A 55,924-nucleotide genomic window follows, 5' to 3' on the forward strand; every position below is an offset into this window, starting at 1 on the left:
AGGTCATTCGTGATGTGATGCAAGCCGAAGCGGCTGCCAAGGCCGAAGCGGCCGCCGGCGCCGGCAAGGCCTTCCTGGCCGAGAACGCCCAGCGCGAAGGCATCACCACCCTGCCTTCGGGTCTGCAATACGAAGTCATCAACACTGGCGACGGCGCCAAGCCTGGCCGCGAAGACACCGTGCGCACCCACTACCACGGCACCCTGATCGACGGGTCGGTGTTCGACAGCTCCTACGAGCGCGGCCAGCCTGCCGAATTCCCGGTCGGCGGCGTCATCGCCGGTTGGACCGAAGCGCTGCAACTGATGAACGCCGGCAGCAAATGGCGTCTGTACGTGCCGAGCGAATTGGCCTACGGCGCTCAAGGCGTGGGCAGCATCGCCCCGCACAGCGTGCTGATCTTCGACATCGAACTGCTCGACGTCCTGTAACACGCTGCATACGCGAGGCGCCTACGGGCGCTTCGCCGTTTCCCGTCCGTCCTCCCTTCGTTCAATGCCCCCACTGCGCACCCGCCGGGCGCAAGGCTCTGGCATAGCAGAACAGAAACAGGTTTCGCACCAACTCCTTGAGCACCACCGGCTCGCTGGAATTCAGACCGCTCAGGTCCAGATCGCCTTGTTCGCGCAATTCGTCGATGGCCTCCTGTTCGAGCACGGCGCAGACTTCGCCGGTTTCGCGGTGCAGGATGCGCAGGTAGGGGTGTGGGCGGTCGAGCCAGGCGTCGATGAGGTAGGTCATGGCAGAGGTCTCCTTGGAAAGCATTTCCAATGAGAATAATTCTTATTATCAAAATAGCAAGCGCCTATTGGCGGATTTTTTCCATCCCGTATAGGCATCCCGTTGCGGGATATGCCAGGGCCACCGCCAGGCAGCCCTGTTCGGTCAGCGTCAGACCTTGCGCACGAACTCGGACTTCAGCTTCATGGCGCCGATGCCGTCGATCTTGCAATCGATGTCGTGGTCGCCGTCGCACAGACGGATGTTCTTCACCTTGGTGCCGACCTTGACCACCAGGGACGAGCCCTTGACCTTGAGGTCCTTGATGACGGTGACGGTGTCGCCGTCCTGCAGGACGTTACCGACCGAATCCTTCTTCACCACCTCGTCGCTGGCCGCCTCGGCATCGCCGCTGGCCGACCACTCGTGGGCGCACTCCGGGCAGACCAGCTGGGTGCCATCTTCGTAGGTGTATTCGGAATTGCATTGGGGGCAGGGCGGCAAAGAGCTCACGACGGTTCCTTAGACGAGCGTTGAAAGGCGCACATTGTATAAGGTTTTGTCGGGCGGGGCAGGGGAGTTTTGCGCGTCGGTGTGCGGCGGCTGCCGTACACCGACGTGGGAAGGGCGTCAGTGCGTACGTGCGACGGCGAATTCGCTGAGTTCGACCAGGGCGTCGCGGTAGACGCTCGCCGGCAGCACGTTCAGACACTCGATGGCGCGGGCGACGTAGTCGCGGGCCATCTGCGCGGTGTAGTCCAGGGCGCCGCAGGCTTCGACGGCCACGCGGATCTGCTCGAGGTCTTCGATGCCGCCTTTCTGGATCGCCTGGCGCACCAGGGCGGCCTGCTCGGCGGTGCCTTCGCGCATGGTGTAGATCAGCGGCAGGGTCGGCTTGCCTTCGGCCAGGTCGTCGCCGACGTTCTTGCCCAGGGTTTCCGAGTCGCCCTTGTAGTCGAGCAAGTCGTCGACCAGTTGGAAGGCCACGCCCAGGTGGTCGCCGAAGGTGCGCAGGGCCTCGCGCTGGGTTTCGTCGGCGTCGGCCAGGGCGGCAGCGCTGTGGGTGGAGGCTTCGAAGAGCATGGCGGTCTTGCCGCGGATGACCTCCATGTACACCTCTTCGCTAGTGCTGGCGTCGCGTACCCGCGACAGTTGCAGCACTTCGCCCTCGGCGATCACGCGGGTGGCGCGCGACAGGATCTGCATGACCGACATCGAACCGAGCTCGACCATCATTTCGAAGGAGCGCGAATAGAGGAAGTCGCCCACCAGCACGCTGGGCGCGTTGCCCCACAGGGCATTGGCGGTGGAGCGGCCACGGCGCATGCCGGACATGTCGACCACGTCGTCGTGCAGCAGGGTGGCGGTGTGCAGGAACTCGATGGTCGCGGCCAGCAGGCGCAGGTCGTCGCTTTCGCGGCCCAGGGCCTTGCCACAGAGCAGGACCAGCAACGGACGCAGGCGCTTGCCGCCCGCGGAGGTGATGTAGTCGCCGATCTTCGATACCAGCGGTACGCGCGAGGTCAGCTGTTTCTTGATGATCTCGTCGACGGCGTGAAAGTCTTCCGCCACCGCGCGGTAGAAGGTCTGGGGTTGCATCGGCTGCTCCATTGGGGGTGCGCGGCATGCTAGGTCGCGGGTTCCGGCGTGTCAAGGCGCGTCCGGTCTGACTGCGGGGCGAGGCTTGCAAGGGCATCTTGGGTTGCGTACAATCGCGCACCCTACTTTCCTGGGCAGCACCTGCCTTACGCAATTGCATCGGGCCTTCCCAGCTCATGCAGCCATGCCAGCCAATACTCTTCCTATAAAGCGCTGGGTGAGCAGGATTATCGGAGAAATACCCATGTCTTACGCAGTAATCGTTACCGGCGGCAAGCAGTACAAAGTCGCTGAAGGTGAATTCCTCAAGGTCGAGAAGCTGGAAGTCGCCACCGGCGAATCCATCACGTTCGACCGCGTTCTGCTGGTTGCCAACGGTGACGCCGTCACCATCGGCGCTCCAGTCGTCGCCGGCGCTACCGTCGTTGCCGAAGTCGTTTCGCAAGGCCGTCACGATAAAGTCCGCATCATCAAGTTCCGTCGTCGTAAGCACCACATGAAGCGTATGGGCCACCGCCAGTGGTTCACCGAGATCAAAATCACCGGTATCCAGGCTTAATCGCCTCGGTCCCCTGAATTTATTTGGAGAATTGAACCATGGCTCACAAGAAGGCTGGTGGTAGTACTCGTAACGGTCGCGACTCAGAATCGAAACGCCTTGGCGTGAAGATGTACGGCGGCCAGGTGATCAAGCCGGGCAACATCATCGTTCGCCAGCGCGGCACCGAATTCCACCCAGGCTACGGCGTGGGCATCGGCAAGGATCACACCCTCTTCGCGAAAATCGAAGGCGTGATCAAGTTCGAGAAGAAAGGCGAGTTCAACCGCCGTTACGTGAGCATCGTCGCCGCTTAATCGCGACGTCGCTCTCGAAGCCCCGTCATGCGACGGGGCTTTTTCATTTGTGTCATTTGTGGTGAGCCTCTTGCAAAGCTGTTTGTTTGGGCTGCCGGCGTGGTGTGTAGCGATGTTCGAAAAGGTCAGGCCTTTGCCCGCCTGCATCGGACAGCGCTTGAGGTCGTACGGGGCCGCCGCGCTCATCTTTGCAAGAGCCTCAGGTTATTCAGTTATTCAGCTCGCCCGCAGGCGAGAGGCGGTTTCTAATGAAGTTTGTTGACGAAGTATCCATCAAGGTCAAAGCCGGCGACGGCGGTAACGGTTGCATGAGCTTCCGTCGCGAGAAGTTCATCGAGAACGGCGGCCCCAACGGTGGCGACGGCGGTGACGGTGGTTCGGTGTACATGGTGGCCGACGAAAACCTCAACACCCTGGTCGACTACCGCTACACCCGTCACCACGAAGCCCAGCGCGGCGCCAACGGTGGCAGCACCGACTGCACCGGCAAGAAAGGCGAAGACCTGTTCCTGCGCGTGCCGGTCGGCACCACGGTGATCGACGCCACCACCCAGGAAGTGATCGGTGACCTGATCAAGCCCGGTCAGAAGCTGATGGTCGCCCAAGGCGGCTGGCACGGCCTGGGCAACACCCGCTTCAAGTCCAGCACCAACCGCGCCCCGCGTCAGACCACGCCAGGCAAACCGGGCGACCAGCGCGACCTGAAGATGGAAATGAAAGTGCTGGCCGACGTCGGCCTGCTGGGCTTGCCCAATGCCGGCAAGAGCACCTTCATCCGCTCGGTCTCGGCCGCCAAGCCGAAAGTCGCTGACTACCCCTTCACCACCCTGGTGCCGAACCTGGGCGTGGTCAGCGTCGACCGCTGGAAGAGCTTCGTCATCGCCGACATTCCCGGCCTGATCGAAGGCGCTTCCGAGGGCGCGGGCCTGGGTATCCGCTTCCTCAAGCACCTGGCGCGTACCCGCGTGCTGCTGCACCTGGTGGACCTGGCGCCGCTCGACGAGAGCAGCCCGGCCGACGCTGCCGAAGTAATCGTCAACGAGCTGACCCGCTTCAGCCCGTCGCTGGCCGAGCGTGAGCGTTGGCTGGTGCTGAACAAGTCGGACATGATCATGGACGACGAGCGCGACGAGCGCGTCCAGGAAGTGGTCGAGCGTCTGCAATGGGAAGGCCCGGTCTACGTGATCTCGGCCATCTCCAAGCAAGGCACCGAGAAGCTCAGCCACGACCTGATGCGCTACCTCGAAGACCGCGCCGACCGCCTGGCCAACGACCCGGTGTTCGCCGCCGAACTGGCCGAACTCGATCAGCGCATCGAAGACGAAGCCCGCGCCCAGCTGCAAGCCCTGGACGATGCCCGTACCCTGCGCCGTACCGGCGTGAAGAGCGTGCACGACATCGGCGACGACGATGATTGGGACGACTTCGAAGACGACGAAGACGGCCCGGAAATCATTTACGTGCGCGACTGATCGTCCGCAGCAAGTTGCAGTACACTGAACGCCGCTCATTCGAGCGGCGTTTTGATTTCCAGGCCCTGTATGAAAAGGGTTTGCACACGGACGAAAGAGGGCACAGTGCCTGACCCGGGCGGTGCCGCGTTTCGTCGGCCGCTTGCAGACCGATTCCATACAGCGCCTGCGACAACGGTATCTACGGATTCGACATAGGTTGGAAAGACGATGCGAAGCAAGGTGACAGGTGCGCGGCGCTGGGTGGTGAAAATCGGTAGCGCGCTGCTGACGGCCGATGGCAAAGGGCTGGACCGCGGCGCCATGGCCGTGTGGGTCGAGCAGATGGTGGCCTTGCGCGAGGCCGGTGTGGAGCTGGTACTGGTGTCTTCCGGCGCCGTGGCCGCCGGCATGAGCCAATTGGGCTGGACCACTAGGCCGAGCGCGATGAACGAGCTGCAGGCGGCGGCGGCCCTGGGTCAGATGCGCCTGGTACAGGCGTGGGAATCGAGCTTCGGCGAGCACGGCAAGCACACCGCGCAGATTCTCCTGACCCATGACGACCTTTCCGACCGCAAACGCTACCTCAACGCCCGCAGCACCCTGCGCACCCTGGTGGAGCTGGGCGTGGTGCCGGTGATCAACGAGAACGACACGGTGGTCACCGACGAAATCCGCTTCGGCGACAACGACACCCTGGCCGCACTGGTGGCCAACCTGGTCGAAGCCGACCTGCTGGTGATCCTCACCGACCGCGACGGCATGTTCGATGCCGATCCGCGCCACAACCCCGACGCCGCGCTGATCCATGAAGCACGCGCCGACGATGCCAGCCTCGACGCCGTGGCCGGCAGCACCGGTGGCGCGCTGGGGCGCGGCGGCATGCAGACCAAACTGCGCGCAGCGCGTCTGGCGGCGCGCTCCGGCGCCCATACGGTGATCATCGGCGGGCGCATCGAGCGCGTGCTCGACCGGCTCAAGGCCGGCGAGCGTCTGGGCACCTTGCTCTCGCCCGAACGCGGCATGCTCGCCGCGCGCAAGCAGTGGCTGGCCGGGCACTTGCAGACTCGCGGCACGCTGGTGCTCGATGCCGGTGCCGTGCAAGCGCTCAAGGATGCGCATAAAAGCCTGCTGCCGGTTGGTGTGAAGACTGTGCAGGGCAACTTCCGGCGGGGCGAAATGGTGGTCTGCGTCGATGCGCAGGGCGTCGAAATCGCCCGGGGCCTGGCCAACTACAGCGCTTTGGAAGCGCAGAAAATCATCGGCCAGGCGTCGGACGCGATCCAGGGCATCCTGGGTTACAGCGCCGAGCCTGAGCTGGTGCATCGCGACAATCTGGTTCTGGTCTGAGGAAACAACCGTGCTGAGAAAGATGCTTGCCGCTGCCGCGCTGGCCCTGCCATCGCTGGCCCTGTCGCCGATCGCCAGCGCCGAAGAGATCGGCCAGGTGTCGACGGTGTTCAAGTTCGTCGGGCCCAACGACCGCATCGTGGTCGAGGCCTTCGACGACCCCAAGGTCGAGGGCGTGACCTGCTACCTGTCGCGGGCCAAGACCGGCGGGCTCAAGGGCGGCCTCGGCCTGGCCGAAGACCGCGCCGAAGCCTCGATCGCCTGCCGCCAGGTAGGGCCGATCAACTTCAAGGGCGATCTCAAGGACGGCGAAAGCGTGTTCAAGGAACGTACCTCGCTGGTGTTCAAGACCATGCAGGTAGTGCGCTTCTTCGACAAAAAGCGCAACACCCTGGTGTACCTGGTCTACAGCGATCGCGTGATAGAGGGCAGCCCGCAGAACGCGGTGACCGCGATTCCGATCCTGCCTTGGGCGCAATGACCTGAGCCCGTTGGATGTCGGCTATGCCGATCGCGGGCTGGTAGCGGTTGGTGAGAGCGGCTTCGGCCGCTCGAAGCCGGGTGCTGCGCAGGTGTCCGAAGGTGAGGTTGCAGCTATTAGGGCCGCTGCGCGGCCCATCGCGGCTGAAGCCGCTCCTACAGAGGGTGGTGTGGGAGCGCCGAACCGCCGCTCCTACAGTGGGCAATGAATGGCGATCATTGTCCAGGGGGTAGTGACTGGCGGCTGCTTATGGCCATGCGGTGAGCGCCAGCCGCCCCCACTACAACGGGCTGATGTACTTCCAGTCCGACTCGTCAATGTAGATCCCGTTCGGCCCGCTCCCACCTTCCAGATCGATCGCCACCTGCGCCGATACCTGCGGCTTGACGCTCGCCAGGATCGGCACGAAACCCAACTGCTGGCTGGTTTCCAACAGCGCCGCCTGGTTGCGCTCGTCGATGTCGGCGGCTTCGTCCAGGTAGTAGGGCAGGCGGATGCGGCTGGCCAGATCGCGGTCCATCAGGTGCAGCAACAGGTACATGTTGGTCAGCGCCTTGATGGTCATGGTGGTGCCGTTGGACGCCGCGCCGTCGATGTCGGCATGTATCACCGGCTGGCCGTTGATCTTGGTGATCTCGAACGCCAGTTCGAACAGTTCCTTGAGGCCCAGTTGGTTATGGTTGGCCGCGACCAGGCGCGCCAGGTACTCCTTGGCCTGCTCGTTCTTCTGGTCCTGCTCGACGCTATGGCTGAGGTCGAACACCGACAGCGTCTCGCCTTCCTCGTATTGCCCGGCGCTGTGGATGATCTGGTCGATGTGGCGCAGGGCTTCCTTGTTCGGCGCCAGCACCACGCGGAAGCTCTCCAGGTTGGAGACCTGACGCTTGTTGATCTCGCGGTTGAACAGCGCCAACTGGTGTTCGAGGCTGTCGTAGTCGCTGCGGATGTTGCGCAAGGTCCGGGCGATGTCGGTGACCGCCGCGCGGCGCGCCTTGGCCAGGGTCAAGGCTTCTTCGCTGCGGTGCGAGTAGGCGTTGATCAGCAGGTGCAGGCGCCGTTCGAGATCCTCTTCGTTGTCGAACTTGGCCACGCCTTTGAGGCGCACCTGGGCGTAGAGCATCTCGATCTGGTTGTCGACCCGTTGCAGTGCCTGCCAACTGTCCTGATAGTCGCTCAGCAGGGGCAGCAGGTTGTCCATGGAATCGTCGATCACCTCCATGAACGGCGTGCCCTGCGGCAGGTCGCTGGGCAGCAGTTGGCGCCGGCGCAGGGCATCGTCCAGGGTGCGCTGTTTGGCCTCCATGTCGGCCAGTTGCCGGCCGACCAGTTGCAGCTTGGCCGACAGTTGCTGCACGCGCTCGGTGAACGCATCGCTGGAGCGCTTGAGCTCGTCCTGGGCCGCCTCCAGTTGCGCCAGCTGCTCGAGCTTTTCCCCTTCCTCGACGCTCAGCGTCTGGCTGCGGCGGAACGCTTCCAGCGCATTCTGCGCATCCAGTACCTGCTGGTACAGCGCCTCGCTCTGCGCCTTGCTGGCGCTACGGTCGTGGGCCACCGACCGCTGGGTCTTGAGCTGTTTGAGCTCCTTTTCCAAGCGCTCCTTCTGGTCGCGCAAGGCGGCGCGGTCGGCCAGTGCCTGCAACGCGGGCGGGTCGATGTGCGACAGGTCGATGGACAGGCCCGGCGCTTCGAAGCGCTCGCCCTTGAACTGATCGAGTACCGCTTCCAGGGTCTTGACCCACTGCGCGCCGTCATCCAGGGCGATGCCGCGCTCGCCCAATGGCAGGCTGAACAGTGCGCCGTTGAACAGGCGCATCAGGCGGTCGACGTCCGGCTGCGAGAACTCTTCGCGCAGACGTGCATAGCTGTTGTTGTCGGCATGATCGAGCTGCTGACACACGCTTTTCAGGCGCTGCTCCAGATCGCGCAGGCGTTCGTCGAGGTCTTCGCTGGAGAACTGCCGCGAGTGGGCCAGGGCGCCGGCCAGCTCGTCATGGGCGTCCTTGGCCGCCAGCAGTTGCTGTTCGAGCTGCTTCACGTCGTCGACCAAGGCGAAGCGCTGCTTGAGCACCGACAGCTCGCCCAGCCAGCGCTGGCAACCGGCAATTTCGCGCTCCAGGCGCATCAGCTCCTGGGTGCCGCTGCGCTGGGTGTTCTGCAGGTTGTCCTGCTCGCTGCGGTAGTGCTCGGCCTGGATCACCAGTTCTTCGCGGCGCGCCAGGGCGTAGTCCTGCCAGGTGCCGAGCAGGTTGTCGAGCAGCGGGGAAATCTTCTGCAACTTGCCGCGCAGCACGTCGCGCTGGGCCACGCCGCCGGCCAGGGCTTCGATCAGCGGGCCGGCGGTGACCAGGGCGTTGTAGTCCTGCTCCATGCGGCGCACGTCGCGGAACGCTTCCTCGCAGGCGGCGATGTAGTCGACGCTGCCCGAACGCAGGCTGTGTTCGAAGGCATCGAGGAACAGCTGCTTGAGCTTGGCCGCGGTGATCTCGCGCATGTGCAGCAGGTTGATGAACAGGGCGCGGAAGGTCTTGAGGCTATGCTCGCTGGTCGAGCGCAGCGGGATGAGGGTCAGGTCCAGCGGCACCGAGGTGTGCCCGCCGACCAGCAGGCGGCGCAGCTCGTCCGGCTTGAGTTCGTAGGCTTTGAGGCCATGGCGTTCGAGGTTGGCGAACAGCTCCTTCTGGCGCAGGCAGGTGTCTTCGTGCTGGTAGTGGGCCAGGTCCAGCGCGCCCTGGTAGGCGAAGAACTGGTGGCCGAAGCCGCCGCCCGGGCCGCGACCGACCACGCCGACCACGTGTTTGCCGTGGGGCAGGTCGAGCTCGCAGAGGATGTAGCTGGTGTCGCTGGCGAAGTAGAAGCGCCGCGACTGCTCCAGGCTGTACTTGCCGAAGCTCATGTCGGACATGCGCGCCAGGATCGGGAACTGCAAGGCGTTGATCGACGCCGACTTGCCCAGGTTGTTGGCCCCGTACACCGACAGCGGGTGTTCCAGCGGGAACAGGCCGAGGCTGTAGCCGGCCGTGTTGAGCAGCGCGAAGCGCCGGATACCGTAACGTTCCTGGCTCATGCGTCATGCTCCTGCTGTTCTTCGCGGATGGCGCGGGCCAGGGCTGCGTCTTCGTCTTCGTCCGCAGGTGCTGCGCTGTCGTCGCTTTCATCGGCCAGGGCCGGGGTCGGCAGGGGCAGGGCGCTGTGCAGGGTGGCGGCCAGGTCGCGGTCCTGCTGCACCGACAGGCACACGTCGAGGAAGCGGTGCATCGGCGGCAGGAAACGGTACACGCCGCCTTCCTCATGGGCGAAGCCCAGCTGCGTCATGCGCCGCAGGATCTTCTCCTCCAGGTCTTCGACGCTCTGCACCTCGGCCTGCTGGAACAGCTCGCGGTACTTGTCCAGCAGCGACGGCAGTTCGTCGCGGCCCAGGCTGCCGCCGTCGAGCACTGCCAGCGGGTCGCGGCCCTGGTCGGCGAGGTGCTCGACCAGGATGAAGGTGAACAGCGACAGACGTTGGGCCGTCTTGTTGACGTGCGCGGCGGCCTGCTCGGGAACGAAGTAGTAGAAGCCGCGGGTGTCGCACACCAGCTCGAAGCCCAGGGCCTTGAACAGGGTGCGGTACTGGTCCTGGAAGTTCGACAGTTGCGCGTACAGCTCCGGGTCGCGGCGGCTGACGTGGAAGCCTTTGAACAGCTCGCGGAAGATCGGTGCCAGCTGGGACAGTTCGGAAAGATCAAGATGCATGGACGGGGCTCGCATTGGAGTCAGGCGTGGCGTCGCGGCTGGAGCTCAGGGCGCAGGAGTGCAGGCTGACCCGGTGTTCGCGGGTGGCGTAGTCGCGCCGCTCGAGCCGCTGGCGGCTGAAGCGTTTGTCCCGCGACAGGCGCGAGAACCAGTACAGCAATTCGTCGGTGGCGCCTTCGGGCTCCTGCTCCAGCAACCAGACCATGAGGTCGGGCATCGGCAGGGCCGCTTCGCAGCGCTGGAGCATTTCCTTGACCGTGCGTGGCGCCTGGGCCGGGTCGCGCTCGGTGCGGTGGGCCTTGGGAAAGCGCGTCGGCTTGGGTTCGAAGCGGGCCAGGGCGTACACATAGGCTTCGACCTGGCTGGCGCTGCCCAGAAACGTGCTTTGCGGCCGGGTGAACAGCGGCAAGGCGGCATGGGGCAGGGCGTCGAGGCCCTTGCGCCGGATCACCGCCAGGGCCAGGGCGGCGCCGCGGGTCACGGCGTTGTGCCGACGTGCTTCTTCGCGCAGCGGCAGCAGCAGTTCGCGGGCATGGCGCAAGGTCAGCTGGGCGCTGGTCTGCATTTCCAGGATGCGCGCATGGGTGCGCAGCAGCATGTCGTCGTCGACCAGATGGCCCAGCCGCGCCTGTTCGCCCAGCAGCGTGAGCAGCACGCTTTCCACCTGGCGCACGCCGCGCTCGAAGGCGCCGTCGGCGTTGACCAGCTGGATCATCGGCTCGACGTATTCGTCCCAGGTGGCCAGCACTTCGGCATAGCGCTGGCGCAGGGGGATCTGCCGGCTGCTGGTCTTGGCCCGCTCGGCTACCGCGACCAGGGCCTGCTCGTCGTTGTCGAGCTTCTTCAGCACATCGCGCACGCGCATGTCGAGCAGGCGCAGCTGGCGCGCCAGGTCGTCGCTGTCGCGGTTGTCGAACGCGTCCTGGATGTGCCCGGCCAGGCGTTCGAGGTGGCGCAGGTAGGCCTCGATCTCCAGGCACAGGCCGAGGCGGTGTTCGCGGCGCAGGTAGGCGAGGAAGTCGTGGATCTGCGCGTTGAGCTCGAAGCGGTTGGGGCTCTTGGCCACCGGCACCAGGATGTCCAGGCGAATCCATTGATCGAGCAGCTGGGTGATGTCCTGCGGCGTGCTCTCGGGCTGATGCCGCGCGAGGTGCTGGCGCAGCTCGACCAGGCTCAAGGTGCCCTGGTCGAAGCGCTCGCACAGCGGTTCGAGCAAGGCCCAGTGTTCGGCGAGGGCGCGCAGGACGCGCTTGGGTTCGATCATGGTGGGTCGACTCGTTGCCCGGTGAAAGGCGGCGATTGTACTGCATACGGGGGGCCGGGTTTCACCCCTTGGGCATAGGGCGCCTGTGCTTGCGCGGGGCTGCCGAGTGCGCGCCGACAAGGCTGGCGCAGAGGCGGACAGGCAATGGGGCTGGCAAAGAAGAGCCAGATAAGGCTTTCCTGGGCTTTCGACAATCGGGCGTCGCTTTGCCGGCGCAGCGAAGCGAGCAGGCGCAGGCCACATTTTCCGTCCGGGCGTTGCGGTAAAACCCGTACAACAACGGTAGAATGCCGACCTGTTTTCCCCGGACGACCTTGCCGTGCTGACCGAGCCCCGCCGCCGCGCCTACCTTTCCGCCATGCAAGTGGTGCACTGGCTGCCGCGCGCCGAGCTGCCGTTCGCCGCGCCTTCGCGGCCCGAACTGCTGCTGCCGGTGGCGCTGCCCGACGAGCCGCTGCTCGACTCTGCGCCCGTGGCATCCGCCGCTCCAGCCGCCACGCCCGCAGTGCGGCCAACGCCGCGCCCCGCCGAGCGGCCGAAGATCGAGGTGCCGCGCCCGGCCAGTACGGCCAAGCCTGTCGTCAAGGCAGCCGAGGCCGAGCGCAAGGCACCGGCGGCCAAGCCCGCACGCGTCGCCCCGCCGCGCTTCGCCCTGCAATTGCTGCGCGCCGGCCACTGCGCGCTGCTGGTCGAACTGGCCACCGGGCAGCCGTTCCAAAGCCGCGACCCGTCGTACCTGCTGCTCAAGGACATGTTGCGCGCCGCCGGCCTGCCGGACGCTCCGCAGATCGTCGGCGAGCCGGTGCGCTGGCCGATGCTGATGCGCGGCAACCTCGACCAGGGCCCGGACGCGGCGCGCGAATTCGTCCAGGCGTTCGTCCAGGCCCGGCTGGAGGACGCCCCCTGCGCCTGCCTGTGGCTGGTCGGCCTGCCGGCCATGCGCTTTGCCGGCGCCGCCGAAGAATCGGCCTACTACCAAACGCTCGAGGTCGAAGGCCTGGGCACCGCCTGGGCGCTGCCGGGCCTCGAACTCCTGATGGACGAGCCGCAGCGCAAGGCCGATGTCTGGAAAGCCATGCGCCAGCTGATGGCGCGCTGGAAACCCGTTGCATGAGTGACTCGATCACCTTCCGCCCCATGACCGAGGCGGACCTCGATGCCGTGCTCAAGATCGAATACGCCGCCTTCAGCCACCCCTGGACCCGCGGCATCTACCAGGATGCGCTCAAGTCCTACGAAGTCTGGTTGATGTTCGACGGCCAGCAGCAGGTGGGGCATGGCGTGATCAACGTCATCATCGACGAAGCGCACCTGCTCAACATCACCGTGAAGCCGGAAAACCAGGGCCGCGGGCTGGGCCTGCGCCTGCTCGAACACCTCATGGCCCGCGCCTGGCAGCTCAACGGCCGCGAGTGCTTCCTGGAGGTGCGTGCGAGCAACCAGTCGGCGTACCGGCTGTACGAGCGCTTCGGTTTCAACGAGATCGGGCGGCGCCGCGATTACTACCCCTTGGCCGGGGGGCGGGAGGATGCGTTGGTGATGGCCTGTACGTTGTTCGAAGACTGACCGAGCCGGAGGCGCTCTTACGTTCTGTGCGGTAAGACACAGCGTGGGGAGGAGGGTAAAACTTACCCGCGTTTCGTTGGACTAATGCCGGTGACATATCCCCTTACAGTCTGGAGATCCACCGACATGCACGTCTCGTTCCGTCCCCATTGGCTCCTGGCCGCCGTCCTTCCTCTCGTGCTCGCCGCCTGCGGCGACAGCGAGCCCGACCAGCGCGCGGCCTTCAAGCAGTTCCTGCAGACCCGTATCCTCGACAAGCCAGGGGTCCATGTACCCAAGCCCAGCGAAGACGAATCCAAGGCGTTCGGCGACTATGCCTCGCACTACGCGGTGATCACCGACTTCAACGGCAAGATGGACGAGAGCGTCAAGCCGCTGGGCAACCTGGTGAAAACCATTTCGGTGCGTTCGTTGAACGATGTGATCGACCACCGTGCCGACCTCAAGGCCGCCCAGACCGGGCTGAACGACATGGGCGAGCACCTCAAGCAGTACCAGGCCCATGCCGACGCCGAGCATGCCAAGCTCAAGCAGCCCGAAGACCTGAAAGCCGTCTACGACAAGGCTTACGACCGCACGGTCAGCGCACCCACCACTGCCTTCATGGAAGTGCTGCCGCAGATCGACACGGCCATGAATGCGATCGCGGACGTAGGCGATTACGTCGAAGCCCATAAGGCGCAGATCCAGATCAACGGCTCGCAGATCACTGTCCAGGACCCCAAAGTCCTGGAAGCGCTGAACGCCCGGCTGCAAGCGGTGAACGCCCAAGGCAAGGCCGTGCAGCAAGCGCAGACGCGCATGCAGTCGGTGATGTTCGGGCGCTGAGTGCGTCGCGCCGGGCGCGAGTCGGGCATCGCGGCCACGCGGCCTGTGCAGGCGACGCTTTAGGGGCGCGGTTGCATAAAAGGGTGTGGGGCCGGCATGCGATGCACGAGCAGTAGCCAAGACACTGAAGCCCGCGCCATGCGGGCTTCGCTGTTTCTGCTAGGTGCGAAGGGCATGGGTTCATACTTCGAGAGGGCTGGTGCCGGGCAGCGTGTCACTCGGCACTAGGCCTTGCCCGGCCGGCCGGACATACTGGCGCAATACCTTCCGACCTCTAAAATTCCTCGCCGTGCGGCCGATAGCCTGACACCCCCTTTCGCGTCGATTAGCGGTACGCCCATGCCCGAAGATCTTTTCTCCATGACCCCTTCCACGCACCGTCGCTCGGGCGTAGCGATCATCCGCGCCTCGCTGTTGAAGTTCGTAGGCCTGTTGACCGGGGTGTTCCTGCTTGCCGGTTACCTGATCCTGTACTTGGCCAGTGACCTGGATCGTCGGGAGGAGGGCGAAAGCGCGTTCCATGTCCGCAAGGCCGTGCGAACCATCGAAAAGTCCATAGGCGCCACGGTCAAGGATTATGCGTTCTGGGGCGATGCCTACAAGCACCTGCACACGACCATCGACACCGAATGGGCCTACGTGCGCCAGAATGTCGGGGCGACGCTGTACGCCGACTACGGCTTTGGGGGGCTGTTTGTAGTCGATGCCGCCGATCGAACCGTCTACTCCGTCATCGGGGGGCAGTTGCAGGCCGTGGCAGCGTCCGACTGGCTCAAGCGATCGCTGCCACAGATCTTGGTCAAGGCGCGAGCCGGGGGCGACGCACAGGCGCCGACCACGCTGTTCGTCGATGTCGGCGGCCGACCCGCCTTGGTAGGCGCCGCAGCCATTACGCCGGGCACCGATCCGACCGTGACGGTCGACGATGGACCGGCTTCGGTGCTGATTTTTGTCGACATTCTCGAAGACAGCAGGTTGCAAGCACTCGGCAAGGACTACGGCGTGGAGGGGCTGCGCATTGCCACGGCCGCCGAAACCGATGGCCCGCATGTGCTGGCGCTGGGCGAAAACGGTGCGGCGGGGCGTTTGCAGTGGGAACCGGAAAAGCCAGGCCAGCGCCTGCTGAGTATGGGCTTGCCCTTGATCGGTCTGGCCGCGCTTCTGGTCTATCTGATGGCCTGGGCGATCTTGCGCCGCACTACGGCCAGCGCTCAGGCGCTCGATGCCAGCTATGAATCCTTACAGCGCAGCCAGGCGGCGCTGGCGATCAGCGAAGCGCGCTTTCGGGATGTGGTCGAAGCCAGTTCCGATTGGGTCTGGGAGATCGATCGGGACGGGCGCTTCACCTATTTGTCCGAGCGCTTCGAAGCCGTGACCGGGTTGGTCAGGCATGACTGGCTAGGCGCGCCGATGGACCGGCTGCTGTGTACCGAATTGGGATCGGTGACGCAGTGGTTGGGCATTCCCAACCGTCGGCCGGACGTCAGTGTCGATTGCCGCTATCTCGATACCAACGGCCGCGAGCGCGTCACCCGTCTGTCCGCCAGGGCCATGGGCGATCTGGCCTTCCGCGGCACCGCGACCGACGTCACGGAAGAAATCGAGTCGCGCCGGCGCATCGAATTCCTTTCCCAGCACGATGCCTTGACAGGGCTGCCCAACAGAACTCGGCTCAGGGCGTTCCTCGACGCCAAGCTCGCCCAGCGGCCGACGGTCGATCGGCCCTTGGTCATGCTCAGCCTGGACCTGGACCGCTTCAAACCGGTCAACGATCTGCTCGGGCATGCCGCCGGCGATACGGTGCTGAGCGAAATCTCCAGCCGTTTGGCCAATCGTGTCCGCCATGGGGACTTGGTGGCGCGTATCGGTGGCGACGAGTTCGTCCTCATCCTGACCGACCTGAAACGCCAGGACGAAGTGGAAGCGCTGTGCAAGCAGCTGATCGAGGCGATCGAGCAGCCCGTCCAGGTCGGCGAGCAGGAAGTGTTCGTCAGCGCGAGCATCGGTATCGCCCTGGCCCCCACCGACGCTGCCGAGGCCACCGAACTGTTGCGTTACGCCGACATCGCGCTGTACGCGGCCAAATCGTGCGGGCGCAACACTTGGCGCTTCTATGCCAGCGACATGAACTCGAAGATCATCGAGCGCCGTCGCCTGGAAAACGATCTGCGTTTCGCGATCAAGCACGGCGAGCTATGCCTGCATTTCCAGCCGCGCTTCCGCATTGCCGATGGCCGAATGGTGGGCGCCGAAGCGCTGGTGCGCTGGCAGCATCCCGAGCGTGGCCTGATTCCACCCGATACCTTCATCCCCATCGCGGAAGAGACGGGTTTGATTCTGGCATTGAGCAACTGGGTCATGGAGACCGCCTTCCAGTACGCCACCACCTGGCCCGAGCATCTGTTCGTCTCCGTCAACCTGTCGCCCAGCGAGTTCAAGCGGGGCAATCTGGTGGAGCGTGTGCAGCAGGCCTTGCAGCACGCCGGAATCGAAGCGCGGCGGGTGGAGATCGAGATCACCGAAAACGTCATGCTGGACGATGCGAGCCTGGCGCTGGACATCATGCAGACGTTGAAGACGTTGGGCATCCGTATTGCGATGGACGATTTCGGCACGGGCTATTCGTCGTTGAGCTATCTGCGCACCTTCCCCTTCGACGGGTTGAAGATCGACCGCAGTTTCCTCTCGAAGCTGGGAACGGGCGAGGAAGACCAGTCCGTGATCAAGGCGATCGTCGGTTTGGGGCACGCGCTGTCGCTGACCGTGACCGCCGAGGGCATCGAAACCCAAGAGCACATGGCGCTGTTGAAGTCGGTGATGTGCGACGAGGGCCAGGGCTATTTTCTGAGCCGGCCTCTGGATACCGAAGGCTTCAACGCTCTGGTGCGGGTCACCCAGGATGCCGGGGTGTTGGAAAAGAGCTGAGCACGGTGCCCACGCAGCAGAAAGACTCCTGCGTGGGGTGTGCGGGCGCCCGTGCAGCGCCTAGAACCAGCGCATCCCCTCGAACGGGTTCCAGCTTTTCGAGCCTTTGACGCGCGTCAGGTAATAGCCGTAGTTGGCGCTCAGGCCATACATCGCTGCCATGGCGCCGTTGATGCCGTATTCGATCCCGCGAGGAAACGTGAAGTCGAAGGCGATCTCGATCAGGCCCAGGCCAAAACCGATGGCCAGATTGATCGCGATCAAGCCGAGGTTCTTGCGCCACATGCCCAGCACGAAGAAGTAGACGATGCCGAAGAAGAACGCGATGAAGTTCATGGAGATCAGGCGGCGTTTCTTCGCCGGGAGTGCTTTGAAGGCCGCTTGATAGGCCGGCGACTGTGGCCCGCCGTATTGCTCGAAGAAGGCGAAGCGCTCCTGCCATTTTTCGCTGAGTGGGCTGTCGTCCGTTGAACGCGCGGGTTCGAGGTCGGCCATGGGTGAAGCTCCTTTTAGTGGTTCGTCGAAGGTGGAACATTGTCCTGAACGCCCCGGGCAGCCCGTTGCAACCACAGGCAGCGAGCCGGACGGCGTGTAAAGCCTCGGTGTAGATCGGCTGCCGCTCATTGGGTTCGGGCCGGCAGGCGCGAAGCGCTTGGAACTGTTAAGCCGTTGGCACTTCGCAGGAGGGTGTCGTCGGTGCAATCGGGGTCGGGCAGTGTGCCGGGTGGCTAGCCTCAAGAGGGAGCGGTGCGTGCTTAGGCCAAGGTGGGCTCGGACCAAACGGCGGAAAGAAAAAAGCCCGCACAAGGCGGGCTTCTTCGTTGCTTGACGATGTAGACATCGCCTAGCGGGAGTTTGGTGGCTACACAGGGACTTGAACCCCGGACCCCAGCATTATGAATGCTATGCTCTAACCAACTGAGCTATGTAGCCAACTGGCGCGCATTATTCTCTTCACCGGCACCTCTGTCAACACTCCATGTGAAAAAAATTCGCACGCTTTCAGACGCTTAGGCCGATGCCTTCGATCACCGCACCAGCAACCACTGGCCGAGCACGTCGTGGAACGTCAATCGTTGAGCGGCGGCCAGGCGCTGGAGGGTGTCGGCAGGGCGGTCCAGATCGAAGTCGCCGCTCACCCGGCGATGGGCCGTCTGTTCGTCCAGCAGCCACAGCCGTTGCCCTCGGTAGCTCGCCAACCGTTCCAGCACCTGACCCAGCGCCAGGTCCTTGGCGATCAGGTGGCCCTGGCGCCAGGCGTCTGCGGTTCGCACGTCGATCCTTTCCGCGCGATGCAGGCCCTGGGCGTCGAAGCCCAGGCGCTCGCCGGTCGATACCAGACGCTGCTCGCCGTCCTGCTGCACCACCACCTTGCCGTTGAGCACCTGCACTTCGTCGTAGTCGGCATGCCGAGCGACCAGTACGCGCGTGCCGAAGACCTGGATACGCGCCTTGCCCACCTGCACGTCCAGCTCGCGGCCGTCCAGGTTCACCTCCAGCAGCACTTGGCCCTGCACCAGGTGCAGATGCCGCACGCGGCCGCGCAGGTCGAGGTTCATCGCGCTGGCGCTGTCCAGGTGCAGCGTGGAGCCTTCGCTCAAGCGCACCACGCGCCGTTCGCCGGCCTCGGTGTGCAGCTGGCTGGCCAGGCGCTCCGCCCACGGCCAGTACAGATAGGCGAGGGCGGCCAGACCCAGCACGAACAGCACGCCCAGGCAGGCGCCGAGGCGGCTCTTGCGCAGCGTGGATACCTGAGGGCGTGGACGCGCCGGCACTGGCACCGGCTGCAACCGATGCAGGCGAGCTTCCAGGCTTGCATACGCCTGGGCGTTGACTGGGTCGGCGCACCAGGCGGCGAAGGCTTGGCGCAGGTAGGTGTCGCAGTCGGGACGTCGCAGCAGGGCGAACCATTCCAAGGCGTCACGATCGGGATCGGACAGGTCCTGCAAAGCGGGCATCGGGCTCATCGATCGGGCGGCTCGCAAAGAACGTGAGAAGGGCCGAAGCGGCAGTGGGCAATGTGCCAGCGATGCTATTTATATTGAGAACCATTTGCAAGTAAGGGCCGGATGGGTGGTAAAAAAGGTAGCTAAGTAACGAGTTGTTTCCGGATAATCGACCTCCACTTCGCCCACGGACGATCCGGCCATGGCCAGCAGCAGTACGCAGACCTCTACCGCCCCCAGCCCGGCAAACCCCGCCAACAGCCTGGTGATGTCGATCATCGGCTTCTGCGCCCTGGCGCATTTGATCAACGACCTGATCCAATCGGTGCTGCCGGCGATCTACCCGATGCTCAAGGTCAACTACGACCTGAGCTTCACCCAGATCGGCCTGATCACCCTGACTTTCCAGGTCACCGCCTCGCTGTTGCAGCCGTGGGTGGGCTTCTTCACCGACCGCCGGCCGACGCCCAACCTGTTGCCGCTGGGCACGCTGTGCACGCTGGTGGGCATCGTCATGCTGGCGTTCGTCGGCAGCTTCGCCATGATCCTGCTGGCCTCGGCGCTGGTCGGCATCGGCTCCTCGACCTTCCACCCGGAAACCTCGCGCATCGCGCGCCTGGCCTCGGGCGGGCGCTTCGGCCTGGCGCAGTCGACCTTCCAGGTCGGCGGCAACACCGGTTCGGCCTTCGGCCCGCTGCTGGCGGCGGCCATCGTCATCCCGTTCGGGCAGACCCACGTGGCCTGGTTCGGCTTGGCGGCGCTGTTCTTCTTCGGCGTCACGCTGAAGCTGCGCGGCTGGTACGTAGGCCACTTGAACCAGGCCAAGGCCCGCAAGACCGTCGCGGTGACCCACGGCCTGTCCCGTGGCCGGGTGGTCGGCGCGCTGGTGATCCTGGGGCTGCTGGTGTTCTCCAAGTACTTCTACATGGCCAGCTTCACCAGCTACTTCACGTTCTACCTGATCGAGAAGTTCGACCTCTCGGTGGCCAGTTCGCAGCTGCACCTGTTCCTGTTCCTCGGTGCGGTGGCGGCGGGCACCTTCTTCGGCGGCCCCATCGGCGACCGCATCGGGCGCAAGGCGGTGATCTGGTTCTCGATCCTGGGCGTGGCGCCGTTCACCCTGGCGCTGCCCTATGCCGATCTGTTCTGGACCACCGTGCTCAGCGTGATCATCGGCTTCATCCTGGCCTCGGCCTTCTCGGCCATCGTGGTCTATGCGCAGGAGCTGGTGCCCAATAGCGTGGGCATGATCGCCGGGATCTTCTTCGGCCTGATGTTCGGTTTCGGCGGCATCGGTGCGGCGCTGCTCGGCTATGTGGCCGACCTGCGCGGCATCGAATATGTGTACGACCTGTGCTCGTTCCTGCCGTTGTTCGGCTTGTTGACGGTGTTGCTGCCTTCCACGAAGAAGGCCGCACGCAAGTAGGCCGATGGCGCTGTGGCGCGCGGGGATCGAGACGACGTTTACGTCGACATCCCGCGCCCACCGCGCGCACGACTTCCCCGCTCGCCGGCCCAGCTCACCCCCTCGCGGCCGATTGACGGGGCAGGGCGGCTGGCCTAGAGTCGCGGCTCCTGCCTCTTCCTACAGCACACCTCATGCGCCGCCTCTCCATGCCTTCGCTAGCCTGCCCGCCTGACCTTCAGGCCCGGTATCGCGCCTGGCCGAGCGACACGGTGCTCAAGCGCCGGCGCAGCGTGCTGTTCGCCTTCACCTTCTCGCCCCACCCGTACCACGTCTGATTCGCGCTGCCGAGCCGTAAGGGGTTGGCTGTGCCCGTATCCGCGCTTTCGAGCGTCGGACGATGGAATCTATGCGGCCTACGTCTGCAGGGCCGCCGAACGTGTCTTCGAGGAACGATGTGATGAACCTGCGTTTGTTGGTGGGGTTGCTGTTCGCAGTGTCGGTGGTGGGCTTCAGTCTGGGCGCGACCTTGCCGTTGGTGTCCCTGCGTTTGCAGGCGGCGGGTGCCGGCACCTTGGAAATCGGTATCGTCTCGGCGATTCCCGCCGCAGGCATGATGCTCTCGGCCTTTCTGGTCGATGCCTGCTGCCGGCACCTGACCCGACGGGTCATCTACCTGCTCAGTTTCGGCCTGTGCCTGGCCAGCATCGCCTTGCTCGACTGGGGCTTCGCGACGCTCTGGCAACTGGCCGTGCTGCGTCTGATGCTGGGGTTGGGCATGGGCGTGGCGATCATCCTCGGCGAGTCGTGGGTCAACGAACTGTGCCCGGAGCACAACCGCGGCAAGATCATGGCCCTGTACGCCACTTGCTTCACCGGGTTCCAGGTACTGGGCCCGGCGCTGCTGTCGCTGCTGGGCGCGCAGAGCCCGTGGCTGTTGTGGTTGGTGAGTGGGTGCTACGGCTTGGCACTGCTGTGCATCGTGCTCAGCGTGCCCAACGACCGTGTGGCGCACCCCGAAGACGACGCAGGCTTCGGCCTGGCCGGGTTCTTCCGCGTGGCACCGGCGCTGTGCATGGGCGTGCTGTTCTTCTCGTTCTTCGACGCGGTGGTGCTGTCGCTGCTGCCGATCTATGCCACCGGCCATGGCGTAGCTGTAGCCGTGGCGGCGTTGATGGTGACCGTGGTGTTCGCCGGCGACATGCTGTTCCAGCTGCCGTTGGGCTGGTTGGCGGACCGGGTCGAGCGTACCGGCCTGCACCTGGCCTGTGGCGTGCTGGCGATGCTGATCGGCCTGGCGCTGCCGTGGCTGTTGCAGGCGCAATGGTTGCTGTGGCCGATGCTGGTGCTGTTGGGCGCAGTGGCAGGCGGGATCTATACCCTGGCGCTGGTGCTGATCGGCCAACGCTTCAGCGGCCGCGACCTGGTGACGGCCAATGCCAGCGTGGGCTTGCTGTGGGGCATCGGCAGCCTGGTCGGGCCATTGCTCAGCGGCGCGGCAATGACGGCCGCGCCGCATGGGTTGCCGATGGCATTGGCGCTGATGGCGGGGTTGTTCGTGGCATTCGCCTGGCGTGCCTGTCGGCACGGTTCAAGCCATACCGAGTTGGCTAGGTAAGCTTCAGGCTCCTGTGGGAGCGGCCGGTTCGGCGCTCCAATTAGCCGCGATGGGCGGCAGGGCCGCCCCGATGGCTCCATTTTGTTACGGCAGGTCAGCCCTTGTCGCCTGGCCTGGGCGCAACTGGTCGATCATCAGGCCGCGGGCGATGCTGCTGAGGGAGGCGCGGGGTTGCTTGAGTGGCGCCGCCTGGCGCGCGCGCAGCAGGCGCACGAAGGTGTCTTGGGCGAGGTCCGCAGCATTCATGCCCAGGTCGCGACACGCAGGGTAAAGCGGCAGCCGCACCGACAGGCTTTATGGCCTGTGTCTACCTACCCAACCAGCGCAACGCACCGCGCCCGGCACGCACGCCGCTGGCAAAGCAGGCGGTCAACAGGTAGCCACCGGTGGGCGCTTCCCAGTCGAGCATCTCGCCGGCGCAGAACACGCCGGGCAGCATTTGGACCATCAGGTCGGTATTCAACGCCTCGAAGCGCACCCCGCCGGCACTGCTGATCGCCTCATCCAGCGGACGAGTGCGCACCAGGGTGATTTCCAGGGCCTTCATGGCTGCGGCCAGACGGCCCGGGTCGGCGAAGGTGGCCGCGTCGGTCAGTTCGCGCAGCAGCCCGGCCTTGACCCCGTCCAGCCCCAATTGCCCACTAAGGTGCTTGGCCATCGAACGCGAACCGCGTGGGCGCGCCAGGGCCTGGGCGATCTTGCCCACAGGCTTGTCGGGCAGTAGGTCGAGCAACAGGGTGGCCTGCCCGTCGCGCTCGATCGCGGCGCGCAAGGGTGCCGACCAGGCATACACCAGGCTGCCTTCCACACCCTGGGAGGTGAGGACGAACTCGCCCTTGCGCGGCGCAGCACCGGGCACCGACAAGGCGATGTTCTTCACCGGTGCGCCCGCGTATCTGTCGCGCAGCAGCTCGCTCCAACCCGCCACCTCGAAACCGCAGTTGCTCGGCCGCAGCGGTGAGATATCCACACCCCGCGCTCGCAGCCACGGCACCCAGGCGCCATCGGACCCCAGGCGTGCCCAACTGGCGCCACCCAGGGCCAGCACCACGGCGTCGGGGCGCACGGCCCGCTCGCCCTCGGCATCGACGATGCGCAAGCTGCCATCGGCGTTCCAACCCTGCCACCGGTGGCGGGTGTGGATAACCACACCGGCCTCGCGCAATCGCTTGAGCCAGGCGCGCAACAGCGGCGCGGCCTTCATGTCGCTGGGAAAGACCCGCCCCGAGGTGCCGACGAAGGTGTCTATGCCCAGGCCATGGATCCATTCGCGCAACGCGTGGGCGTCGAAGTCGTGCAGCAGCGGCTGCACGGCGTGCTGGCGTTCGGCGTAACGCGCCACGAAGGCGGGCGCGGGTTCGGAATGGGTGATGTTCATCCCGCCCACACCGGCCAGCAGGAATTTGCGCCCCACCGACGGCATGGCGTCGAACACCTCGACCGCTACCCCCGCCGCAGCCAGGACTTCGGCGGCCATCAGTCCGGCAGGGCCGGCACCGATGACGGCAACGCAAGGGGCAGGGCGGGGAATGTCGGTCATGGTCGGTGGCGAGCTGTGGAAAAAAGGGTCGGCATTCTACCCCAGCGCGTACGCGGACGACACTGTACGAAAAATGAACAGCTTGCTGTAGGCCAGGAGCCGTAAGGGCTGTGCAGTCTTTCACGCAGGTTATCCACAGTCGGTTCCACAGTGATTGTGGGTAAAGGGAAGCGGCCATAGTTTGAGACTGCGCCCGTGTCTGCGCTTTCAGGTCTGCACGGAAGACGTCTGTATGAACGATCGGACACAGATTGTGGATAAACGACCCGAGCCCGCTATTTTGAAAGGTTGTACAAAAAACGTACAAACCTCTGCAGGTCTTGCGTCATAAGGGCTACAGCGCTTTTCCAGCAGCTTATCCACAGCCGGTTCCACAGTCATTGTGGGTAAGCGAGCACCCGTGCCGCGCTGTGGTGAAGAATGCCGTGGCGGCGGGTGAGGGCGATGCGGTCCTTGCTGTAGCCGCCACCGATCACGCCCATCACCGGAATGTCGCGGGCCAGGCAACGGCGCAGCACGCATTCGTCCCGCGCCGCCACGCCGGCGTCGGTCAGTTGCAGGTAGCCGAGCGCATCGTCCTTGTGCACGTCCACGCCGGCGTCGTACAGCACCAGGTCCGGCTGGTACAGCGGCAGCAGGTAGTCCAGGGCCTGCTCCACCACCTGCAGGTAGGCCGCGTCGCTCATCCCGCGCGGCAAGGCAATGTCCCAGTCGCTGTCGGCCTTGCGCGCCGGGAAGTTCTGCTCGCAGTGCAGCGACACGGTGACCGCCTCGGGCGTGTCTTGCAGGATGCGCGCGGTGCCGTCGCCCTGGTGCACGTCGCAATCGAAGATCAGCACGCATTGCACGCGTCCGGCTTCGAGCAGGTAGCGGCTGATGATCGCCAGGTCGTTGAAGATGCAGAAGCCGGCCGGGTGGTCGTAGTGGGCATGGTGGGTGCCACCGGCGAGGTGGCAGGCGAGGCCGTGGCGCAGGGCCAGTTCGGCGGTCAGCAGCGAGCCGCCCACCGCACGTACGGTACGCCGCGCCAGGGCTTCGCTCCAGGGCAGGCCGAGGCGGCGTTGGTCCTCGCGGGACAGTTCGCCTTGCAGGTAACGGTCGATGTAGGCCGGGTCGTGGGCCAGGGCGAGGATGTCGCGGGGGCAGATCTCGGGCCGGATCAACGCCTCGTCACAGGTCAGGCCGCTCTCGACCAGGTGATCGCGCAGCAGGCGGAACTTGTCCATTGGAAAGCGATGCTCGGCGGGAAACTCCGGGCTGTAGTCGTCGTGGTAGATCAGCGGCAGAGGCATGGTCAGCTCGTGGGTAGGCCAGTGGGCATCTTGCCAGGTGCGCGGCGCTGGCGAACAGCGGCGGTGGCATAGGGCGCAGCAAGGGGCCATGGATTCGAGTTTCATCCACAGGCTGACGACGGTCAGCCATTGCCCTACGCTTGCCCTATCGCCCGCTGTAGAGTGCACTGCTGTCCTTCGGAGCCCCGCCATGACCCTCATCGCCACCCTGGAAAGCCCGCGCCTGATCCTGCGTCAGTGGCGCGACGAAGACCTCGACGAGTTTGCCGCGCTATGCGCCGATCCGCAGGTGATGCGCTACTTCCCGGCGCCCCTGACGCGCCTGGAGGCCGCCGCCCTGATGGGCCGTCTGCGCGGCCACTTCAACGAATACGGCTTCGGCCTGTGGGCACTGGAGCGCAAGGACAGCGGCGCCTTCGTCGGCATGACCGGGCTGCTCAACGTGGGGTTCGACGCGCCCTTCACCCCGGCGGTGGAGATCGGTTGGCGCCTGGCGCGGCGCCACTGGGGCCTGGGGCTGGCCAGCGAGGCGGCCTGGGCGTGCCTGCGCTGCGCCTTCAGCCAGATGCGGTTGCCCGAAGTGGTGGCGTTCACCACAGCCAGCAATCTGCCGTCGCAGAAGGTCATGCAGGCCATCGGCATGCAGCTCGACCCCGATGGCGCGTTCGCCCATCCGCGCCTAGCGGCCGACGACCCGTTGCGGCCGCACGTGCTGTACCGCATCGACCTTCAGCAATGGCTGCATACGGTACGCGCCTGAAGGGATCGGATGCGGGGTGATGTCGACAAACCCTGTATCATTCCCGTCCATGAAACGCCGTAGTGCGGACACGCCTTGCTAGGAGAGACAACCGATGAGTGAAGTGCTGGACGACCTGGTCGACCTGCTGAGCCTGGAAGCGATCGAAGAAAACCTGTTCCGCGGCCGCAGCCAGGACCTGGGCTTCCGCCAACTGTACGGCGGCCAGGTGCTGGGCCAGTCGTTGTCGGCGGCCAGCCAGACGGTCGAAGACGCCCGCCACGTGCACTCGCTGCACGGCTATTTCCTGCGCCCGGGCGACGCCAGCATGCCGGTGGTGTATTCGGTCGACCGGGTGCGCGACGGCGGCAGCTTCAGCACGCGCCGGGTCACGGCGATCCAGAAGGGCCAACCGATCTTCACCTGCAGCGCCTCGTTCCAGTACGACGAGGAAGGCTTCCTGCACCAGGCGGCGATGCCCGACGTGGTGGGGCCGGAAAACCTGCCGAGCGAACTGGAGCTGGCCAGCACCCTGTCCGCGCACCTGCCCGAGCGGTTGCGGGAAAAGGTGCTGCGGCCCAAGCCCATCGAGATCCGTCCGGTGACCGAGCGCGACCCGTTCAACCCCACGCCCGACGATCCGGTCAAGTACGTCTGGTTCCGCGCCGACGGCACCTTGCCGGACCTGCCCGCGCTGCACAAATACCTGCTGGCCTACGCCTCCGACTTCGGCCTGCTGACCACCTCTTTGCTGCCCCACGGCAAGTCGGTGTGGAACAACGACATGCAGATCGCCAGCCTCGACCACTCGCTGTGGTTCCACGCCAACCTGCGTGCCGACGAGTGGCTGCTGTACGCCACCGACAGCCCGTGGGCCGGCAACGCCCGTGGCTTCAACCGCGGCAGCATCTACAACCGCGCCGGCCAGCTGGTGGCGTCCTCCAGCCAGGAAGGGCTGATCCGCCACCGCAAGGATTGGGCATGAAGCTGCACGACATCCGCCACTGGGTCTTCGACATGGACGGCACCTTGACCGTGGCGGTGCATGACTTCGCGGCCATCCGCGTGGCGCTGGACATCCCGCCGCAGAGCGACATCCTCGGCCACCTGGCCGCATTGCCCGCCGACGAGGCCGCTGCCAAGCATGCCTGGCTGCTCGAACACGAACGCGACCTGGCCTTGGGTTCGCGCCCAGCGCCGGGCGCCGTGGCGCTGGTGCGCGAGCTGGCCGGGCGCGGCTGCCGTCTGGGCATCCTCACCCGCAACGCCCGCGAGCTGGCCCACGTCACGCTGCAAGCCATCGGCATCGCCGAGTGCTTTCCGAAGGCGCACATCCTGGGCCGCGACGAAGCCGAACCCAAGCCCAGCCCCGAGGGCCTGCTGCACATCGCCCAGGCTTGGAACGTGAACCCGGCGGAGATGGTGATGGTCGGCGATCACCACATCGACCTGGACTGCGGGCGGGCGGCGGGCACACGTACGGTGCTGGTCAACCAGCCGCACAACGACTGGCCGGAACTGGCCGACTGGCACGCCGCCGATTGCCGGGCGTTGCAGGTGCTGTTGGGGTGAGGTTGGACGCGAAGCTTGCGTTCGTTCTGTCGATTCTGGGTTGAGGCTATTGGGCCGGCAAAGCCGGCCCAACGGCGCGATGGCTTCCTCCACAGGGTAAGCGGCGCTTGATCCAAGGCGGCGATGCCGTTCATCGCGATCGATCGGGGCGCCGAACCGGCGTTCCCACACCGAACCAGCCGTCCCCACACTGGCTGGCTTCGGACCATACAGGCTCAGGTCGATGTAACTGCATGTAATGGCACTGCCTGCGGTGGCAGACCATTACATTCCCGCCAAGCCGCGATCGAAGGCAAGTCTTTAGAATGGCGCCGCTCGAATGCGATTCATTCGCTATGGCGCTGTCTGGCACGAACGCGTGCGCATGGATTCGCCCGTGCCCACGCGTGCCCGCCGATCGCACGCCCCTGCGCGTACGGCACTCGAGCCCTGCAGCGTCCGCCGCCGTCCACCGACCTGGAGTTCCGCCCATGAACCGCACCCCCACTTGGCGGCGCCTGCTGCCGTTGCTCGCCATCGTCTGCTGCTGGCTGGGCCTGGCCACGCCCGCCGGCGCGGTCGAGGTCACCGACGTCTTGGGCCGCACCGTCAAGCTCGACCACGCACCCCAGCGCATCGTGCTCGGCGAAGGGCGGCTGTTCTTCGCCCTGGCCCTGCTCGACCGCGACAACCCGTTCCAGCGCGTGGTCGGTTGGCAGAACGACATGCGCCTGCTCGACCCGCACACCTATGAGGTGTACGCCAAGCAGTACCCGCAGATCGCCAAGCTGCCGCTGATCGGCCAGGCGTCGGAGCAGAGCGTCAGCGCCGAGCAGATCCTGGCGCTCAAGCCGGACCTGGCGATCTTCAGCATCGCCGGCGAAGGCCCGACCCAGCACAGCCCGGTGGCCGACCTGCTGGCCAAGGCCGGCGTTCCGGTACTGTTCATCGACTTCCGCGTGCAGCCGATCCGCAACACCCGGGTCAGCCTCGAAGCGCTGGGCACCTTGCTCGACCGCAAGGCGCAGGCGCAGGCCTTCCTCGACCTGTACGACCGCCACTTGCAACGCGTCGAGCAGGCTGTCGCCGGCCTCGAAGACCGCGAGCGGCCCAAGGTCTTCCTCGAGTTGCTGCCCGGCGTCTGGCAGGCGCCGGGGCACACCACCGGCAAGAGCGGCCTGGGCAGCGTGGTCGACGCCGTGGGCGGGCACAACATCGCCGCCGACGTGATCCCCGGCGCCCTGGGCGATGTTAGCGTGGAATACGTGCTGCAACGCGACCCCGACGTGTACATCGCCACCGGCAACCGCGCACCGGGCGTGCTGCTCGGCGCCGGCGTGTCCCAGAAGACCGCACAGGACAGCTTGGCGCGCATCACCGCCCGCCCCGAGTTCGCGCCGCTGCGGCCGATCCAGCAGGGCCAGGCCCATGCCCTGTGGCATGACTTCTACAACTCGCCGTTCAACATCCTGGCCATCGAAGCCATGGCCCGCTGGATCCACCCCGAGCGCTTCAAGGACCTCGACCCGCAGGCGACCCTGGCCGAGATCAACCAACTGCTCAAGGTCGCTCTGCAAGGCAGCTACTGGATCGACGCGAAATGACCGCACAGCCTATTGGCGATGCGCTACAGGCCGTAGCGCGCTATCGCCGCCTGCTGTGGCGACGCACCTGGCTGGTCGCGGGTCTGGCGCTGCTGCTGGTGCTCGCCGTGCTCGGCGACCTGGCCAGCGGCGCCTCGGGCATGGGCCTGGCGCAACTGCTGCACGGCGTCTTTGACCCGACCAGCCTCAGCGCCACCGAGCGGGTGATCATCTGGAACGTGCGCCTGCCCTATGCGCTGATGGCCGTGCTGGTGGGCGCGGCGTTGTCGCTGGCCGGCGCGGAGATGCAGGCCATCCTCGACAACCCGCTGGCGAGCCCCTTCACCTTGGGCGTGTCGTCGTCGGCGGCGCTCGGCGCCTCGCTGGCGATCGCCTATCCCCTGGGCGTCGCATGGCTGGCGCCCAGCGTGCAGGTGCCCTTGATGGCCTTCGTCTTCGCCTGCCTGTCGGTGCTGTTGCTGCAAGCGATGTCGCGCCTGCGCGGCGCCGGCGTGCAGAGCCTGGTGCTGTTCGGCATCGCCCTGGTGTTCAGCTGCAACGCGCTCGTGTCGCTGTTGCAGATGCTGGCCACCGAAGACGTGCTGCAACAACTGGTGTTCTGGACGCTGGGCAGCCTGGCACGGGCCAACTGGGATTCGTTGACCCTGTTGGCCATCGTGCTCGCCGCGGTGCTGCCGTTCTCGCTGCGCGCCGCACCGGCCATGACCCTGCTGCGCATGGGCGAAGACCGCGCCCGCAGCTTCGGCGTCGACACCCGTCGCCTGCGCCGCGCCTCGCTGCTGCGCATCAGCCTGTTGGCGGCCACGGCGGTGGCGTTCGTCGGCACCATCGGCTTCATCGGCCTGGTGGGGCCGCACATCGCACGTTTGCTGGTGGGCGAGGACCAGCGCTTCCTGCTCCCGGCCAGTGCGCTGGTCGGGGCCTTGCTGCTGGCGCTGTCGTCGGTGGCGAGCAAAGTGATCCTGCCGGGCATGATCGTGCCGGTGGGCATCGTCACCGCATTGGTGGGCGTGCCGGTGTTCGTGGCGCTGGTGTTCCGCCGAGGGAGAAACCTGTGAGCCTGTCGATCGACGCGCTGTACGTGGCCTATGGCAAACGCGCGGTCATCCAGGGCCTGAGCCTGCCGCCGCTGCCCAGCGGCAGCCTGGTGGCGCTGGTCGGCCCGAACGGTGCCGGCAAGTCCACCTTGCTGCGCGCGCTGGCCGGGCTGGAACCGATGAAGGGTGCGGTGACCCTCGACGGCGTCGACGTAACCCAGCTGAATTTCGCCGAGCGTGCCCGGCGCCTGAGCTACATGCCCCAACAACTGCCGCCCGGCATTGCCCTGGGCGTACTGGAAAGCATCATCGTCGGCCTGCGCGTCGGCGGCGCCGAGCATCCCGCCGCCCTGGCCTTCGAGGCGCTGCGCCAGTTGGGCATCGAACACCTGGCCGAACGCGGTCTCGACGCGCTGTCGGGCGGGCAGAAACAGCTGGTGGCGCTGGCCCAGCTGTTGGCGCGCACTCCCCAGGTGCTGTTGCTCGACGAGCCCACCAGCGCGCTGGACCTGCACTATCAGTTGCGGGTGATGGACGCGGTGCGCCAACGCGTCCAGACCCAGCGCCTGCTGGCCATCGCCGTGCTGCACGACATCAACCTCGCGGCCAGCCACGCCGACACCCTGGTGATGCTCGACCGGGGCCGCGTGGTGGCCTGCGGTACCCCGGAGGACGTGTTGCGACCGGCGCTGCTGGCCGAGGTGTATGGGGTGCAGGCACGGGTCGAACGCTGCTCGCGCGGGCGGTTGCAAGTGCTGGTCGACAGGGCGGTGTCGTAGCCGCGACGCCCGTGCGAGGGCGCGCGGCGCGCATCACTCGAACACGCCGCTGACCGTGCCCAGGCCCAGTGCCGTACGCCGGGCCTCCAGCGCGTGGTCCGGCGCGCGCTTGCCGCTGATCAACCGTACGGAGCGCAAGGTGGGAGGCGGCGAATCGAGCAGGCTCGGCAGGTCCAGGGCCGGCGTCTTGTAGATCGACAGCTTGCTCAGCGGCACCTGACGCATACCGTCCAGTTGGGCCAGGGTCTTGAGGTTTTCCAGGCGCAGCGCACGCAGTTGCCGACAAGGCGCCAGGTTCAGGCATGCGATGTGCGGCTGGTCTTCCACCTGCAGCACGTGCAACTGCGCAAAGTGCGCCAGGTCCAGTGCCTGCAACCCGCGCACGCGGCACACCCACAAGTGCGTAACGCTGTCGCTGCGCACTTCGGCTATCGTCTTGCGGCTACCAAAGCCGATGGACAGCTCGCGCAGGTGGGGGAGGGTGGCGACCACTTCCAGAGAGGTACTGGCCGGCTGCCGCCACAGGCTGAGTTCGTTCAGCGCGCTCAATGCCCGCAGCGGCGCGAGGCCGGTGGTTTTCGCACTGAGATGAAAGGCTTGCATGTGCGGTAACCGGCTTACTGGCAGCAGGTCGAGCTTTGGGCCCGTTTCCTGGCCTACGCTCAGTTGGCGCAAGGTGCGTAGCGTATCGAAAGCCACCAAGGGGTTGAGGTCGACCTTATCGATGTTCAGGGCGAGGCTGTGCAGGCCAGTCAGGCCCTGGAGCCGTTCGAGGTGGGCTACCTGATACAGACAGTCGAGGCTCAGCGCCTGCACATTGGGCAGTGCCTCCAGGGTGTGACCGTCGAACGGAGCGCCTGCGTAATGCCCATAGAACCGAACCTCGAGCCGCGGCCCGTAGGTGGCGCACAGGGCATCCAGAGCGGCCAGCACCGGTGCGGGATACTGATCGGGCGCCGAGAACTGCACGGTGACCTGGGCCTGCGCATCGGCCAGGTGCCCATGCACGCTGGTGTGCAGGTCGTGCAAGGAGGGGGCTTGCAGGCGCTGTGGCAGCATGACGTTCTCTTCTCTCGAAGCGGGCTCGGTCGACACTGCCGTGCCCGCTGCGGTTCCGGGTGGCCCTGCCCGAAGGCCCAGGCGGCGCCGCTTAGCGCAGTTGCATGGAGTCCAGTTGCTGCTGGGCGTGGGCGGCCATGCGGTAGGCGTCCAGCGTGGCGGCGATCTCCTCGATGTTCAGGCGACGGCCGTTGCACATCAATCCGGCCGAGTTGATGCGGATGTGCGGCGTGGGCTTGGCCAGGGCCATGGCCTGGTTGCCGAACAACTGGAAAGTGGCGCGGTGCTTGGGCAGGGGGGCGCCGGGGCGCAGGGTCAGCTTTTGCAGGGTGATCATGCCTTCGTCCTTGACCAGGATCTCGGCGATGTCGGTCAGCTCGACCGGCGTGCTCAAGGTGTCGACCGTCAACTGCCGGCGATTCAAACGCATGAACACGGCCTTGCCGGCGTTGCGGTGCTGCCAGGTCAGCGCGAGAAAGATGACCACCATGACCAGCGCGAAGATCGTCATCTTGTTGCTGCCGATATGGATCCCGTAGCCCATCATGATCAGCGCGCCCAGCAGCAGGATCGGCCCCCATACCTTGAAACGCGTCGTGTTGGTGAACTCGCTCTGCTCCGGCACCTGGGCGATGACCGCGTTCAGTTCGTCGACCACCTGCTGGCGGCCGGCCGCCTGGGCCTGGCTGTGCTCGCGGGTCAGCGACTCGGCCAGGTTGGCCAATGGATCGGGGTTCTGGGGTGTGCTCATGGTGGGGTTTCCTGAGGGCGGATGGAGGTGAGGGTTGGCCGCCGTATCGCGACCTGGAAAAGAACGGGCGAGCCTCGTGCGAGGGCGTTGGCGCTCATGCCCAGGCTCCGGCGGGGTTGGCCGGCGAAGTCGCTTGGGTCAGGTGCGCGAACCACTGGCGGTCGCTGTCCCGGGGCGTGCGTGTGGCTTCGGCGAGCAAGCTCGCGTCGAGCTCCACGCCCAGCTGGCGTACGCGGCTGGCCGTGGACGGGTGGGTGTCGAACGGGTGCTCGACGGCCTGCTCCAGCACGCTGTCGTCCAGGCGCAGGGGCGTGGCACGCAGATGCTCGGCCAAGGCCTGGATCAGATTGGAATGGCGGCCGTCGCCCAGCAGACGCGCTATTTCGCCGTCCAAGGCGACCACCCGCAGCAGGGCCTGGCAGAACAATCGCTCGCCGGCCACCTGGGCGCCGCTGCGGTCGGCGACCAGTTCCTGGGCACGGCTCCAGTGGTGCACCGCGACCTGGAAGTAGTGCAGGAACTGCGCCGTGATCCAGATGGCCGGCCGCTCGATCCAGGACGGGTCCTCATCGGCGGCGCGGATCATGGCGAAGTGCACGCACATCAGCCTGAAGCGTGCTGCCACTTCGCTGCCGCGCTCGGTATCGCGGCTGCTGAAATGCCCCAGTTCGTGGCCGATGATCGCGGCGGTCTCCTGCTGGCTCAGGGTCGACAGGTAGGTCAGCGGCAGGTACAGGGTGCGGCCGCTGAGCACCTGCTGCGAAGGCTGCAGGGTGACGTCCACGCTGGTGACGAAGAACGATTGGTCCACGCCCACCACGATGTGGTCCGGCACCGGCGCGCCGAGGTCGGTGGCCAGGCGCTCGACCCAGGCCCACAGCCCCGGTGCCTCATGGCGGCCCAGACCGCGACCGAGAAAGCTCGACACCGGCGCCTGCATCTCGTACCAGCGTTGGCGCAAGCGCTGAATCAGCATCAGCCCGATGCCCAACACGCCCAGCACCGGGATGGCCGCCAGGGCGATGGCCCAGCCGCCAGCCTTGAAATGGCTCCAGCCATAGTCGATTTCGTACAGCAGGATCACCCCGAGCGAGCCGACCAGCAGCCCGGTGTAGGCCACCAGCCAGCGGCCCAGCACGTGCCAGCTCCGGCTCAGGTGGTCGTGCAGGTATTGTTGCGATCTCAACGCACGCCAGGCGTCCAGGCGCAGCTTGATCCAGGTGGCCGGGCCGGCCAGCAGGGCCGCCAGCGCCAACAGGTAGGCGAGGGTGGCCAGGAGTTGGCGCAGGTGCAGGGACGTGCGGTCGGCATCGGCCTGGGCCACCGTCCATTCGAAGTGTTCGCGCCGGCCTTGTGGGGTCATGACCTGGGTGCGTTCGGCATACGAAAGCTGTTGCAGCAACGCGTCGCTGGGGTTGTCCAGCCACTGCCGCATGACCTGCGCTTCTTCCAGCACGCTGTCGGCCCGCCAGCTTTGCAGACTGCTCCAGGCCATCAGGGCCAGGGGCAGCAGCAGGATCGTCAGGGGCCAGGCCAGTTGCCGCAGGCGGTTCATCATCGTTCAACCTCAGGGTGGGGCTGCGGCACACGGCGGTGCGCGCTTGGAGCGTTCGGGAGGGCTGGGGCGAGCGGTGGCCCATCGACCGTACGGCGCGCAGCGGGCTTGCCAGCGCCGTCGCACACCCACGCCCGGGCAGGCAGGGGTCGCAGAGTGAAATTTCCCGCCCCATCCATGGTCTATTGCGTCTGATCGGCCTCCCTGGCAAAGGCCCATGACGCCCGCGACGCGAGGGCTGCCTGGCTCATCATGGGCGGTCAGGCGGGGCAACGTGCGGCAGGTATCGTTTGGGCTCGAAGCCGCGCGCGGTTCGCTTTCGCGGCTTGAAGTCGGTATTGAAGGCAACCCCAGGCGATCTGCCAAGCACCTGGGCCGCTGCCCACAACAATCAGGCCGTTGCTCACAACGCCCCATGCATCCGCTGTGATGGCGTTATCATTCGCACCGCCCCACAGTCCCCCGGACACACGCCGATGAAACGCTGGAACCCCTACCTGGACACGCACTTCGTATACGACCACCCTGCGGCCCTGGCCACAGCGGGCGTGCTGGACGACAGTGCGCAGCAGGTGCTCGGCAGCGCCATCGGCCACTACCGTGCCCGTACCGTGCGTCCGCACTTGCAGTATTTCGACTGCAACCTGCAATTTCCCGAGGCGCTGCGCATCGACAAGGTGCTGCCCGGCAGCCTGTGCCTGGTACACGTGCTCGACGGGCAGTGGCAGCACGAGGTCGACGGCCAGCTCAACCGTTACACCTTGGGCGGCACCCATTGCCTGGGTTTGAGCGAAAGCATGGAGGCCGTGGACCAACTGCCGGGCGGCAGCCATGCGCGGATGGCGGGCTTGCGCATCGCCGGCGATTTTCTCCACGAGCTGGCCGAGGAGGACGAGACCCTGCGCCCGCTGCTGGGGCTGCTCGACAACGGCATGCAGTTCGCCGAATTCAATCGCTGCAAGACCATGGGCGTGCTGCTGGAGCGGTTGTACCACTCGCCGTACGTCGGTGTGCTGGAGCGTTTGAATCAGGAAAGTCTGAGCCTGGCGGTGCTGGTCGAGCTGGCGAACTTTCTCAAGGGTGAGCCGACTCGGCCCGATCCCGCGCCGCGCGGGCAGCGCGACCTCGCCCACGAAGCGCGTCGCGTGCTCGACGAGCATCTCATCGACCCGCCGGGCAGCGTGGCTCTGGCCCGTCAGCTCGGTGTGGGCGAAACCACCCTGCGCCGGGCGTTCGCCAACGTCTATGGCCAGTCGATGCTGCAGTACCTGCGTCAGGCGCGCATGGAGCTGGCGCGCACCCTGCTGCGCCAGCGCAAGTGGCAGGTGGCGCAGATCGCCTTCCGCCTGGGCTATGCCAATCCGGCGAACTTCAGCCATGCGTACAAGGCGCATTTCGGATACCCGCCAGGGGCCGAGGCCTAGACGCTTTGGGCTGCACGCAGACCAAGCCTGCCTGCCATGCGCCAGGCAGCGCCCAACGACCTCAGCTATCGGCAGCCATCGCCTAGGCGGGCCGGGTGCTGGTCAAGTGGCTGGGCTTGCAACCCGAGAACAGATCCAGTGCCGGGTCGTAGATCCGCGTCTGCACTTGCAGCAAGCCCAGCATCGAGTGGAACAGGTTGTCCTGGCTCAGCTGGGCGCTACGGTTGCGGGCCAGGCAATCCATGTCGATACCGACGGCCTGCTGGTAGGTGTCCGACAACCACACCAGCAATGGCACGTGCTTCTGCTGCTCGGGTGCGAGCATGTAAGGGGTGCCATGCAGGAACAGGTTGAACTCGCCCAGCGATTCGCCGTGGTCCGACAGGTAGACCATGGCGGTGGCGACGTGCGCCTGGTTCTTGCGTAGCACGTCGAGCAACTGGGCCAGGACATGGTCGGTGTACAGCAGCGTGTTGTCATAGGCGTTGACGATGCTGTCGCGGCTGCACTGGTCCAGCGCATTGCTCTTGCACACCGGCGTGAAGCGCTCGAACGCTGCCGGATAGCGCTTGTAGTATTCGGGGCCGTGGCTACCCATCTGGTGCAGCACCAGGACGGTGTCCTGATCGAGGTGGTCGATCAGCGTTTGCAGCCCTTGCAGGAGGATTTCGTCGCGGCACTCGTGGTCGGCGCACAGGGTAGCGTCGGCGGCGTTGCTGAGGTTGACCACCGTCGCACTGGCACAGGTGCCTTTGCAGCCCGATTGGTTGTCGCGCCAGAGCACCTGCACCCCGGCGCGCTTGAGCACGTCGAGCAGGCCTTCGCGGTTGCTGACGGCCGACGCGCTGTAGCCCGCACGGCCCAGGTTGGAAAACATGCAGGGCACCGAGACGGCCGTTTCCGTACCGCAGGAATGCATGTCGGGGAATGCGACCAGCCCTGGCACTCGACTCAATTCGGGGTTGGTGTCGCGGGCATAGCCCAGCAGGCTGAAGTTCTCGGCGCGAGCGCTTTCGCCGACCACCAGCACGGTCAGGGATTTACGTGTCTGGTTCGCCGCAGACCTTACACGCACGGCGTCTTCGCCGATACGTGTGAAGGGTTGCTTCGAACTGGCCACTTGCTCGCGCACATAGTTGATGGAAGCGCCAATGTAATTGCTCGGTACGACCATTAAATGTAATTCATGGTGGTTGCGCAGTAATGACGACAGGCCTTGATAATTGATCAGGCCTACACTGGCGACCAGTGCAGCAGCTCCAGCGGTCACCAGGGTCTTGCTCAGCAGGCTGGGTAACCATCGGCGGTAATTAACGGGCGTTCGCCATAGCAATAAGGAGGGGAGTAGGCCCAACAGTGCTATGTAGGCGAAGAGTGTCGGCGATAACAGGTCGCGTACTTCCGTGGCATTGGTTTCTGCGGCATTACGCAGCATGCCAGTATCGATCAAGATACCGTAACGGTTCATGAAGTACGCTACACCCGCGCTGACCATGAACAGTGCGATCAACACGGGTTTGAACAGTTTCGGTATCGCCAACCAGGTGAGCACGATCGTGAACACACCGAACAGCAGCGTGGCGAACGCTGCCGTCAAGCGCCAGCCCGCGCCGCCTGCCGCAGTGATCGCATCGAGGTGATGCCATAGCGGCAGGTTGAAGGCGCCCAGCAGAAACGCGCTGGCCAGCCCCGTGACAATTTCGGGGCGCACAGGTTTTATCTTGAGCATGGTTGTGATCTTTCGGAAGAAAGTGATGACGCAGGGGCGTGAGCCGTTCTTGTAAGGCGCAAACGTTAATCAGGCACTCATCAAGTTTTCGTGAAAGTAAGGTTGGCGGTGTGTGATTATTTGTAGGGCGTTTCCCAGTGTCCATGTGCAATGAGTGAATGATTATTTAAGTCGGCCATCCAGGTGCCGGCTTAACGAATTTTTTACAGGGTTTTCACTATTAACCTATGTCAGCCGCACTACTGTCGCGGCGCAATCGACTTGCCTACTTGCCTTGCGAGTAAAGGCGTTCTTTCACATTGAGTGGCCGCCTTTATGCGCCCTGTCGCCACTCTTTCCCACTGCGGAGTTCCTGCATGGCTACTAGGCTTTTGTCCACCCCTTCGCGGCCGTTCGATTTTCGGCTGGCGCTGGGCGTGCCCGTGTTGCTGATGGCACTGATGCTGGTGTTCGACATGACGCCGATCGATTTTCGGCTGGAGCATTTGTTCTACCAGCCTGGCGTGGGTTTCATCGGGCGCAAGAGCTACTGGCTGGAGAACATCCTGCACGATCGGGTCAAGCAAGCGGTGATCGCGCTGTCGGTCACGCTGTTCCTGGCGTTCTTGGCCAGCTGGTTCTACGCCCCGCTGCGTCAATGGCGCAGACCGTTGGGCTACGTGGTGCTGGCGCTGAGCCTGACCACCTCGGTGGTGATGCCGTTGAAGATCGCCACGGGCGTGCACTGCCCTTGGAGCCTCAGCGATTTCGGCGGCAGCGAGACCTATACACCATTGCTGGCCCATCGCGCGGAAACCGACAAACCCGGTCTGTGCTGGCCTGGCGGCCATGCGTCCACGGGGTTCTCGCTGATAGCCCTGTTCTTCGCCTTGCGCGACCGTCGGGTCAAGGCTGCGCGGGTCGCGCTGGTGCTGGCGCTGACGCTGGGCGTTGTGCTGTCACTGGGGCGCATGGCGCAGGGCGCGCATTTTCTCTCGCACAACCTCTGGACGCTGCTGATCGACTGGACACTGTGCGTGCTGTGCTACCGCTGGCTGGTGTGGCAACCGGCGCCGGGCAAGGTCAGGGGCGCGACGGGTGCGGTGCGCCTTAGCTCGTGACGCTGCGCGGGCACGCCGCCTGGCGGGGCTATCAGCCTCGTTGGCGAGCGCAAGTTCGCAATCCACGTCGAATCGTGGCGGTCGTCGCCACGATCTGTGCGACGAGCGAAAAAGACGGAACGTCTCGCGCTTGTCTGCCATCCCAACCCTAACACCCTCATGACTGGAGCTGCATCGTGCCCACTGAAAACCAATTTTCCATGCAGAACCCACTCACCCAATACCCGCAGCCAGAATTTCCCAAACAATCACAGACTGCCCCAGGCACTGTCCATGATCTGCAACCCAAAGCGGATCACGGCGAGAGCAGCTATAAGGGATTTGGCCGCTTGGCCGGGCGCAAAGCGCTGATCACTGGCGCAGACTCGGGTATTGGCCGGGCGGCGGCCATCGCTTTCGCACGTGAAGGGGCGGATGTCGTACTCAATTACCTCCCTTCAGAGGAAGCGGACGCACGTGAAGTCGTCGAGCTGATCGAGGCCGCTGGGCGCAAAGCTGTAGCCATACCAGGCGACATCACCAGCGAAAGCTTCTGTCAGCAGTTGGTTGCCCAAGGAGAGCAAGCGTTGGGGGGGCTCGATATCCTGGTCAACGTCGCTGGCAAGCAGACGGCGCAGAAAGATATCGCGGATTTGACGACAGAGCAGTTCGAGCTGACGTTCCGCACCAACGTGACCGCCATGTTCTGGATCTGCAAAGCCGCGCTGCCGCTCATGCCGGCCGGGGCGACCATCATCAACACCGCGTCGATCCAGGCTTACCAGCCCTCGGAAACGCTCCTGGACTACGCGCCGACCAAATCGGCCATCGTCGCCTTCACCAAGGCGCTGTCCAAACAGGTGATCGGCAAGGGCATCCGCGTCAACGCTGTCGCACCGGGTCCTTTCTGGACACCTCTGCAGCCCAGCGGCGGCCAACCCCAAGAAAAAATTCCGGATTTTGGCTCGGAAACACCGATGGGTCGTGCAGGGCAACCCGCCGAATGTGCTCCCATCTACGTGCTGCTGGCCAGCCAGGAGTCGAGTTACATCACCGGCGAAGTGTTTGGCGTGACAGGTGGCAACACGCTGCCTTGAAGACTATGAAATGACCTTGCGCTGCAATGCATATTGCAGCGCAAGGTGGGGCGGTCAACGCCTCGTCAAACCTGATGGTCAGACGTTGAAGCGGAAATGCATCACATCGCCGTCTTTAACGATGTATTCCTTGCCTTCCAGGCGCCATTTGCCCGCTTCCTTGGCGCCGCTCTCACCCTTGAACTGGATGAAGTCTTCGTAGGCCACCACTTCGGCGCGGATGAAGCCCTTCTCGAAGTCGGTGTGGATCACTCCAGCAGCCTGCGGCGCAGTAGCGCCGATGCGCACGGTCCAGGCGCGCACTTCCTGCACGCCGGCGGTGAAGTAGGTCTGCAGGTTGAGCAGCTCGTAGCCGGCGCGGATCACACGGTTCAGGCCAGGCTCTTCCAGGCCCAGGGCCTCGAGGAACATGTCCTTCTCTTCGCCGTCGTCGAGCTCGGCGATTTCCGCTTCGATCTTGTTGCACACCGGCACCACCACCGCGCCTTCTTCCTCGGCGATGGCCTTGACCACGTCCAGGTGCGGGTTATTCTCGAAACCGTCTTCGGCGACGTTGGCGATGTACATCACCGGCTTGCTGGTCAGCAGGTGGAAGCCGCGCACCTGGGCCTTCTCGTCGGCGCTCATGCGCTGCATCAGGCTGCGCGCGGGCTTGCCTTCGGTGAAGTGCGGGATGAGCTGTTCGAGGACGGCCTTTTGCGCCAGGGCGTCCTTGTCGCCGCCCTTGGCGTTGCGGGTGACTTTCTGCAGTTGCTTCTCGCAGCTGTCGAGGTCGGCGAAGATCAGCTCCAGGTCGATGATCTCGATGTCGCGCTTGGGGTCGACGCTGTTGGAGACGTGGATCACGTTCTCGTCTTCGAAGCAGCGCACCACGTGGGCGATGGCATCGGTTTCGCGGATGTTGGCCAGGAACTTGTTGCCCAGACCTTCACCTTTCGAGGCACCGGCCACCAGGCCTGCGATGTCGACGAACTCCATGGTGGTGGGCAGGATGCGGTTGGGTTTGACGATTTCGGCCAGAGCCGCCAGGCGCGCGTCGGGCATCGGCACGATGCCGCTGTTGGGCTCGATGGTGCAGAAGGGGAAGTTCTCAGCGGCGATGCCCGATTTGGTCAGCGCGTTGAACAGAGTGGACTTGCCAACGTTGGGCAGACCGACGATGCCGCAATTGAAACCCATGTGAATTCCCCTCTCTAAGGAAGTCAGGCCTTTTGGCCGTGCAGCTCGCGCATCGCCTTGGCGAAGTCGCCAGCGAGGACATCCGGCAGCACGCCGAGGGCGTAATCGATGCTGGTGTCGAGCTTGTCCTGTTCGGCGCGCGGCGCACGACCCAGCACGAAGTTCGAAACCAGCTTGGCGTCGCCCGGGTGGCCAATGCCAAGCCGCAGGCGGTGGAAATCGTTCTGGTTGCCGAGTTGCGCGATGATGTCGCGCAGCCCGTTATGGCCTCCATGGCCGCCGCCGCGCTTGAGCTTGGCAACGCCCGGAGGCAGGTCGAGTTCGTCGTGGGCCACCAGGATCTCTTGCGGCGCGATGCGGAAGAAATTGGCCAAGGCCGCCACGGACTGGCCGCTACGGTTCATGTAGGTGGTGGGGATCAACAGACGAACGTCGCGGCCCTGATGGCTGAATTTTGCCGTCAGGCCGAAATACTTGCGGTCAGCGGTCAAGGAGACGCGCTGGGCGCTGGCGATGCGTTCAACGAAAAGAGCCCCTGCGTTATGCCGGGTCTGTTCGTATTCGGGGCCGGGGTTTCCCAGGCCAACGATCAACTGGATGGCGGTCACGTCAGGGGCTCTTCCTTGGGGCAGTCAGGGTAGGGTGCGCGGCACTTTACCCTGACCTACAGCGGCGCGCGAGTGATTACTCGGCAGCGCCTTCTTCACCTTCTTCTTCAGCGACGATGCGTGGCGCGTGGACGTTGGCAACGGCTTTGTCGTCGCCGTGGGCCAGGGCCACGAACTCGACGCCTTTCGGCGCTTTGAGGTCGGACAGGTGAATGATGGTGCCGATTTCAGCGCCGTTCAGGTCGACTTCGATGAACTCAGGCAGGTCCTTGGCTTCGCAGGACACTTCGATCTCGGTTTCGGTGTGCGAGATCTCGCCGCCGTTCTTGACGGTGGTTTCTTCGTTGACGAAGTGAACCGGAACCTTGGCAGTCAGCTTCTGGCCAGCGACGACGCGAACGAAGTCGGCGTGCATGATGAAGCCTTTGGACGGGTGGCGCTGCATGGCCTTGACGATGACGTTCTGCTTGGCGCCGTCGACGTTCAGTTCCAGCACGTGGCTGAAAGCCGCTTCGTTTTCGAACAGCTTGGCGATTTCCTTGGCCACGATGGTCAGGGATTGCGCTTCTTTATCGCCACCGTAGACAACGGCAGGGATGCTCAGCGAATGACGCAGGCGGCGGCTCGCACCTTTCCCCAGGTCAGTACGCGCTTGGGCGTTCAGGGTGAAATCGTTCATGTTGTTTCTCCAAAGTAGCCTCCCGGCGGCGTTTGCGACCAGCGCCAGTCGGGAAGGGCAAAAAAGCCCCGCCCCAACGACAGGTTGGGGCGGGGCGCTTTTCGTCAGGGTCGGTCCCGCTTAGCGGAACATCGCACTGATCGATTCTTCGTTGCTGATGCGGCGAACCGCCTCAGCCACTACCGGTGCGATATCCAGTTGACGGATACGGTCACAGGCTTGAGCGGCGGCGGACAGCGGGATGGTGTTGGTCACCACCAGCTCGTCCAGGACCGACTTCTCGATGTTCTCGATCGCACGGCCGGAAAGCACAGGGTGGGTGCAATAGGCATAGACCTTTGCGGCACCGTGTTCTTTCAAGGCTTTGGCCGCGTGGCACAGGGTGCCGGCGGTGTCGACCATGTCGTCTACCAGGATGCAGGTGCGCCCTTCGACATCGCCGATGATGTGCATCACTTCGGAGTGGTTGGCCTTTTCGCGGCGTTTGTCGATGATCCCGAGATCGACGCCCAGCGACTTGGCCACGGCACGTGCACGCACGACGCCGCCAATGTCTGGGGAGACGATCATCAGGTTGTCGAAACGCTGGTCTTCGATGTCGTCGACCAGTACGGGCGAGCCGTAGATGTTGTCGACGGGGATATCGAAGAAACCTTGGATCTGGTCAGCGTGCAGGTCGACGGTGAGTACACGGTCGATACCGACGACAGTGAGCATGTCAGCCACCACTTTGGCGCTGATGGCTACACGTGCCGAACGCGGGCGGCGATCTTGGCGGGCGTATCCGAAGTAGGGAATCACGGCGGTGATTCGCGACGCTGAGGAGCGGCGGAAGGCGTCGGCCATCACTACCAGTTCCATCAGATTGTCGTTGGTTGGAGCGCACGTGGGCTGGATGATGAAGACGTCTTTACCGCGAACGTTTTCATTGATCTCAGTGCTGATCTCGCCGTCGGAGAACTTACCGACAGAAACATCACCCAGTGGAATATGCAGCTGACGTACTACACGCCGAGCCAGATCGGGGTTGGCATTCCCCGTGAAGACCATCATCTTGGACACGCGCAGTACCTGAAGGCTGAGGGTAACCTGGATGAGAATAGGAAAATGGCAGGGGCGGCTGGATTCGAACCAACGCATGGCAGGATCAAAACCTGCTGCCTTACCGCTTGGCGACGCCCCTGTATCTGTTGCTGCGAATACGGAGTATTCGACTTCTAGAGCAGACTTTGCAGCTTGCGATGCAACATCGAAACGTTGCTACCTTTAGCGACAAACCCTGTTTGGGTCTCTGAAAGAAGGGCCAGAACTCTATCAGCTTCGGCTTTGCTTGGGAAGGCCCCAAACACGCAACTTCCAGTACCGGTCAATCGAGCTTCCGTGTATTTACCCAATGAAATCAGCGCATTGCGAACTTCTGGATAACGTTGCTCTACTACCGGTTGGCAGTCATTACGACTGTTTCCCTCGGGAACGGGGCGCATCTTAAGGGGGAGGGAATCACGTGTCAACTGTGGATGCGAAAAAATTTCTGCTGTGCTGACAGACACTTGCGGCACCAGCACCACATACCAGGGTTCGGCCGGATCGACCGGCGTCAGCTGCTCGCCCACACCTTCGGCAAAGGCGGCGTGCCCGCGTACGAATACCGGCACGTCGGCGCCCAGGCCAAGGCCCAGGTCGGCCAGTTGGTCATGGTTCCAGCCCAGTTGCCACAGATGGTTCAACCCCTGCAGCGTGGTCGCGGCGTCGGAACTGCCGCCGCCGATGCCGCCGCCCATGGGCAGCACCTTGTCGAGCCGGATGTCGGCGCCCAGGGTGCAACCGGCGCGCTGCTGCAACTGCCGTGCGGCGCGCACGATCAGGTTGCTGTCGTGGGGGACTGCGGCGAGGCTGTCGTGCAAGCGGATCTGGCCGTCCTCGCGCAACGTGAAACGCAACGTGTCGCCATGGTCCAGAAACTGGAACACGGTTTCCAGCAGGTGGTAGCCGTCGTCACGCCGCCCGAGGATGTGCAGGAACAGGTTGAGCTTGGCCGGCGCGGGCAGGGTCAGCATGGCTCAGTGGCCCAGCTGGCGGGGCTGCCAGTCCTTGACCACCAGGGTCACGTCGAGCTTCTCGCCATGCAGCTTGATGCGCTCGGGCAGCCAGTAGCCGTTCTGCTCGGTGTAGCTCAGGTATTCCACCTGCCAGCCGTCCTGGGCCAGGCGCGCCAGGCGGCTGTCGCCGTCGAGGGTGAGCTGGCTCTTGCTGTCCGGTGCCGGCAGGCCGCGGACCCACCACACCAGGTGCGAGACCGGCAGGCGCCAGCCCAGTTGCTCTTCCAGCAACGCTTCTGGGGTGGGTGCCTCGTAACGACCCTGGTTGGCCACTTCCAGCGCCACGGCGCCAGGGCGGCCGGTGAGTCTAGCCGCGCCGCGGCCGAGCGGGCCGGACAGGCGGATGTCGTAGTAGTCCTGGCGCTGCAGCCAGAACAGCGTGCCGCTGCCCGAATCCTGCGGCGCGCGGATGCCGACCTTGCCGTTGATCTGCCAGCCGTCGAGCTCGCTCAGGTGGGCTTTGTGCTGGCGCCATTGTTGCGCGTCGCCCTGGCCCTGCACGGCCTCCTTGGAACCGAAGCCGGCGCAGCCGGCGAGCAGGGCGATCAGGCTGAAGGTGATGCAGTGGCGCAAAAACATGTCTTAAAGAGCCTCGGATCCCGTCAGGCGCCGGATGGTCTGGCGCAGGACGGTGCTGTCGGATGAGTTTTCCAGGCCTTGGTTCCAGACCTGGCGTGCCTCGCGGCGCTTGCCATTGGCCCAGAGCACTTCGCCCAGGTGAGCGGCGACTTCGGGGTCGGACAAACGCTCGTACGCCTTGCGCAGCGCGCGCTCGGCGTCGTCGAGGTTGCCCATGCGGTAATTGACCCAGCCCAGGCTGTCGAGCACGGCCGGGTCTTCGGGGGTGATGCTCAAGGCCTTTTCGATCAGGCGCTTGGCTTCGTCGAAGCGGGTGGTGCGGTCGGCCAGGGTGTAACCCAGTGCGTTCAGCGCCATGGCGTTTTCCGGCTCGCGGGCGAGGATGGCGCGCAGGTCTTTTTCCATTTGCGCCAGGTCGTTGCGCTTTTCCGCGAGCATGGCCCGGCTGTACAACAGGTTGAGGTCGTCGGGGTAGCGCTGGATGGCCTGGTGCAGCACCTGGTCGGCCTGGGCGGTCTTGTCGTTGTTGCTGTAGGCCTCGGACTCGATCAGGTACAGCTGGATGGCGGAGTCCGGCTGCGCTTCGCGGGCTTCGGCGAGCAGGCGCGAGGCCTCACGGGCGCGACCGTTGGCGACCAGGATGTCGGCCTGGCGCAGTTGCGCGGCCAGGTAGTCCGGGCCGGGCGCCACCAGCGCGTACTCGCGCAGCGCGGCTTGCGGGTCGTTGCGCTGTTCGCGGATGCGCCCCAGGTTCAAATGCGCGGCATCGGCGTTGGCGTCGCGCTCGACCAGCTCCTGCAAGTAGCCTTCGGCTTCGTCCCAGTCCTGGTTCTCCAGGCTGACCAGCGCCAGCGAATAGCGCAGGTCGTCGTCTTCGGGGTACTGCTGCACGAGGCTGACGAACTCGGCCTTGGCTTCGGGGATGCGGTCGAGTTCGACCAGGGTGCGCGCGTAGTTGAGGCGCAGACGCTTGTCTTCGGGATTGTCGCGGATCGCATTGCGCAACAGCGGCAGCGCTTCGTCGCCGCGATCGAGGGTTTGCAGCAGACGCGCGCGCAGCAGGATCGGGGCGATCTCGCCGTCCTGGGCCGGGTGCGATTCGAGCAGCTCCAGTGCCTCTTCGCTCTTGCCGTCCTGGTTGAGCAGCAGCGCCTTGCCGAAGATCAACTGGCCGTTGGCCGGATGCTTGTTCAGCAGACGGTCGAAGCTTTGCAGCAGACCGTCGCGGGTGCTCTGGTCGGTTTCGGCCGCCGACAGGGCGAGGAAATCGAAGTGGGTGTCGCCCTTGGCCTGCAAGACCTTTTCCATGGACGCCATCGATTCGTCGTAACGGCCGGCGCGCGCCAATTGGATGGCGGCGGCGCGTTGCGCTTCGAGGTTGTCGGGGTCGTTCTTGGCCCAGAGCAGGGCAGTGTCCAGCGCCGGCTCGTCGGCGCCCAGGTATTCGGCGATGCGGTAGGCCCGCTCCGAGACGGCGGAGTCTTGCGTCTTCTCGGCCTGGTCGACGTAGTTGGCCAAGGCGATGTCGAAGCGGTTGCGCTGCCCGGCGAGTTCGGCCACCAACAGGCTGTAGAGCGTATCGGGCTTGAACGAGCCGTACACCACCGGTTCGGCCGGTGCCTCTTCGGTCGCCTCGTCAGCCGGCGCCTGGGGCGCGCTCTGGTGGGGTGCCAGGTTCTGGCAGCCCTGGAGCAGGGCGAGGGCAAGCAGCAATGCGTAGCGTCTGTTCATAAGGGGCTTAAGAGGGCTAACCGGCGGTCTGGGGATGATGACACAAGCGCCGGGGCAAACCCACCGACGATGGTCTCGGTTTATAGGGACAATAGCGAACGGTGGTTGTTCTGAATCCTGCGAAGTAGGACAATTATCGGCTTCTCGTCACAATCAGCGACCTCGCATGGCCTTTCTTGCACTCGGGATCAATCACAAGACTGCCTCGGTCGACGTACGCGAGCGCGTAGCGTTCACCCCCGAGCAGTTGGTCGATGCCCTGCAGCAGCTCTGTCGCCTGACCGCCAGCCGCGAGGCGGCGATCCTCTCGACCTGCAACCGCAGCGAACTCTACATAGAACAGGACGCCCTGGCGGCCGACAGCGTGCTGCAATGGCTGGCCGACTACCACCGCCTGAGCCTCGACGAGCTGCGCGCCTGCGCCTATGTCCATGAAGAGCACGACGCGGTCAAGCACATGATGCGCGTGGCCTCCGGGCTCGACTCGCTGGTGCTGGGCGAGCCGCAGATACTCGGTCAGATGAAGTCCGCCTACGCCGTGGCGCGCGAGGCCGGCACCGTCGGGCCGTTGCTCGGGCGGCTGTTCCAGGCCACCTTCAGCGCCGCCAAGCAGGTGCGTACCGACACGGCCATCGGCGAAAACCCGGTGTCGGTGGCCTTCGCCGCCGTGAGCCTGGCGCGGCAGATCTTCAGCGACCTGGGCCGCAGCCAGGCGCTGTTGATCGGCGCCGGCGAAACCATCACCCTGGTCGCCCGCCACTTGCACGAGCAGGGCGTGCGGCGCATCGTGGTCGCCAACCGCACCCTGGAGCGCGCGAGCCTCCTGGCCGAGCAGTTCGGCGCCCATGCCGTATTGCTGGCCGATATCCCGCAGGAACTGGCCAACAGCGACATCGTCATCAGCTCCACCGCCAGCCAGTTGCCGATCCTGGGCAAGGGCGCAGTGGAAAGCGCACTGAAGCTGCGCCGGCACAAGCCGATCTTCATGGTCGACATCGCCGTGCCGCGCGACATCGAGCAGGAAGTCGGCGAGCTGGACGACGTCTACCTCTACACCGTCGACGACCTGCACGACGTGGTCGCGGAAAACCTCAAGAGCCGCCAGGGCGCGGCCCAGGCCGCCGAAGAGCTGGTGGCGGTCGGTGCCGAAGATTTCATGGGCCGCTTGCGCGAGCTGGCGGCGGTCGACGTGCTGCGCGCCTACCGGCAGCAGAGCGAGCGCCTGCGCGACGAAGAATTGCAGAAGGCCCAGCGCCTGCTGGCCAATGGCGGCAACCCGGAAGAGGTGCTGGCCCAGTTGGCCCGCGGCTTGACCAACAAACTCCTGCACGCGCCCAGCGTGCAACTGAAAAAGCTCTCTGCCGAAGGCCGCGTCGATGCGCTGGCCATGGCCCAGGAACTCTTCGCCCTCAATGAGGGCTCGACGGACAAACCCCCGCAATGAAAGCGTCGCTGCTCAATAAACTGGACACGCTCCAGGACCGCTTCGAAGAACTCACCGCCTTGCTGGGCGATGGCGAAGTCATCGCCGACCAGACGCGCTTTCGCACCTATTCGCGCGAATATGCCGAAGTCGAGCCGGTGCATGCCGCCTATCAGGCCTGGCGCAAGGTGCAGGACGATCTCGAAGGCGCCCAGGCCCTGCTCAAGGACAGCGACCCCGACCTGCGCGAAATGGCCGTCGAGGAAGTGCGCGATGCCCGCGAGCGGCTGACCGAGCTGGAGTCGCAGTTGCAGCGCATGCTGCTGCCCAAGGACCCCAACGACAACCGCAACGTGTTCCTGGAAATCCGTGCCGGCACCGGCGGCGACGAGGCGGCGATCTTCTCCGGCGACCTGTTCCGCATGTACTCGCGCTATGCCGAGAAGCGCGGCTGGCGCCTTGAGGTGCTGTCCGAGAACGAAGGCGAGCACGGCGGCTACAAGGAAATCATCGCCCGGGTCGAAGGCGACGGCGTGTACGCCAAACTCAAATTCGAATCCGGCGCCCACCGCGTGCAGCGCGTGCCGGAAACCGAGAGCCAGGGGCGCATCCACACCTCGGCCTGCACCGTAGCCGTGCTGCCCGAGCCCGACGAGCAGGCGGCGATCGAGATCAACCCGGCCGACCTGCGGGTCGACACCTACCGCGCCTCGGGCGCGGGCGGCCAGCACATCAACAAGACCGACTCGGCGATCCGCATCACCCACTTGCCCACTGGCATCGTGGTCGAGTGCCAGGAAGAACGTTCCCAGCACAAGAACCGGGCGCGGGCCATGTCCTGGCTGTCGGCCAAACTCAACGACATCCAGACCAGCGCGGCGCAGAACGCCATCGCCAGCGAACGCAAGCTGCTGGTGGGCTCGGGCGACCGCTCCGAGCGCATCCGCACCTACAACTACCCGCAAGGGCGGGTGACCGACCACCGCATCAACCTCACCCTGTACTCGCTGGACGAGATCCTCACCGGCGGCGTGGATGCAGTGATCGAACCGTTGCTCAGCGAATACCAGGCCGACCAGCTGGCCGCCTTGGGGGACTGATGACCATCATCGCCAGCCTGCTGCGCAACGCGCAGTTGTCCGAATCGCCCACTGCGCAACTGGACGCCGAGCTGCTACTCGCCGCCGCCCTGGGGCGAACCCGCAGCTACCTGCGCACCTGGCCCGAGCGCATCGTCGAGCGTGACGCGGCGCAGCGCTTCGAAAGCTATCTGCAGCGCCGTCGCGAGGGCGAGCCGGTGGCGTACATCCTTGGCCAGCAAGGGTTCTGGACCCTGGACCTGGAAGTCGCCCCCGACACCCTGATTCCCCGCCCCGAAACCGAGCTGCTGGTGGAAACGGCACTGGCCGTATTGCCGGGCGGCCCTGCGCAGGTGCTGGACCTGGGCACCGGCACCGGTGCCATCGCTCTGGCCCTGGCCAGCGAGCGTCCGGTCTGGCAACTGACCGCAGTGGACCGCATTGAGGCCGCCGTGGCCCTGGCCGAGCGCAACCGCCAGCGCCTGGGGCTGGGCAACGTGCGGGTGCAACTGAGCCACTGGTTCGAGCAACTGGCCGGGCAGCGCTTCGCCATGATCCTCAGCAATCCGCCCTACATTCGCGAGCAGGACCCACATCTGGTGCGTGGCGACGTGCGTTTCGAGCCCAGCAGCGCCCTGGTGGCCGGCCACGACGGCCTGAGCGACCTGCGCCAGATCATCGAGCAGGCCCCGCAGCACCTGCTGCCTGGCGGCTGGTTGCTGCTCGAGCATGGCTACGACCAGGCCGAGGCGGTCTGCGCACTGTTTGCCGAGCACGGCTTCGTCGACGTCGAAAACCGTATCGACCTGGGTGGACAGCCGCGGATCTCCCTGGGGCGCCTGCCATGTTGAGCGACGAGGAGCTGCTGCGTTACAGCCGCCAGGTACTGCTGTCGCAGGTCGACATCGCCGGCCAGTTGCGCCTCAAGCAGGGCAGGGTGCTACTGGTCGGGTTGGGCGGGTTGGGTTCGCCGGCCGCCTTGTACCTGGCGGCGGCAGGCGTCGGCGAGCTGCACCTGGCCGACTTCGACACCGTCGACCTCACCAACCTGCAACGCCAGGTGCTGCACGACAGCGACAGCGTCGGCCTGAGCAAGGTCGACTCGGCCTCGGCGCGGTTGCAGGCGCTCAATCCGCATGTGCGTCTGGTCGCCCATCGCCAGGCGTTGGACAGCGACAGCCTGGCTGCCGCCGTCGCCGGCGTGGATGTGGTACTCGATTGCTCCGACAACTTCACCACTCGCGAGGCGGTCAACGCGGCTTGCGTCGCAGCCGGCAGACCACTGGTCAGCGGCGCGGCGATTCGTCTGGAAGGGCAGTTATCGGTTTTCGACACCCGGCGCCCCGAAAGCCCCTGCTACCACTGCCTGTACGGGCATGGCAGCGAGGCGGAGCTGACGTGCAGCGAAGCGGGCGTGCTGGGGCCGCTGGTGGGGCTGGTGGGCAGCCTGCAAGCCCTGGAGACGTTGAAGCTGCTGGCCGGCTTCGGCGAGCCGCTGATCGGCCGACTGTTGTTGATCGACGGCTTGGGCACACGCCTACGCGAACTCCGGGTCAAGCGTGACCCCGCCTGTGCGGTGTGTGCCGAGCGCCATGGCTGAGCGCGCCGCGCCGGTGGGCGTGATGGATTCGGGGGTCGGCGGGCTGTCGGTGTTGCGCGAGATTCAGCACTTGTTGCCGCAAGAATCGCTGCTCTACGTCGCCGACTGTGGGCATGTGCCTTACGGCGAAAAATCAGCCGATTACATTCGCGAGCGCTGCCGGCACATTGCTGGCTTCTTTCGCGAACAGGGCGCCAAGGCCATGGTTCTGGCTTGCAACACCGCAACCGTGGCGGCGGTCGCCGACCTGCGCGGCCTTTACCCGGATTGGCCGCTGGTCGGCATGGAGCCGGCGGTCAAGCCGGCGGCAGCGGCCACACGCTCGGGCGTGGTCGGCGTGTTGGCGACCACCGGTACGTTGCAAAGCGCCAAGTTTGCCGCCTTGCTCGACCGCTTCGCCGGCGACGTGCGGGTCGTCACGCAACCTTGTCCGGGGTTGGTGGAATGCATCGAGTCGGGTGACCTGCACAGCCCGCATTTGTGCCAGCTGTTGACAGGTTTCGTCGAGCCGCTTCTGGCTGCCGGGTGCGACACCTTGATCCTCGGCTGTACCCACTATCCTTTCCTACGTCCGCTGTTGGCCACCCTGGTGCCGAGCGAGATCGCCATCATCGATACGGGCGCGGCCGTCGCACGGCAACTGCAGCGCCTGTTGCGCGAGCGCGAGCTATTGGCCAGCGGGCCAGCCCGGGAAACCGCTTTCTGGACCAGCGCCGAGCCTCAGGTGTTCGGCGCTATCCTTCCGTTGCTTTGGGATGGTGCTGGCTGTGTGCAACGTTTCGCACTGTAAGAAACATTGCTTGCTGTGGCCCTAGAACGACTTCAAGGGCCACAGCGTTCGCAACCCAAGGGCTTCAAAAACGATCTCTTCTTCACGGTCGGGCAGCCTTGCCAGGATCTCGGCCGCAGCGCTCTGGGCCGTCCAGTGCTCTGGAATTTTGGGTACGGAATGCTTTGAGGGCGGCGCATAGGGCGTGATGACGGTCAGATCGATACCTGATGCCTTGAGCTGGGCGCGTTTTGTCCGCAAGCGCTCTGGCAGACTGGTCGCGGCGCTTGCGGGAAAACTGGGATCGGACAGTTTCGCAGCGGTGTAGAGGTTGAGGATCACCGCGACGTGCGGGCGCCGAGCTTCGATCAAAAGCGGTAGCGCAGCGTCCAGATAGCGCTCCACAGCCTCGGTATTGGTTTTGATCAGCGCCTGCAGGAGCTGACTCTCGGTAATGTCGGCAGGCAAATAGTCACAGGTGCCGGCGTTGATGATCAGCGTATCCAGAGCGCCCCACTCGAGCTTCAAGCGATCGGCTTGTTGCTGGGTACTGCCGTCGAGTGCCGATAGATGCCTGCCATGGCGCCTGGCCATGGCATGGAATTGCAGATTGTTGCGTCCACTGGCCGCAACGCGCACACGTTGCTCGACCAGTTGTTCGATCAGGGCCGCGCCCAGCCCATTAGTGCTGGCCGTGACCCAAAAACTCTGTGAATCGTCCACGTTCCTGCCCCCTTTGTACTGTCAACGGGGGAGGCTTTTGAACGCCTCCAGCGCGCGTTGACGACTGCTGTCGAGACTGACTATAGGCTTTGTATACGTGTTTGTAGCAAGTCGTGTCTTCGATTTTGCGGGGAAGTGAACGCTTTTTTTGTCCAGTTGGTCGAGCTCGGGCAGCCAGTGGACGATGAAGCGCCCGTCCGGATCGAACCGCTGGGACTGCGTGACCGGGTTGAAAATACGGAAATACGGCACCGAATCCGTACCCGTGGAGGCACTCCATTGCCAACCCCCGTTGTTCGCCGCCAGGTCGCCGTCGATCAGGTGGCGCATGAAGTGGCGCTCGCCTTCGCGCCAGTCGATCAACAGGTTCTTGCTCAGGAACATGGCCGTCACCATGCGCAGGCGATTGTGCATCCAACCCGTTTCGAGCAGTTGGCGCATGGCGGCATCGATCAAAGGAAAGCCGGTACGCCCTTCCTGCCAGGCGCGTAATTCCTCCGGCGCCTTGCGCCAGGGCAGCGCTTCGGTGTGCGAGCGGAACGCGCGGTGCATCGACACCTGTGGATAACCCACCAGAATGTGCTTGTAGAATTCGCGCCAGATCAACTCGCCGATCCAGGTCTGCACGCCGCGGTTGCCGCTGTCCAGCTCACCCTGGTTGCACGCCAGCGCAGCGTGCAGGCATTGGCGCGGTGAAATCACGCCAGCCGCCAGGTAGGCCGATAGCTGGCTGGTGCCGGGACGGGCGGGTAGGTCGCGGGCGACATCGTAGTCTTCGATGGCTTCGTCGACGAAGCGCTGCAGTCGCGCTTGGGCCTCGGCTTCGCCGGCTGGCCATTGCTTGCGCAGGTTGTCGCTCGGCTGATCGAACCCCTCTACCTGGCGTGGGATGGAATCGCTGTGGATCGACAGCGGCGCTTGCGCCTTGATCGAGCCGGCGCTGTCGGGGGCGCCGACATGCAGACGCTCCATGCACACCTTCTTGAACTGCCCGAACACCTGGAAGTAGCCGCCGCTACGGGTCAGGACGCTGCCGGGTTTGAACAGCAACTGGTCGAGATAGCCGTGTGCGCCAATGCCCTGGGCCTCCAGGGCTTGGCGCACTTCGTCGTCACGGCGTTGCTCGTTGACGCCGTATTCGTCGTTCCAATGGACCGCTTCGATCTTGTGCTGCTGGCAAAGATGCAGCACGGCCTTGGGTACCTGTGCCCAGGTGTCGCAAGTGCGTATCAGCAGCGGGATGCGCAAACCATCCAGTTGCTTGCGTAATTCACGCAAGTTGCGCAACCAGAAATCGACCTTGCAGGGTGCTTCGTCATGCTGCTGCCATTGCTTGGGGCTGACGATCCACAGGGCCAGCGTAGGGCCTCGTTCGCAGGCGGCTGCCAGCGCGGTATTGTCGGTGACGCGCAGATCGCTGCGCAGCCAGATCAACTGCATGAAGACTCTCCAACGGCCCGGATAAGGTAATGCGCCTCACTCACTGGGCGCGCAGACGCTGGAACTCGCGTAGCGCGTGTGGTGGGCTGTCGAACAGGTGCAGGTTGGCAAGCGCCAATGCCCGCAATTCGGCTTCGTGAATGCTGGCCGCCAGCCCGCCGAGCAACACCGGCTGGGTCGTCTCTTGCAAGGCTTTGAGCAGTACGGCGCGTTCGAGTTGGGCGCCGACGCACAGCACTACCGTGCTCGGATTCAACTGCACGATGGCATTGCGCAGCTGCCCCAGACCGATGGGTTGCTCCAGCACCACGACAGGCTGCCCGGTGCTGCTGAACAGCCAGGCGCACAGCCACACATCGGCGCTGAAGGTGCTTTCATCCTCCTGCACGATCAGCGCGGGCGGGCCGTCGAGGAGTTGGTTGTCGTGGTAGACCCGCGCGCCCAGCTTGCTGCGCAGCCAAGTGTGGAAGAAGGCTTGCTCCAGGCGCGCATTGAATCCGCTGCGCCAGCGCTCTGCCAACTGTGCCATCAGCGGCAACAGCAGGTGTTCGCACAGCGTTACCGAGGGGTAGAGCGCCATGACCTGGTTGAAATGGTGGTCGAGGCTACGTGAAGACAGATGGGTGATGGCGTCGGCCAACTGCTGGCAGCGGACCTGCCAATCGCCTTGCGGGGCGACGCTGGGTTGGCGATCCAGCAGCTCGCGCACTTGGCCGACCGACGCGCCGCGCGCCAGCCAGTGCAGGATGTCTTGCACGCGTTGGACCTGGTCAGGACCATAGAGCCGGTGGCCCTTCGGGGTGCGGTGTGGCACCAGCAAGCCATGGCGGCGTTCCCACGCCCGCAGGGTGACCGGATTGACCCCGGTCAGACGTGCCACATCGCGTATGGGCATCAGGTGTTCAGAGTGCATTGCGCAGCCCAAGCTTGGCCGGGTGCGGGTGCAGGTAGGCCTGCTGCATCAGGTAGGGGTCGGGATGGTTGCGCAGGTGGTGCTTGAACAGCGTCAGTGGCACCACCAGCGGCACGCTGCCATTGTGGTACTGCTCGATCAGTTGCTGCAGCTCCTGGCGGTCGTCGCTGTCGAGCGCATCGCGCAGGTAGCCGGTCATGTGCTGCAACACGTTGCAATGCGTGCCGCGGTTGGCGCAACGGCGCAGGGCCTGCATGAGGCGGCTGAAATAGCGTGCGCCTACTTCGTTGGGGTCGTCGTCACGCTTGAGCGTGCCGAGCAGCCGCCCGATGTCGCGGTAGGCCTGTGGGTTGTTGGCCATCAGCAGGTACTTGTAACGCGAGTGGAAGGCGATGATGCCGCCACGGGTCAAGCCTTGGGCCAACAGAGCTTGCCAATCGATGTAGGCGTACACGCGGCTGATGAAGTTCTCGCGCAGCACCGGATCGTGCAAGCGGCCTTCCTCTTCCACGGGCAGATCGGGGCGCTGCGCAGTGAAGGCTTCGGCGAAGGCTCCACGGCCTCCTTTGAGCGCCGGACGTCCGCCGCTCTGGTAGACCTTGACCCGCTCCAGCCCGCAGGATGGCGATTTTTGCATGAACACATAGCCACAGAGGTCGTCGAGGTGCTTGGCCATGTAGTTGCCGTATTCGCGCAAGGGCGCGGAGAAATCCTGGCTGGCGTCACGGGTGCCGACCACTTGCGGATGGTCCGGATCGCCGATCAGGCGGATGGGCTCACGCGGGATGCCCAGGCCGATGGCCACTTCCGGGCAGACCGGCACCCAGTCGAACTGCTCGTCGAACAGCTTGTTGCACAACGAAGACGCTTTGTGGCCGCCGTTGTAGCGCACGTTGTCGCCGACCAGGCACGCGCTGATGCCGATGCGGAACTTGCCAGTTGGAGAAGTCCCCCTCATTACTGCCTCCGGATTCTTGTACAAGGTAGAAAACTTATACAAGTAATACCCATGATCGCCAGCAGTCGTTCAATAAAAAGGCTTTCCGCCGATCAGTCCAAGTGTTCCAGCAGCCTACGTGCCGCTTCCTGGCCGCTCAGCCAGGCACCCTCCACACGTCCTGACAAACACCAGTCGCCGCAGGCATACAGGCCTTGGTCGGGATCGCCCAACGCCCCCCACTCGTGATTGCCGGCAGGGCGCGCGTACAACCAGCGGTGCGCCAGCGCGAAGCTAGGCACCGGTACCACGCAGCCGACCAGCTCGGCGAACGCGCCGCTGAGCTGCTCGATCGCCTGGTCTTTGCTCAGGTCGATGTGCTGCTTGCTCCAGTGCGCACTGGCATGCAGCACCCACGTGTCCGGTTGGCCGTCGCGGCCGGGCTTGCTGGGGTTGCGCGCCAGCCAATCGATCGGGTTGTCCTGCACGAAACAGCCTTGCATGGGCGTTGCCAAAGGTTCGGCGAAGCCCACGGCAACGGCCCAGGTCGGCTCCATCTGCACACCGGCAGCGATGCCTGCGAGCTTGGGCACGGCGGCCAGCAGCGGCATGGCCTGAGGTGCGGGCACGGCGATCACCACACGTTCGTAAGGGCCGTGGGTGACGCCTTGGGCGTCCTGTAGGTGCCAATAGTCGACGCCTCGAAACACTTCGGTGATGCGGCACTCGAACGTCACCGTCATGCCGTCCAACAGCCCACGGGTGATGGCGCTCATGCGCGGCACACCGACCCAGCGGGTCTGCTCGTCGGGCGAGGGCGTCAGTTGGCCGTCGCGGGCGTTGTACAACTGCGGCTGCCACTGCGCGGCCCAGCCTGCCGCCACCCATTGCCGTACTTGTTCGACGAAGCGTCGGTCGCGCGCGGTGAAGTATTGCGCGCCCAAATCGAGCGAGCCGGCTTCGCTGGCCTTGCTGGCCATGCGTCCGCCGCTGCCGCGACCCTTGTCGAACAGATGCACGGTCTGCCCGGCCGCTTGCAACGCCTGGGCGGCCGACAAGCCGGCGATGCCGGCACCGATGATGGCAATGGGTACAGTCATGATGGCCTCTTGTTGAACCCTGCTTGGGTCAGCCTACGCCGCTGGGCTAACCTGTACAATGCCTTGAACTTGTATAAGGTTATACCGCC

Annotated in this window: 53 protein-coding genes, 2 tRNA genes and 1 pseudogene (1 of these 56 cut by a window edge); 27 read left to right on the forward strand and 29 right to left on the reverse strand. The window is 64.9% G+C overall.

Annotation, left to right across the window (positions count from 1 at the left end):
- Positions 1 to 431, forward strand: partial view of an FKBP-type peptidyl-prolyl cis-trans isomerase gene (locus tag B4M43_RS07155; RefSeq protein ID WP_296265565.1) — the 3' portion only. The gene continues 187 nt to the left of window position 1, outside the view; only the last 431 of its 618 coding nucleotides appear in the window; its start codon lies off the left edge, out of view; its stop codon occupies positions 429 to 431.
- Between the two features lie 61 nt (positions 432 to 492).
- Here B4M43_RS07155 and B4M43_RS07160 read toward each other — a convergent pair whose 3' ends face one another.
- The 3 genes from B4M43_RS07160 to B4M43_RS07170 form a co-directional block, all read right to left on the reverse strand.
- Complete coding sequence (locus tag B4M43_RS07160; RefSeq protein ID WP_296265566.1) at positions 493 to 741, reverse strand: hypothetical protein; 249 nt, start codon at positions 739 to 741, stop codon at positions 493 to 495.
- 150 nt (positions 742 to 891) lie between these two features.
- Positions 892 to 1,233: a zinc ribbon domain-containing protein YjdM gene (locus tag B4M43_RS07165; protein WP_296265568.1), complete on the reverse strand. Its 342-nt coding sequence runs from the start codon at positions 1,231 to 1,233 to the stop codon at positions 892 to 894.
- A gap of 117 nt (positions 1,234 to 1,350) precedes the next feature.
- Entirely contained in the window at positions 1,351 to 2,319 is a 969-nt protein-coding gene (locus B4M43_RS07170; protein WP_296265570.1) for a polyprenyl synthetase family protein, read from the reverse strand.
- A 244-nt stretch (positions 2,320 to 2,563) separates the two neighbouring features.
- On the opposite strand from B4M43_RS07170, the gene rplU reads away from it, so the two are divergent.
- From rplU to B4M43_RS07195, 5 genes are all read left to right on the forward strand, one after another.
- Positions 2,564 to 2,878 (forward strand): 50S ribosomal protein L21, encoded by a 315-nt coding sequence (gene rplU, locus B4M43_RS07175; RefSeq protein ID WP_296265572.1) that lies wholly within the window; start codon positions 2,564 to 2,566, stop codon positions 2,876 to 2,878.
- A 38-nt stretch (positions 2,879 to 2,916) separates the two neighbouring features.
- On the forward strand, positions 2,917 to 3,174 hold the full coding sequence (gene rpmA, locus B4M43_RS07180) for a 50S ribosomal protein L27 (protein WP_023533198.1): 258 nt from the start codon (positions 2,917 to 2,919) through the stop codon (positions 3,172 to 3,174).
- Between the two features lie 248 nt (positions 3,175 to 3,422).
- Positions 3,423 to 4,646, forward strand: a complete 1,224-nt coding sequence (cgtA, locus tag B4M43_RS07185) for an Obg family GTPase CgtA (protein WP_296265576.1) — start codon at positions 3,423 to 3,425, stop codon at positions 4,644 to 4,646.
- A 210-nt stretch (positions 4,647 to 4,856) separates the two neighbouring features.
- Complete coding sequence (gene proB / locus B4M43_RS07190) at positions 4,857 to 5,975, forward strand: glutamate 5-kinase (RefSeq protein WP_296265578.1); 1,119 nt, start codon at positions 4,857 to 4,859, stop codon at positions 5,973 to 5,975.
- Between the two features lie 22 nt (positions 5,976 to 5,997).
- Positions 5,998 to 6,456: a CreA family protein gene (locus tag B4M43_RS07195; protein WP_296265747.1), complete on the forward strand. Its 459-nt coding sequence runs from the start codon at positions 5,998 to 6,000 to the stop codon at positions 6,454 to 6,456.
- Between the two features lie 280 nt (positions 6,457 to 6,736).
- Here the strand turns inward: B4M43_RS07195 and mksF are convergent, their stop codons facing one another.
- From mksF to mksB, 3 genes are read right to left on the reverse strand one after another with little or no spacing between them, the layout of a single operon-like run.
- Entirely contained in the window at positions 6,737 to 9,520 is a 2,784-nt protein-coding gene (gene mksF / locus B4M43_RS07200) for an Mks condensin complex protein MksF (protein WP_296265580.1), read from the reverse strand.
- The gene (gene mksE / locus B4M43_RS07205; protein WP_296265582.1) at positions 9,517 to 10,188 is read right to left on the reverse strand and encodes an Mks condensin complex protein MksE; all 672 of its coding nucleotides are present in this window, start codon (positions 10,186 to 10,188) and stop codon (positions 9,517 to 9,519) included. Before mksE ends, mksF begins: the two co-directional genes overlap by 4 nt.
- Positions 10,178 to 11,452: an Mks condensin complex protein MksB gene (mksB, locus tag B4M43_RS07210; protein WP_296265584.1), complete on the reverse strand. Its 1,275-nt coding sequence runs from the start codon at positions 11,450 to 11,452 to the stop codon at positions 10,178 to 10,180. Before mksB ends, mksE begins: the two co-directional genes overlap by 11 nt.
- A gap of 319 nt (positions 11,453 to 11,771) precedes the next feature.
- Between mksB and B4M43_RS07215 the strand changes: the two genes are divergently transcribed.
- The 4 genes from B4M43_RS07215 (at position 11,772) to B4M43_RS07230 (ending at position 16,771) form a co-directional block, all read left to right on the forward strand.
- Positions 11,772 to 12,566 (forward strand): energy transducer TonB, encoded by a 795-nt coding sequence (locus B4M43_RS07215; RefSeq protein WP_296265586.1) that lies wholly within the window; start codon positions 11,772 to 11,774, stop codon positions 12,564 to 12,566.
- Positions 12,563 to 13,018 carry a ribosomal protein S18-alanine N-acetyltransferase gene (rimI, locus tag B4M43_RS07220; protein WP_296265587.1) on the forward strand — a complete coding sequence of 152 codons (456 nt, stop codon included), beginning with the start codon at positions 12,563 to 12,565 and terminating at the stop codon, positions 13,016 to 13,018. The genes B4M43_RS07215 and rimI overlap by 4 nt, the downstream gene beginning before the upstream one ends.
- 126 nt (positions 13,019 to 13,144) lie before the next feature.
- On the forward strand, positions 13,145 to 13,846 hold the full coding sequence (locus B4M43_RS07225) for a DUF3053 domain-containing protein (protein ID WP_296265589.1): 702 nt from the start codon (positions 13,145 to 13,147) through the stop codon (positions 13,844 to 13,846).
- A 339-nt stretch (positions 13,847 to 14,185) separates the two neighbouring features.
- Entirely contained in the window at positions 14,186 to 16,771 is a 2,586-nt protein-coding gene (locus tag B4M43_RS07230; RefSeq protein WP_296265591.1) for a bifunctional diguanylate cyclase/phosphodiesterase, read from the forward strand.
- 60 nt (positions 16,772 to 16,831) lie between these two features.
- Here B4M43_RS07230 and B4M43_RS07235 read toward each other — a convergent pair whose 3' ends face one another.
- The 3 genes from B4M43_RS07235 to B4M43_RS07245 all read right to left on the reverse strand — a co-directional run bounded on the left by B4M43_RS07235 (position 16,832) and on the right by B4M43_RS07245 (position 18,729).
- Entirely contained in the window at positions 16,832 to 17,266 is a 435-nt protein-coding gene (locus tag B4M43_RS07235; RefSeq protein WP_296265593.1) for a DUF2628 domain-containing protein, read from the reverse strand.
- A gap of 361 nt (positions 17,267 to 17,627) precedes the next feature.
- Positions 17,628 to 17,704: transfer RNA gene (locus B4M43_RS07240), tRNA-Met, on the reverse strand.
- Positions 17,705 to 17,799: 95 nt separating this feature from the next.
- Positions 17,800 to 18,729 (reverse strand): FecR family protein, encoded by a 930-nt coding sequence (locus tag B4M43_RS07245; RefSeq protein ID WP_296265595.1) that lies wholly within the window; start codon positions 18,727 to 18,729, stop codon positions 17,800 to 17,802.
- A 190-nt stretch (positions 18,730 to 18,919) separates the two neighbouring features.
- On the opposite strand from B4M43_RS07245, the gene B4M43_RS07250 reads away from it, so the two are divergent.
- The 3 genes from B4M43_RS07250 (at position 18,920) to B4M43_RS07260 (ending at position 21,740) form a co-directional block, all read left to right on the forward strand.
- Complete coding sequence (locus tag B4M43_RS07250) at positions 18,920 to 20,143, forward strand: MFS transporter (protein ID WP_296265597.1); 1,224 nt, start codon at positions 18,920 to 18,922, stop codon at positions 20,141 to 20,143.
- Positions 20,144 to 20,331: 188 nt separating this feature from the next.
- Positions 20,332 to 20,460, forward strand: coding sequence for a hypothetical protein (locus B4M43_RS07255; protein WP_296265599.1), 129 nt, complete (start codon positions 20,332 to 20,334; stop codon positions 20,458 to 20,460).
- 122 nt (positions 20,461 to 20,582) lie between these two features.
- On the forward strand, positions 20,583 to 21,740 hold the full coding sequence (locus B4M43_RS07260) for an MFS transporter (RefSeq protein WP_296265601.1): 1,158 nt from the start codon (positions 20,583 to 20,585) through the stop codon (positions 21,738 to 21,740).
- Between the two features lie 117 nt (positions 21,741 to 21,857).
- Here the strand turns inward: B4M43_RS07260 and B4M43_RS07265 are convergent.
- From B4M43_RS07265 to B4M43_RS07275, 3 genes and pseudogenes are all read right to left on the reverse strand, one after another.
- Positions 21,858 to 21,983: pseudogene (locus B4M43_RS07265) on the reverse strand (sigma factor); the annotation flags it as partial.
- 64 nt (positions 21,984 to 22,047) lie between these two features.
- The gene (locus tag B4M43_RS07270) at positions 22,048 to 23,280 is read right to left on the reverse strand and encodes a TIGR03862 family flavoprotein (protein ID WP_296265603.1); all 1,233 of its coding nucleotides are present in this window, start codon (positions 23,278 to 23,280) and stop codon (positions 22,048 to 22,050) included.
- A 377-nt stretch (positions 23,281 to 23,657) separates the two neighbouring features.
- A complete protein-coding gene (locus B4M43_RS07275) occupies positions 23,658 to 24,572 on the reverse strand; it encodes a histone deacetylase family protein (RefSeq protein ID WP_296265604.1) in 915 nt (304 codons plus the stop codon).
- A gap of 190 nt (positions 24,573 to 24,762) precedes the next feature.
- On the opposite strand from B4M43_RS07275, the gene B4M43_RS07280 reads away from it, so the two are divergent.
- The 6 genes from B4M43_RS07280 to B4M43_RS07305 all read left to right on the forward strand — a co-directional run bounded on the left by B4M43_RS07280 (position 24,763) and on the right by B4M43_RS07305 (position 30,282).
- Positions 24,763 to 25,332: a GNAT family N-acetyltransferase gene (locus B4M43_RS07280; protein WP_296265606.1), complete on the forward strand. Its 570-nt coding sequence runs from the start codon at positions 24,763 to 24,765 to the stop codon at positions 25,330 to 25,332.
- 94 nt (positions 25,333 to 25,426) lie between these two features.
- The gene (tesB, locus tag B4M43_RS07285; protein ID WP_296265608.1) at positions 25,427 to 26,296 is read left to right on the forward strand and encodes an acyl-CoA thioesterase II; all 870 of its coding nucleotides are present in this window, start codon (positions 25,427 to 25,429) and stop codon (positions 26,294 to 26,296) included.
- On the forward strand, positions 26,293 to 26,883 hold the full coding sequence (locus B4M43_RS07290; protein WP_296265610.1) for an HAD family hydrolase: 591 nt from the start codon (positions 26,293 to 26,295) through the stop codon (positions 26,881 to 26,883). Before tesB ends, B4M43_RS07290 begins: the two co-directional genes overlap by 4 nt.
- A gap of 470 nt (positions 26,884 to 27,353) precedes the next feature.
- Entirely contained in the window at positions 27,354 to 28,466 is a 1,113-nt protein-coding gene (locus B4M43_RS07295) for an ABC transporter substrate-binding protein (protein WP_296265612.1), read from the forward strand.
- Entirely contained in the window at positions 28,463 to 29,524 is a 1,062-nt protein-coding gene (locus tag B4M43_RS07300) for a FecCD family ABC transporter permease (RefSeq protein ID WP_296265614.1), read from the forward strand. Before B4M43_RS07295 ends, B4M43_RS07300 begins: the two co-directional genes overlap by 4 nt.
- On the forward strand, positions 29,521 to 30,282 hold the full coding sequence (locus B4M43_RS07305; protein ID WP_296265616.1) for an ABC transporter ATP-binding protein: 762 nt from the start codon (positions 29,521 to 29,523) through the stop codon (positions 30,280 to 30,282). The genes B4M43_RS07300 and B4M43_RS07305 overlap by 4 nt, the downstream gene beginning before the upstream one ends.
- Before the next feature lie 33 nt (positions 30,283 to 30,315).
- Here B4M43_RS07305 and B4M43_RS07310 read toward each other — a convergent pair whose 3' ends face one another.
- The 3 genes from B4M43_RS07310 to B4M43_RS07320 all read right to left on the reverse strand — a co-directional run bounded on the left by B4M43_RS07310 (position 30,316) and on the right by B4M43_RS07320 (position 33,650).
- Complete coding sequence (locus B4M43_RS07310; protein ID WP_296265617.1) at positions 30,316 to 31,341, reverse strand: hypothetical protein; 1,026 nt, start codon at positions 31,339 to 31,341, stop codon at positions 30,316 to 30,318.
- Between the two features lie 91 nt (positions 31,342 to 31,432).
- Positions 31,433 to 32,092, reverse strand: a complete 660-nt coding sequence (locus B4M43_RS07315) for a hypothetical protein (RefSeq protein ID WP_296265620.1) — start codon at positions 32,090 to 32,092, stop codon at positions 31,433 to 31,435.
- 94 nt (positions 32,093 to 32,186) lie between these two features.
- On the reverse strand, positions 32,187 to 33,650 hold the full coding sequence (locus B4M43_RS07320) for a M48 family metallopeptidase (protein ID WP_296265622.1): 1,464 nt from the start codon (positions 33,648 to 33,650) through the stop codon (positions 32,187 to 32,189).
- 473 nt (positions 33,651 to 34,123) lie between these two features.
- On the opposite strand from B4M43_RS07320, the gene B4M43_RS07325 reads away from it, so the two are divergent.
- Positions 34,124 to 35,071, forward strand: coding sequence for a helix-turn-helix transcriptional regulator (locus B4M43_RS07325; protein WP_296265624.1), 948 nt, complete (start codon positions 34,124 to 34,126; stop codon positions 35,069 to 35,071).
- Between the two features lie 82 nt (positions 35,072 to 35,153).
- Here B4M43_RS07325 and B4M43_RS07330 read toward each other — a convergent pair whose 3' ends face one another.
- The gene (locus tag B4M43_RS07330) at positions 35,154 to 36,800 is read right to left on the reverse strand and encodes a phosphoethanolamine transferase (protein WP_296265626.1); all 1,647 of its coding nucleotides are present in this window, start codon (positions 36,798 to 36,800) and stop codon (positions 35,154 to 35,156) included.
- A gap of 356 nt (positions 36,801 to 37,156) precedes the next feature.
- Here B4M43_RS07330 and B4M43_RS07335 point away from each other — a divergent pair, with 356 nt between their 5' ends.
- Complete coding sequence (locus B4M43_RS07335; RefSeq protein WP_296265628.1) at positions 37,157 to 37,900, forward strand: phosphatase PAP2 family protein; 744 nt, start codon at positions 37,157 to 37,159, stop codon at positions 37,898 to 37,900.
- Positions 37,901 to 38,100: 200 nt separating this feature from the next.
- Complete coding sequence (locus B4M43_RS07340; protein ID WP_414707821.1) at positions 38,101 to 38,976, forward strand: SDR family oxidoreductase; 876 nt, start codon at positions 38,101 to 38,103, stop codon at positions 38,974 to 38,976.
- Between the two features lie 78 nt (positions 38,977 to 39,054).
- On the opposite strand, the gene ychF is transcribed toward B4M43_RS07340, so the two are convergent.
- From ychF to B4M43_RS07380, 8 genes are all read right to left on the reverse strand, one after another.
- Positions 39,055 to 40,155, reverse strand: coding sequence for a redox-regulated ATPase YchF (ychF, locus tag B4M43_RS07345; protein WP_296265632.1), 1,101 nt, complete (start codon positions 40,153 to 40,155; stop codon positions 39,055 to 39,057).
- 23 nt (positions 40,156 to 40,178) lie between these two features.
- Complete coding sequence (pth, locus tag B4M43_RS07350; RefSeq protein WP_296265634.1) at positions 40,179 to 40,763, reverse strand: aminoacyl-tRNA hydrolase; 585 nt, start codon at positions 40,761 to 40,763, stop codon at positions 40,179 to 40,181.
- 76 nt (positions 40,764 to 40,839) lie between these two features.
- A complete protein-coding gene (locus B4M43_RS07355) occupies positions 40,840 to 41,442 on the reverse strand; it encodes a 50S ribosomal protein L25/general stress protein Ctc (protein ID WP_296265636.1) in 603 nt (200 codons plus the stop codon).
- 120 nt (positions 41,443 to 41,562) lie between these two features.
- Entirely contained in the window at positions 41,563 to 42,504 is a 942-nt protein-coding gene (locus tag B4M43_RS07360) for a ribose-phosphate pyrophosphokinase (protein ID WP_028696334.1), read from the reverse strand.
- A gap of 46 nt (positions 42,505 to 42,550) precedes the next feature.
- Positions 42,551 to 42,625: transfer RNA gene (locus tag B4M43_RS07365), tRNA-Gln, on the reverse strand.
- Positions 42,626 to 42,659: 34 nt separating this feature from the next.
- Entirely contained in the window at positions 42,660 to 43,499 is an 840-nt protein-coding gene (gene ispE / locus B4M43_RS07370) for a 4-(cytidine 5'-diphospho)-2-C-methyl-D-erythritol kinase (protein WP_296265638.1), read from the reverse strand.
- 3 nt (positions 43,500 to 43,502) lie between these two features.
- A complete protein-coding gene (gene lolB, locus B4M43_RS07375) occupies positions 43,503 to 44,120 on the reverse strand; it encodes a lipoprotein insertase outer membrane protein LolB (protein ID WP_296265639.1) in 618 nt (205 codons plus the stop codon).
- 3 nt (positions 44,121 to 44,123) lie between these two features.
- Positions 44,124 to 45,851 carry a tetratricopeptide repeat protein gene (locus B4M43_RS07380; RefSeq protein WP_296265640.1) on the reverse strand — a complete coding sequence of 576 codons (1,728 nt, stop codon included), beginning with the start codon at positions 45,849 to 45,851 and terminating at the stop codon, positions 44,124 to 44,126.
- 166 nt (positions 45,852 to 46,017) lie between these two features.
- On the opposite strand from B4M43_RS07380, the gene hemA reads away from it, so the two are divergent.
- The 5 genes from hemA to murI are packed head-to-tail and all read left to right on the forward strand — an operon-like array spanning position 46,018 to position 50,743.
- Positions 46,018 to 47,295, forward strand: coding sequence for a glutamyl-tRNA reductase (gene hemA / locus B4M43_RS07385; RefSeq protein ID WP_296265641.1), 1,278 nt, complete (start codon positions 46,018 to 46,020; stop codon positions 47,293 to 47,295).
- On the forward strand, positions 47,292 to 48,374 hold the full coding sequence (gene prfA / locus B4M43_RS07390) for a peptide chain release factor 1 (protein WP_296265643.1): 1,083 nt from the start codon (positions 47,292 to 47,294) through the stop codon (positions 48,372 to 48,374). The genes hemA and prfA overlap by 4 nt, the downstream gene beginning before the upstream one ends.
- Positions 48,374 to 49,204, forward strand: a complete 831-nt coding sequence (gene prmC, locus B4M43_RS07395; RefSeq protein ID WP_296265644.1) for a peptide chain release factor N(5)-glutamine methyltransferase — start codon at positions 48,374 to 48,376, stop codon at positions 49,202 to 49,204. The genes prfA and prmC overlap by 1 nt, the downstream gene beginning before the upstream one ends.
- Positions 49,198 to 49,953, forward strand: a complete 756-nt coding sequence (locus B4M43_RS07400) for a molybdopterin-synthase adenylyltransferase MoeB (RefSeq protein ID WP_296265646.1) — start codon at positions 49,198 to 49,200, stop codon at positions 49,951 to 49,953. The genes prmC and B4M43_RS07400 overlap by 7 nt, the downstream gene beginning before the upstream one ends.
- A complete protein-coding gene (murI, locus tag B4M43_RS07405) occupies positions 49,946 to 50,743 on the forward strand; it encodes a glutamate racemase (RefSeq protein ID WP_296265647.1) in 798 nt (265 codons plus the stop codon). Before B4M43_RS07400 ends, murI begins: the two co-directional genes overlap by 8 nt.
- A 21-nt stretch (positions 50,744 to 50,764) precedes the next feature.
- On the opposite strand, the gene B4M43_RS07410 is transcribed toward murI, so the two are convergent.
- The 5 genes from B4M43_RS07410 to B4M43_RS07430 form a co-directional block, all read right to left on the reverse strand.
- Positions 50,765 to 51,445 (reverse strand): SDR family NAD(P)-dependent oxidoreductase, encoded by a 681-nt coding sequence (locus tag B4M43_RS07410; RefSeq protein ID WP_296265650.1) that lies wholly within the window; start codon positions 51,443 to 51,445, stop codon positions 50,765 to 50,767.
- Positions 51,446 to 51,466: 21 nt separating this feature from the next.
- Positions 51,467 to 52,885: a deoxyribodipyrimidine photo-lyase gene (phrB, locus tag B4M43_RS07415; protein WP_296265652.1), complete on the reverse strand. Its 1,419-nt coding sequence runs from the start codon at positions 52,883 to 52,885 to the stop codon at positions 51,467 to 51,469.
- Between the two features lie 40 nt (positions 52,886 to 52,925).
- A complete protein-coding gene (locus B4M43_RS07420) occupies positions 52,926 to 53,798 on the reverse strand; it encodes a MerR family transcriptional regulator (RefSeq protein ID WP_296265654.1) in 873 nt (290 codons plus the stop codon).
- Positions 53,788 to 54,756, reverse strand: a complete 969-nt coding sequence (locus B4M43_RS07425; RefSeq protein ID WP_296265656.1) for a YbgA family protein — start codon at positions 54,754 to 54,756, stop codon at positions 53,788 to 53,790. Before B4M43_RS07425 ends, B4M43_RS07420 begins: the two co-directional genes overlap by 11 nt.
- 92 nt (positions 54,757 to 54,848) lie before the next feature.
- Entirely contained in the window at positions 54,849 to 55,835 is a 987-nt protein-coding gene (locus tag B4M43_RS07430) for an NAD(P)/FAD-dependent oxidoreductase (protein ID WP_296265658.1), read from the reverse strand.
- Between the last annotated feature and the right edge of the window lie 89 nt (positions 55,836 to 55,924).

The organism is Pseudomonas sp. UBA6562, assembly GCF_002434265.1.
Taxonomy (GTDB): Bacteria; Pseudomonadota; Gammaproteobacteria; order Pseudomonadales; family Pseudomonadaceae; genus Aquipseudomonas.

Coding starts and splice junctions, on each gene's coding strand:
- rimI (WP_296265587.1), top strand. CDS start 12,563: ATGAGTGACTCGATCACCTTCCGCCCCATGACCGAGGCGGACCTCGAT.
- murI (WP_296265647.1), top strand. CDS start 49,946: ATGGCTGAGCGCGCCGCGCCGGTGGGCGTGATGGATTCGGGGGTCGGC.
- B4M43_RS07295 (WP_296265612.1), top strand. CDS start 27,354: ATGAACCGCACCCCCACTTGGCGGCGCCTGCTGCCGTTGCTCGCCATC.
- B4M43_RS07400 (WP_296265646.1), top strand. CDS start 49,198: ATGTTGAGCGACGAGGAGCTGCTGCGTTACAGCCGCCAGGTACTGCTG.
- B4M43_RS07255 (WP_296265599.1), top strand. CDS start 20,332: ATGCCTTCGCTAGCCTGCCCGCCTGACCTTCAGGCCCGGTATCGCGCC.
- B4M43_RS07235 (WP_296265593.1), bottom strand. CDS start 17,266: ATGGCCGACCTCGAACCCGCGCGTTCAACGGACGACAGCCCACTCAGC.
- mksF (WP_296265580.1), bottom strand. CDS start 9,520: ATGAGCCAGGAACGTTACGGTATCCGGCGCTTCGCGCTGCTCAACACG.
- B4M43_RS07250 (WP_296265597.1), top strand. CDS start 18,920: ATGGCCAGCAGCAGTACGCAGACCTCTACCGCCCCCAGCCCGGCAAAC.
- tesB (WP_296265608.1), top strand. CDS start 25,427: ATGAGTGAAGTGCTGGACGACCTGGTCGACCTGCTGAGCCTGGAAGCG.
- B4M43_RS07170 (WP_296265570.1), bottom strand. CDS start 2,319: ATGCAACCCCAGACCTTCTACCGCGCGGTGGCGGAAGACTTTCACGCC.
- B4M43_RS07425 (WP_296265656.1), bottom strand. CDS start 54,756: ATGAGGGGGACTTCTCCAACTGGCAAGTTCCGCATCGGCATCAGCGCG.
- B4M43_RS07320 (WP_296265622.1), bottom strand. CDS start 33,650: ATGATGAACCGCCTGCGGCAACTGGCCTGGCCCCTGACGATCCTGCTG.
- ispE (WP_296265638.1), bottom strand. CDS start 43,499: ATGCTGACCCTGCCCGCGCCGGCCAAGCTCAACCTGTTCCTGCACATC.
- B4M43_RS07160 (WP_296265566.1), bottom strand. CDS start 741: ATGACCTACCTCATCGACGCCTGGCTCGACCGCCCACACCCCTACCTG.
- proB (WP_296265578.1), top strand. CDS start 4,857: ATGCGAAGCAAGGTGACAGGTGCGCGGCGCTGGGTGGTGAAAATCGGT.
- mksB (WP_296265584.1), bottom strand. CDS start 11,452: ATGATCGAACCCAAGCGCGTCCTGCGCGCCCTCGCCGAACACTGGGCC.
- B4M43_RS07325 (WP_296265624.1), top strand. CDS start 34,124: ATGAAACGCTGGAACCCCTACCTGGACACGCACTTCGTATACGACCAC.
- rplU (WP_296265572.1), top strand. CDS start 2,564: ATGTCTTACGCAGTAATCGTTACCGGCGGCAAGCAGTACAAAGTCGCT.
- cgtA (WP_296265576.1), top strand. CDS start 3,423: ATGAAGTTTGTTGACGAAGTATCCATCAAGGTCAAAGCCGGCGACGGC.
- B4M43_RS07310 (WP_296265617.1), bottom strand. CDS start 31,341: ATGCTGCCACAGCGCCTGCAAGCCCCCTCCTTGCACGACCTGCACACC.
- ychF (WP_296265632.1), bottom strand. CDS start 40,155: ATGGGTTTCAATTGCGGCATCGTCGGTCTGCCCAACGTTGGCAAGTCC.
- B4M43_RS07380 (WP_296265640.1), bottom strand. CDS start 45,851: ATGAACAGACGCTACGCATTGCTGCTTGCCCTCGCCCTGCTCCAGGGC.
- B4M43_RS07275 (WP_296265604.1), bottom strand. CDS start 24,572: ATGCCTCTGCCGCTGATCTACCACGACGACTACAGCCCGGAGTTTCCC.
- lolB (WP_296265639.1), bottom strand. CDS start 44,120: ATGTTTTTGCGCCACTGCATCACCTTCAGCCTGATCGCCCTGCTCGCC.
- prfA (WP_296265643.1), top strand. CDS start 47,292: ATGAAAGCGTCGCTGCTCAATAAACTGGACACGCTCCAGGACCGCTTC.
- B4M43_RS07330 (WP_296265626.1), bottom strand. CDS start 36,800: ATGCTCAAGATAAAACCTGTGCGCCCCGAAATTGTCACGGGGCTGGCC.
- rpmA (WP_023533198.1), top strand. CDS start 2,917: ATGGCTCACAAGAAGGCTGGTGGTAGTACTCGTAACGGTCGCGACTCA.
- hemA (WP_296265641.1), top strand. CDS start 46,018: ATGGCCTTTCTTGCACTCGGGATCAATCACAAGACTGCCTCGGTCGAC.
- phrB (WP_296265652.1), bottom strand. CDS start 52,885: ATGCAGTTGATCTGGCTGCGCAGCGATCTGCGCGTCACCGACAATACC.
- prmC (WP_296265644.1), top strand. CDS start 48,374: ATGACCATCATCGCCAGCCTGCTGCGCAACGCGCAGTTGTCCGAATCG.
- mksE (WP_296265582.1), bottom strand. CDS start 10,188: ATGCATCTTGATCTTTCCGAACTGTCCCAGCTGGCACCGATCTTCCGC.
- B4M43_RS07430 (WP_296265658.1), bottom strand. CDS start 55,835: ATGACTGTACCCATTGCCATCATCGGTGCCGGCATCGCCGGCTTGTCG.
- B4M43_RS07260 (WP_296265601.1), top strand. CDS start 20,583: ATGAACCTGCGTTTGTTGGTGGGGTTGCTGTTCGCAGTGTCGGTGGTG.
- B4M43_RS07340 (WP_414707821.1), top strand. CDS start 38,101: ATGCAGAACCCACTCACCCAATACCCGCAGCCAGAATTTCCCAAACAA.
- B4M43_RS07355 (WP_296265636.1), bottom strand. CDS start 41,442: ATGAACGATTTCACCCTGAACGCCCAAGCGCGTACTGACCTGGGGAAA.
- B4M43_RS07280 (WP_296265606.1), top strand. CDS start 24,763: ATGACCCTCATCGCCACCCTGGAAAGCCCGCGCCTGATCCTGCGTCAG.
- B4M43_RS07195 (WP_296265747.1), top strand. CDS start 5,998: ATGCTTGCCGCTGCCGCGCTGGCCCTGCCATCGCTGGCCCTGTCGCCG.
- B4M43_RS07315 (WP_296265620.1), bottom strand. CDS start 32,092: ATGAGCACACCCCAGAACCCCGATCCATTGGCCAACCTGGCCGAGTCG.
- B4M43_RS07270 (WP_296265603.1), bottom strand. CDS start 23,280: ATGACCGACATTCCCCGCCCTGCCCCTTGCGTTGCCGTCATCGGTGCC.
- B4M43_RS07290 (WP_296265610.1), top strand. CDS start 26,293: ATGAAGCTGCACGACATCCGCCACTGGGTCTTCGACATGGACGGCACC.
- B4M43_RS07300 (WP_296265614.1), top strand. CDS start 28,463: ATGACCGCACAGCCTATTGGCGATGCGCTACAGGCCGTAGCGCGCTAT.
- B4M43_RS07335 (WP_296265628.1), top strand. CDS start 37,157: ATGGCTACTAGGCTTTTGTCCACCCCTTCGCGGCCGTTCGATTTTCGG.
- B4M43_RS07225 (WP_296265589.1), top strand. CDS start 13,145: ATGCACGTCTCGTTCCGTCCCCATTGGCTCCTGGCCGCCGTCCTTCCT.
- B4M43_RS07230 (WP_296265591.1), top strand. CDS start 14,186: ATGCCCGAAGATCTTTTCTCCATGACCCCTTCCACGCACCGTCGCTCG.
- B4M43_RS07420 (WP_296265654.1), bottom strand. CDS start 53,798: ATGCACTCTGAACACCTGATGCCCATACGCGATGTGGCACGTCTGACC.
- B4M43_RS07245 (WP_296265595.1), bottom strand. CDS start 18,729: ATGCCCGCTTTGCAGGACCTGTCCGATCCCGATCGTGACGCCTTGGAA.